Genomic DNA, 57,671 nt, shown 5'->3' with positions numbered 1-57,671 from the left:
TCGATCTAAAATACCTCCATGACCGGGCATGATTGAACCACTGTCTTTTACGCCCGCAATTCGTTTGAATTTGGATTCTATTAAATCACCGATAGTTCCAAAAAAACTCACGATAAGTGCAATAATCATCCAGATTAAAATTGATTTACTGCTGAATTCAGGTTTGGGCTGGATGTATAATTTTGAAATTAAATATCCGGCAAAGGCCGCGAACACCATTCCACCCACAAAACCTTCAATGGTTTTTTTAGGAGATACACGCTCAAAAAGTTTGTGTTTTCCCATTGATTTTCCAACCAAATAAGCAAAAGTATCATTTGTCCAAATCAATACAAACAAACCAATAATGATTTTCGGATTGTAATTGTTTGTTCCAAATGAAATTTTTACCGTAAAAATAAAAGGAAGCGTAATGTATCCTAATAAATACAAATATTTTGATGAAGTGCTGATTTTTTGAACAGAATCATAAAACAAAAAAATAATACATTTTATCGATACGACAAGTGTAACAGCGAGCAGTATTAAATCTAGTTGTTTAATATTTACGTTTAATATCAGGTTTGAATTAAAAGTTGTATTTAGGAAGTTCTCAGTCTGTAAATTGTAATGACTGATTAATATTACCGATGAATAAAGTATTAAACCAAATAAAATTGAGGAAATTTTATTCAGATTTACAATGTTGCTGAATTCGTAAATCGTAATGATTAAAAAAAGACCAAAAAGAAGAATAAAGCTTTCGGTAGAAAACAATATCGAAGTTAATAGTAAAGCGATATAAACAGCACCAGAAATGGTTCTCTTCAGTGTTTCATTCATCTTAAAGATCTTCTAAGAGCAATAAATATAAGTTTTTAGCAACACTTCCGTATTGGGTAAAATCTTCTTCTTTTGCTTTTTCGAAATATTTTATTGTGGTGATATTAGTAGGGTAATCTCTTTCGTATTTACGTTTAATGGCGCTTAGTCCATCACTTTTCATGGGAAGAATTTGACTTGTTGTAGCAAGAATAACAATATTTGCTGGTAAATCGTTTGGTTTGTTTTGTCTAATTTGTCTTGATGAAAACAAGATAGAGCCTTCATCTGCAATTAAATTTTCGCAGCTTGCTAAAAGAAATTTCGGATGAGAAGGAGCGATATAAAATAATTTGTTTTCTTCTAATAAAGGAAAAAGAGCTGATTCATAGCATAAAACTTCATTTTCGAACCAGTCATTTTCTTCTAAGATGTTTTCAAATTGTTCTACAACTTCATCTTTATTTTCACAGTATAGAAATTTACCTCCATTTTTCTTGAAATTGAAAATGAATTGTTCATCTAAAGACAAATGACTATTCGGGGCAGAAGAAGTTCCTGAATATTCGCTTTCGTGTTCTTCGTCAGAAGCAGATTCGCCGGAACCAAATATTTTTTTGAAAAAATTCATTTTTATATGAAATGCTTTACATGTTAATTGAAAACGTTCAAAGATAAAAAAATCTTAATTCAAAAGGGTATTTTGAATTAAGATTTTAAAAAATATTACTTATTTACTGAATAATTTACGAAACGACTTCCTCTAAATTTTTATCAAAAGTACGTTTTCCGAAAATTGCTTCTAAATCATCTTTAAAGATAACTTCTTTTTCAATCAATATATCAGCAAGCTGATTTAGCTTGTCTTTGTTTTCTTCAAGAATTTGAATGGCTCTTTGGTATTGACCTTCAATTAGTTCTGAAATTTCAGCATCAATAATTTTTGCTGTTTCATCAGAATATGGTTTTGAGAAATTATATTCGCTTTGTCCTGTTGAATCGTAATACGTAACATTTCCGATTTTATCATTCAAACCGTAAATCGTTACCATCGCACGAGCTTGACGCGTTACTTTTTCTAAATCGCTTAATGCTCCAGTCGAAATTCTGTCAAAAGTTACCTTTTCAGCAGCTCTTCCTCCCATAGTAGCACACATTTCGTCTAACATTTGATCTGTTCTTACGATTTGTCTTTCTTCTGGAAGATACCAAGCAGCACCCAAACTTTGTCCACGAGGAACAATTGTTACTTTAATAAGCGGCGCAGCGTGTTCTAACATCCAGCTTACAGTAGCATGACCAGCTTCGTGAATTGCAATTGCTCTTTTTTCTTCTGGAGTAATGATTTTATTTTTCTTTTCAAGACCACCAATAATTCTGTCAACTGCATCAAGGAAATCTTGTCTGTCAACTGCAGCTTTGTTGTTACGAGCGGCAATAAGAGCGGCTTCGTTACAAACATTAGCAATATCAGCACCCGAGAATCCTGGAGTTTGTTTTGCTAAGAAATCAAGGTCAAGACCTTCGACTTTTTTAATAGGAGCTAGGTGAACTTTAAAAATTTCAGCTCTTTCTCGAATGTCTGGTAAGTCAACAAAAATTTGTCTGTCAAAACGTCCTGCACGCATTAAAGCTTTGTCAAGAACATCAGCTCTGTTGGTTGCTGCTAAAACAATTACGTTAGAGTTAGTTCCAAAACCATCCATTTCTGTTAATAATTGGTTCAGGGTGTTTTCTCTTTCGTCATTTCCGCCAGACATGTTGCTTTTTCCTCTTGCTCTACCTACAGCATCAATCTCGTCAATGAAAATGATTGCTGGAGATTTTTCTTTCGCTTGTTTGAATAAGTCACGTACACGAGATGCACCAACTCCGACGAACATTTCAACGAAATCAGAACCAGATAATGAAAAGAACGGAACTTGTGCTTCACCAGCAACTGCTTTTGCTAATAATGTTTTACCAGTTCCCGGAGGTCCTACAAGTAAAGCTCCTTTTGGAATTTTACCTCCTAGATTGGTATATTTTTCTGGATTTTTAAGGAATTCAACAATTTCCTGAATTTCTTCTTTTGCACCTTCCAAACCAGCAACATCTTTAAATGTAGTTTTGATATCTGTTTTTTCATCAAAAAGTTTGGCTTTAGATTTTCCAATGTTGAAAATCTGTCCGCCTCCGCCAGCGCCTCCGCCAGACATTTTACGCATAATGAAAATCCATACACCAATGATGATGATAATAGGAAGTAAGCTGATTAAAATATCGCTCCAGTTATTTTTCTGAAGGAAATTGAAGTCTTTTAGTTTGCCTTCTCCAACTGCTTTTTCAAGTTTAGTTTGGAAAATTTGATCGTTACCAATTTCTAGTGTATAGTGAGGACCTTTGTTTGGTCTTTCAAAAATATCTTTAGCAACTTTTTTATTAGCAGGGTCTTTCAGTGCTGCAGTATTTAAATACACCTCAGCTTCAGCTTTATTGTAAACGATCACTTTTTCAATTTGTCCTTTTTCTAAAAGTGTATTGAATTTAGAAGAAGTCAATTGAGCAGGTTCGCTTAAGTTAGATCCTCCGGTAGCAAAACTTATAAATAAAAAAACTAAAAGTATTGCGGTATATATTAACCAGGGACTTATTTTAAATTTACTCGGATTTGGATTATTATCTTTAGCCATTTAGAAAAATTTTTCTTTTAGTATTTGTTTTCGATTGTAGTTATTTTGGCATCACCCCAAAGGCTCTCGATATTGTAATATTCACGAATGTGTTTTTGGAAAACATGCACCACAATATGCACATAATCCATTAGAACCCACTCCGCGTTATCGGTTCCTTCTACGTGCCAAGGTTTATCTTTTAAGTCTTTTGATACAGTTTTTTGAATTGAGTTTACAATGGCGTTAACTTGGGTATTTGAGCTTCCGTTGCAAATTACAAAATAGTCACAAACTGCTGTGTCTATATCTCTTAAGTCAAGAATGTCGATGTCATTTCCTTTTACTTCCTCAATCCCTTTGATTATGTTCGCCAATAGAACATCATTATTAATAGTCTTTTTCGCCATGAATTATTTTATATGTGAATTTGTAAAGTTACCAAATTTTGTGATTATTTTTGAACCTTAACAAAATATTAAATTAAGTTATTTAAATTATTTTAATGAGACTAATCAAACTCGATGCCATAGATTCGACAAATGACTTCCTAAAATCGTTGTCGAGCCACGATGAACCAGAGAATTTTACTGTGGTAACAGCTGAAAATCAGACAAAAGGCAAAGGACAAATGGGAGAGAAGTGGAGCTCTGAAGCCGGTAAAAACTTAATTATGAGTGTTTTGGTAAAGGATTTTCTGTTTGATAATGAAAAGGTTTTTGATTTAAGTATTGTGGTTTCTTTAGCAGTTACAGAGGTTTTAAAATCGTTAAATATTCCTGATATCTGTATTAAATGGCCAAACGACATTCTGTCATACAATAAGAAACTGGCTGGCATATTAATCGAAAACACTATAAAAAGTGATGGCAGGATTTTGTCAGTTATAGGAATTGGAATGAATGTTAACCAAACAGATTACAGCGAACTGCCAAATGCTTCCTCTCTAGCTGTTATTTCGGGAAAAACCTTTAATAAAGAAACACTAGCAGTTTTAATTGTCGAAAAACTGCAGGAGAAAATTAAGTTTTGGGAAACTTCTGCTGAGAGTTTTCGAAATGATTATTTTAATTCTTTATTTAAAAAAGGAGTTCCAATGCCTTTTAGAAATCAGAATGACGAAAATTTCATGGGAATCATTCAAGGTGTTTCTCCAATTGGAAAATTGCAGGTTTTACTTGAAGATGATTCTGTAGCGGAATTTGAAATTAAAGAGGTTAAAATGCTTTATTGAGAGTGGCAAAGGCTCAATGGTGCAGAGGTTCAGAGGTTTTTAGATGAAAAACAAAAAAAGTCCAATCGCTTAGATTGGACTTTTTAATTTATAATTCACAACTTACAATTCACCATTATAACTTGTGCATATTGTTTGCTAAAGTTTCGATAAACTTACTGATTGGACCTTTAACCATCATTGCCATCATAGCGTTGAATTCTCCTTCAAAGAATAATTGAACCGCACTTTCTGAATCAGAAATGGTGTCAATGTTTGAAGTTAAAGTGAAAGGAAGTTTATCACTTGCTGCACCCAAAACAATTTTGTTTGGAGCAACTTTATCTTTCATTTTTAATTTGATTTCCGGCATCCCTTTCAATCCAAAAATAAAAGCGTCTTCGCCAGTCACTTCAAATTTAGCAATATTATCTGGCATTAATTTTTCGAAATTCTTTACGTCAGTCAATTGATCAAATAAATCTTGAGCTGATTTCTGAACTGTAACTTTTGGACTTTCTAAGTTCATATTTGTTTGTTTTTATTATTTAACCGCAAAGGGCGCAAGGTTTTTTTTATATAGTTTGACTTTATTAACGCAAAGTTCGCAAAGCTGGAAATTAAAATAAGTTCCAATTTTTAAAATCCAAATTCCAAAAAAGAGCGAAGCGATTTTTAGAAAATCTAAAATCTAAAATCTAAAATCTAAAATCTAAAATCTAAAATCTAAAATCTAAAATCTAAAATCTAAAATCTAAAATCTAAAATCTAAAATCTAAAATCTAAAATCTAAAATCTAAGATTATTCCTGTCCCCAAGTCGATGGGCTTTCGCTCCATTCAAGCAGGGTCGATTGCTGATCTTCGGTGATGTATTGTTTTTGAACCGCTAAGCTTAAAAGATTTTCGTAGTTGCTTAAAGTGAATAAATCAAGGTTAGCTTCTTTGAAATTTTCTTCGGCAACACCAAATCCGTAAGTGAAGATAGCGGCCATACCTTTAATGTTAGCGCCTTCATTGCGTAAAGCTTCTACAGCAAGTAAACTGCTTTTTCCGGTGCTGATTAAATCTTCAACCACTACAACATTTTGACCTTTTTGTAAAAAACCTTCCACTTGGTTTTGTCTTCCGTGTTTTTTTGGTTCTGGACGTACATATACGAATGGAAGACCTAAACTTTCGGCAACCAAAATACCAACTCCAATGGCTCCAGTGGCAACACCAGCAATGACATCAGGCTTTCCAAATTGTTTTTCGATGTTCTTAGCAAACTCATCACGAACATAATTTCTGATGCTCGGAAATGAAAGAATTAACCTATTATCGCAATAAATAGGAGATTTCCAACCAGAAGCCCATGTAAAAGGATTTTCGGGATTCAATTTAATTGCATTTATTTGCAAAAGCAATTCGGCTGTTTTTTCGGCAGTATCTTTATTAAAAATCATAGTACAAATGTATAAAGTTTTTGTAAACGACAAACCACTTTTTTTGACAAATGAAATCTCAAAGGAAACAGATTTTCAATTGTTCTTGTTGGAAAGTATTGATATCGAACAGCTTATTATAAAAATTTTTCAAAATAAAATTCAAAAAGCAATTCTATATCATCCCGACGAAAGTGAGATCATGAAAACCCTTAAAGCCAAGATTCCGGTTAACAAAGCCGGCGGTGGTTTTGTATATAACAAGAAAGGCGAGGTCTTATTTATCTTTAGAAACGGAAAATGGGACCTGCCAAAAGGAGGAATCGAGAAAGGGGAAGACATTGAAGAAACCGCTATGCGTGAGGTAGAGGAGGAGACAGGGGTTAACAAGCTTCGTATTACGAATAAACTTCAAAAAACCTATCATATCTTTAAACGCAACGGAAAGTACAAGCTCAAAATCACGCATTGGTTCGAAATGCAGTCTGATTTTGAAGGAACGCCACACGGACAACTAGAAGAAGGAATCGAAAAAGTGGCCTGGTTAAACCCAGAACAAATTAAAGAAGCACTTACAAACTCTTACGAAAACATCAAATTATTGTTTGAAGAAGAAAAAATTCCAACGGATAAAAAATCGATGGAAAAATTTCAATAGAAAAATTTCAAATAACAAAGCTATTTCAAGTTTAAATTGGAATTTAAATTATTTGGTCGTGCCACCAATTAAAAAAGACTTTGGCAGCTTAGCTCAATCCCTCACGCAATCGTATATTTTGTTCAAGCTGAAAAAGAAAAAGTGGAATTTTTAGAAAAAATATTGAAGGATAAATAAGTTCTTTTTATTCTTTCTACAATAATGAAAAGCCTAATAACATAATGTTTTTATTAGGCTTTTTTGTTTAGTTTACTATCGTTAGCGTGAAGAATTTTAATTTCGGATTATTCTTTAATTTGCCCTTGTAATTGAAACAATCCACTTAATTTCATGCCGATTTCTAGATTTTCAAAACTCATATTTTCTTTGTTTACAAACATTTCTATAGTAAAGAAATCTGGAATATCGTTATTAGTAATTAACCTGATTTTTAAAATATAACCTGACGAAGGTCTGTTATCAAGAATATCAATTTCTCTAAAACTTTCTAATTGTCCTATGAAGTCAAAATAACCAAATTCGGACCTTTTACTATTAGGCATGTACATCGTAAAATCTTCGCTGTAATTTGGTCCGTCAGCTGTTGTTTCTGGCATGTTGCTAATCTCAAGAGTGTAAATTATACCGCTTAATTCAATGTTTAATTTCTTATTAGAATGGTATTTTTCTTTATTTATTGCATAGTCGGTTGCAAAATAAATTAAACCAAAAGTATCTCTTCCGTTTCCTGTTATTACTGCTTCTAGATTATCAATATTATCCCATTCGTTTATTTGTTTATTTATAACATCGACAAAAAAATCAGTTTTTAATACAGGAAAAGCTGTGCGGGTTGTATTATAAGTTTTTTTAACGCCTCTAAAAATTATATTATCTGAAGCGTATTCAGAAATTAAAACTTCATTATTTGATTTTACAGGTTCTTGAAATAAAACAAATGTAGAATGAATGGTTAGAAAATTTCTGCCTTCCTCACTGTTTAATCGATCAAAACCAAAAACTCCTGCCCACATGTCGCCAACAGTTCCATTGTTTACTTTTTTTATTTTTAATCCAATTTCATTTTCGATTATTTGTTCTTCAATAATTACTCTTTCTTGAAAATAATCTTTTCCTTCTTTTAATTCCGTCTTTAAAATCAAATTATTTTGTTCTCTAGAAAAAGTTGAGATACCATCAAATGATATTTGGTCTTCATTAAAAAAATAACGCAAACCTAAATTGCCTTTAAGATCAGTCGTTTTATACTTGATCGAAATAGCTGTAAATTCATCATTTTTTTTTGATACAGAATGATTATTATCGTCTTGAAAGTTAGAATGATAAAGAATCACATAAGATTTTATAGATTTTTCATTCAGTCTTTTTTCAAATTCAATTTCCATATTTGAAATTACTTCAGCAGCAGAAAGATTATAACTAATATCTTTTGCAATGTATAAGTAGCCAATTATTTCTCCATCAGTTTTTTGATACGCTGCAATTGGTGCGTAATTATTTTGAAGTTGCATTCCAATAAACCGAACAATGTATTCGCTGTAGATTCTAATCAATAGAAAAACTTCATTTGGGTTTTTAGTAATTTCTATATTTTGTTTTTTTGCATAAATTTCATTCAAAGATTTTCCACTTTGTTTAATCGAAGAAACTGTGTTTTCTTCAATTTCTGTAGTTTCAATTTTTTGTTTTTTCTTAAAGAAGTCAAAAAGTCCCATTATGATTTTTTATTAGTTAGTGTTCTGATTATAATTCAACTTTGACAAAGTTTTTAAACGTACAGCTTTGCGCTCTTAGTGTTTTCTCAACCCAATCAAAAGCAAAAAAATCTTTGCGTTCTTTGCGGTTAAAACTACAAAACACGATAAACAGGATACTGCATATGAGCTTTTTCATAGTAAACCGAATGTTTGTAAATCCAGTCTAATTGTGCTTCGGCGCTTTTTGCAAATTCGCGGTCATTTTGTTTTTTGGTTTCTAATTCTGCTTTTAAGGCTGGATTATCTTTTAAAAGCTGAGCTGCAGTATCTTCAAAAATATATTGGGAATAATGTTCTTTTTGCTGTAAAATAGCATCGAAGAAATTCCAGTTAAAGAACGAATCGACACCTTCTGGTTCAAAAGCTTCTAGAAGATATTTTACGCCTTTTTGGTTCGTTGGAACGTAATAATCTCCTTTAGCGAAATTCATTTTTACCATTTTAGAAGTTATGGTTGTATTTCGGTGCAAATAATGTCCTTCGTAAGCAGATGGAACTGTTTTAAAGTCAGCAATTCTATAACTTTCAACCTCAACAACTGTATCGTTTTTAAATTGCCTGAAAGAGATGTTATTGTTTTTCAGCAGCTCAATAATATTCCAATAACCACGCGGAATGATATAAGCAGAAGGTATAATAACCTCTTTTTGTGATTTGAATTCCTTGATGTACGGAACGTCTTTTTTATACGGTTTGCTTCGGTCGTAATACAAACGATTGCCTGTTGTGGCTTCACTTTTTTTGTAACCTGCTTCGTAACCCCAAAAGGTAAATTTGGTTGCTTTCGTACTGTCCATTTCCCATTTTAAAGTATAGGATTTTTTAGGCTGATATTGTTCTAGATTCTTTACTCGTAAATCTTTTATCTTTTGATAATTCGCATCGGTAAAATCCATAGTTGTTTTCATGTATTCGTAGGTCATTTTTACACGTTCGGCATATTTTTTTAGCATGTGCGTTTCTACCACAAAACCAATCGTATTAAACAATGAAGTATAACCCGTAGTATATCGCGGACTGTCAACAAACTGTCCGAAACCTTTGTCAGGTGTATCTTTAAACGAATCAACATAAGGAGTCGTTTCGATTTTCTTTTTCTGAAGATCTTTCACCAAAGCCGGCATCATTTCGTCATTCATAAAATCGCCCAAAACAGTTCCGAGTTTGTTGTGCTGCGTAATGATATACGTCAGCTTGTATTGGTAATCAGAACCATTGCTTACGTGATTATCGATAAAAACATCGGCGTTTATTTTTTGGAAAATCTCTACAAAGCTTTTAGTATTTCGAGTATCGGATTTCATTAAATCGCGATTCAAATCGTAGTTTCTAGCGTTTCCTCTAAAACCATAAATTTCTGGTCCATCCTGATTCGCGCGTGTTGTCGAATTTCGATTTAAAGCGCCGCCAATATTATAAACCGGAATGGTAACCAAAACAGTGTTTTTTGGCGCTTTCATTTTTCCAGTTGCCAAATCTCTGTAGAATTGCATAGTCGCATCTATTCCGTCAGGTTCTCCGGCGTGGATTCCGTTATTGACAAACAAAACGGCTTTGGTTTTCTGAATTTTATCAAAATCAAATTCCTTGTCAGGATTAAAAGTAATCATGTGCAAAGGTTCACCAGAATCTGTCAATCCCATTTCTTTCATCTGAATGGTTGGAAAATCAGCAGCAAGCATTTTAAAATAAGCAATGGTTTCCTGATAAGATGCGGATTGATTTCCGTTTCCTTTCTCAAAAAAAGTGTCGTATTTTTTAATGTTTTGAGCAGAAATAGAGATTGTGAAAAGTGAAATGAGAATGGTAAAAAGTTTCATGGTTTGGGTTTTTATGGAATCAAATATAAGTTTTTTATTTGTTTAAAAGTTTCAAGTTTCAGGTTTCAAGTTGATGTACTTTTTCTATATTTTTTTAACCGCAAAGGTGCTAAGGTTACACAAAGTTCGCAAAGCTTTGCGTGCTTTGCATTTGCTCAACTAAATCTAAAACAAAAAACTTTGCGTGCTTTGCGGTTAAATCACCACCATAACCTGAAACCTGAAACAAGAAAAACTAGAAACAAAATTTTAGTTACTTTTGCAGCATGAAAAAACACCATTCTAACGATATACTTTCGAATTTAGGGATTCAGAGTCTGAACGAAATGCAGGAAATGGCACACGATGCTATTTTAAACGAAAACAATACTTTATTGCTTTCTCCAACTGGATCGGGTAAAACATTGGCTTTCCTGCTTCCGATATTAGAATTATTGCAGCCGGAAATATTATCGGTTCAGTGCTTGATTTTGGTTCCGTCACGCGAACTTGGACTGCAGATTGAACAGGTTTGGAAAAAAATGGGAACGCAATATAAAGTCAATATTTGTTATGGTGGGCATTCAATTGAAACTGAAATCAAGAATTTAAGCAATCCGCCGGCAGTTTTAATTGGAACGCTAGGAAGAATTGCCGATCATATTGACCGTGAAACTTTCAGAACCGATAAAATCCAAACTTTGATTTTAGATGAGTTTGATAAATCGCTGCAATTGGGTTTTCATGAGCAAATGTCTTTTATTATTGCAAGATTACCGAAAGTTAATAAACGAGTTTTGGTTTCGGCAACTTCAGATATTGAAATTCCAAAATATACAAAGGTCATCAACCCAACCGTTTTAGATTTTATTCCGGAAGAAGAAAAGAAAACGAATCTTTCGATGAAAATGGTGATTTCGCCAGCAAAAGATAAACTGCAAAGTTTGTTCCATTTGATTTGTTCTTTAAAATCAGAATCAGCTATTATTTTCTGTAATCATCGCGATGCTGCAGAACGTATTAGCGATACTTTGAACGAAAAAGGAATTTATTCAGTGTATTATCATGGCGGAATGGATCAGGAAGAGCGGGAGAGGGCTTTGATTCAGTTTAGAAATGGAAGTGTTACGTATTTAGTCACAACCGATTTGGCTGCGAGAGGTTTGGATATTCCAGAAATGAAACACGTTATTCATTATCATTTGCCTTTAAAAGAAGACGAATTCACGCATAGAAACGGACGTACAGCGCGTATGCAGGCGACGGGAACGGCCTATATAATCATTCACGAAAGTGAAAAAGAATTGGATTATATCGATTATGAAATGGCTGTTTTAGATGTTGAAGGAAAAGTTTCGCTGCCAAAACCGCCACAATTTCAAACTATTTATATCAGCGGAGGAAAGAAAACAAAACTGAATAAGTTTGATATTGTAGGTTTCTTTTCGCAAAAAGGAAAATTAGAAAAAGATGATTTGGGGTTAATTGAAGTAAAAGATTTTGTATCGTTTGCTGCTGTAAAATACAATAAAGTAAAAGACCTTTTGAAGAACGTAAAAGACGAAAAAATGAAGGGTAAAAAGTTTAAAATTGAAGTAGCCCGAAATGTTATTAAAAAAGAAGAAGAAAAAAGTAAGAAATTTTAGTTTTTTTTGAACTTTTAAGAAGTCTTTTGTTTTTATATGATGTTGTAAATCAATTTATTATGTAATATTGAACAAGTTTTACAATTTTGTGTTAAAAAAATAATGCTTTGATAGGTGTTTTTTCAATATTTCTATGTTTTTTTGTTGCAGTAAAATTGTAACCCCAAATTCATTATGAAAAAGATTATTACCCTTGCTATTTTGTTCTTTAGCGTTGTTTCATTTGCACAGGTTAAAGTTCTTGAAACAGTTCCTGTTGAGAAATTAGGAAAAGTAAATAACAATTACATTCAGAAAATTGGTGACGAATACACTGTGTATTACACTATTGTTCAAAGTGATGATGATTCGACTTTGAGAAAATTTTCATTCAAGAACATAGATAATGCTTATAACTCTTTATACAACATTATCATTGGAGGATTTACAGCTTCTCCGTTGTACGATATCAAGTTAGAGTTACCTAACAATTACATCTGGTTACACTACACAGGAAATGTAGTTCCAGATAAGGCTACAGTTCAATTTATGGTTTCTGGTAAAGAAAGAGACGCAGCAACAAACAACGTTTCTGAGCCATTCGTAAAAGATCAAATCAACAAATTATTCCAAAAATAATTCTTTTTTGAGGTTCAAAGGCTCAAAGAGATAAAGGGACAAAGTTTTTTAAACTTATCCTCTTATATTATAAAGAAAAGCTGTTCTTAATTGAACGGCTTTTTTGTTTTTAGGCTCAGAAGGTCAGAGCAAAAAAAGGTTCAAAGGTTGATTTCAATTAGAAATCTTTGTCCCTTTGAACCTTTGTCCCTTTGTTACTCAAAAAAAGCTATATTTTTTTCACGTATTGTGTAATAATCACAATTTGCTGTCCGTCTACTTTTCCTTCGATGTATTCTGCATTTTCGTGATCTAATCGGATGTTTCTAACGGCAGTTCCTTGTTTGGCTACCATACTTGATCCTTTTACTTTAAGATCTTTGATTAAAACTACAGAATCTCCGTGTTGCAAAACTACTCCGTTACTATCACGGTGAACTAGTTTGTTTTCGTCATCTTCGCCTTCGCCAGTTGCTTTTGCCCATTCAAGAATATCCTCTTCTAAATACATCATGTCAAGTAATTCTTGAGGCCATCCGGCAGAGCGCATACGGCTTAACATTCTCCAAGCGACCACTTGTACTGGAATGTTCTCATTCCACATACTGTCATTCAGGCATCTCCAGTGATTTAAATCTACTTTGTCAGGATTTTCAATTTGGTCAATACAAGTATTACAGGCTAATATACTTTCATCAAGTCCTCCTTTTCTAGTTGGTAATACTTGATAAACTTTTAGGTTTTCTTCAGCTCCGCAAAGCTCACATTTAGATCCGCTTCGTTTGCTTAATTCTCTTTCGATGCTCATTATGATTGTTTATTTTAAAAATGCGAAATTACTTATAATTTGCTTCGCTGGCAAATTTATGATTTTTATTTCTGAACCCTAACTGCATCTGGAACCAGCATTTCATATTCGCCTCCATGACGCAGTACATCGCGTACAATGCTTGAACTGATAAACGAGGTACTTGCAGCTGTCAGTAAGAAAACAGTTTCTATTTTCGATAGTTTTCTGTTGGTGTGTGCGATCGCTTTTTCGAACTCGAAATCGGCAGGGTTTCTAAGGCCTCTTAAAATAAAATTGGCTTTTAGTTTTTTGGCCAGATCAATTGTTAATCCTTCATACGTAATAACCGAAACTTTAGGCTCGTCTTTGAAGGTTTCTTCAATAAAGCGTTTTCTTTCTTCGAGAGAAAACATGTATTTTTTTTCGGCATTTACACCAATTGCAATTATGATTTCATCAAACAAAGGAATTCCTCTTTTGATAATATCTTCGTGTCCAAGTGTAATGGGGTCAAATGAGCCCGGAAATATTGCTTTTCTCATTTTTTTAAGGTTCAGAGGTTTAGAGTGGCAAAGGTTCAAAGGATTAATTTGAACTTATTTTTGGAATTTGGAATTTATTTTTTGGAAATTTTTATGTTATTCTCTTGGTGTTTATAGACGTAACCCATTCGTCTCTTTTACAAACTTTACAATTTGCTGTTCCAGTTTTTTGCTCTTGCGTATGTCCACAGAAACTACAAGAATAAATTCCGTCAGCAGGAATGAATTTATTTTTTGTGTAAAATAACGAAGGCAGAATAGGTAATCCATATCCAACATCTTTGTCATCGTAATAAAAAACGCTGATTTCACCGCTGGTTTCAATAAAAGCATGTTTGACTTGACCTAAATGTTCGATTGATTTGATTCTCAATTCAGCAAAGAATTCGTCTTGTGCCAGACTTTCTTTTTTAAAAGTTGATATAGAGAACTTACCATCATTTATTAGACATTCGGTTTTACCTTCTATAAATTCTTCAAATTTTTTGCTTTTTCCTGTCAGCCAAGTTACAGAGCGGTATAAAATGATTATTGTAGAAAAAACTATCGCTGCGGGAATGATTCCAACATCTTCATAAAACATTGGGTCGCCAGCGGCTGAACCTAATGCTATAATAATTACGGTTTCGAAAATCGATAATTGTTTTACACCTCGTTTTCCAGCTAATTTTAGGGTTAGAAGTAAAATAGTGAACATTACCGTTGAACGGAAAATAACTTCAAGGATAAATGATTCTGGAAGGTTGTTGTAAAACAGTCTATTCCATTCAAAGATTTCTTTCATTTTTTTGGAGGTTCTAATTTTGAGATTCTAAGGTACTAAGTTTTTAGGTTGAAAGGTTCATAGGCTTGGATTTTGCCCAGCCTGACCATCAAAAAATAAAGGTGCTAAAACTTAAAATCTTAGCACCTTAGTGTCTTAATATCTTATTTTAAAGCCAGCTCAATTGCATTTGTAAACAAATCTTCCAGAGAAATTCCAGCTGCTTTTGCTTGCTGCGGAATCAAACTTTCTGTTGTAAGTCCCGGAATCGTGTTCATTTCGAGCATATAAGGTTCGTTGTCTACGATAATAAATTCGCTTCTTGAGAAACCTTTCATTTTTAAAACTTCGTAAGCACGTTTGGCTGTTTCTCCTACTTTTTGTGTCAGCTCATCAGAGATTCTGGCAGGAGTGATTTCTTGTGATTTTCCTTCATATTTCGCTTCGTAATCGAAGAAATCATTGTCGGATACGATTTCTGTAATTGGTAAAACGATGATTTCGCCTTTGTAGTTTATTACACCAACAGAAACCTCCGTTCCGTCAAGGAAACTTTCGATGATGATTTCGTTGTCTTCTTTGTAAGCAACTTCAATTGCGATTGGTAATTCGGCTTCGGTTTTTACTTTTGAAATTCCGAAACTAGAACCGGCTTTGTTTGGTTTAACAAAACAAGGAAGCCCTACTTTTTTAATGATTTCCTGAGTATTGATAACATCGCCTTTGTTTAGGTAATATGAAATGGCAGTTTTGATTCCGTAAGGTTTTAAAACCGACAATAAATCTCTTTTGTTGAATGTCAATGCTGATTGATAATAGTCACAAGAAGACTGCGGAATTCCTAATAATTCAAAATAAGCCTGCATTAATCCATCTTCTCCCGGAGTTCCGTGAATGGCGTTGAAAACACAGTCGAAAGTAATTTTTTCTCCGTTTACTGTAACTGAGAAATCATTTCGGTCGATTGGGAATTCGGTATCGTTGGCGTCTACATAAACCCATTTTTCTTTGAAAATATGAATACGGAATCCGTTGTATTTTGTTTTGTCAAGATATTGGTATACAACGTTTCCGCTGATAAGGGAGATTTTGTATTCGCTTGAATATCCGCCCATTATGATGGCAATGTTTTTCATTGACTTTTGTTTAATTGTTTAATCGTTATTTTTTGAATCGAAATTTTCTTTTGAAAACGAATGCCTAGCCCCGATAGAGCCGGTATCCTTTTTGATCTCATCTTTTATGAGAGCAAAAAGATATAGGCGAAAGCGGGAAAATGCTCCTTCCTTCGACTAGGCTCAGGATGATGAATAGAGGCTTTCTTGTTTTAAACAAAATTATCATTTTTTTTGAAATGAAATACTTTATCTTTGCGTTCAACTAAAAATAAATTTATGAGTTTACGTAAGTATTTAACCAGCCGAGTGTTTTTTTTACAAGTATTGGCTGCAGCTGCTATTATTGCGATTTTAGGGTATTTGTTTATGCATTGGTTGACATTTACAACGGATCACGGACACGAAATTGCGGTTCCGAATTTAGCAAGACTGACAGAAGAGCAAGTTGAAGAAAAACTAGACGAGCTGGATTTAGATTATGTGCTGTTGGATAGTGTGGATTATAGAAGTGAATTTCCGAAATACAGTGTTGTAGAGCAGGATCCTCTGCCTGGAACAAAAGTAAAAGTGGGAAGAAAAATATATATTAAAATTAATTCATCGGGATTTTCATCTGTTAAGATTCCTGATTTAATTGAAAAAACATATCGTGAAGCTGTTCCAACTTTAAAGGCTTTAGGTCTTGAGCCGGGAACGATTACTTATATTCCAAATCTTGGAAAAGATATGGTTTTGGAAATGCGTTTGAAAGGAAGAAACTTAAAAGTAGGAGATCGTGTTTTGAAAGCGTCTAAAATTGATTTGGTTTTAGGTGATGGAAAAGCGAGTTATGTAGATGAAAGTCAGGCAGCAGACAGTACTGCGGCGCCTGTAGAAACCCCAAATGATGAACAATAATATTGAAGAAAATTTAGATCTGGAAGACGAATTATTCGAGCATTACAGATTTGAAGTCCCAAAAGGTCAAGCGTTTTTGCGTATTGACAAATATTTGATGTATTTGATTCCGAATGCCACACGAAATAAAATTCAGAATGCGGCAACGAATGGGAATATTTTTGTGAATGATGTTCCAGTAAAATCAAATTACAAGGTTAAACCTTTTGATGTGATAACGGTTATGCTATCGCATCCTCCATTTGAAAACAGGGTAGATCCTGAAGATATTCCGCTGGATATTGTTTATGAAGATGATGCACTTTTGCTGATCAATAAACCGCCAGGATTGGTTGTACACCCAGGACATGGTAATTATACCGGAACTTTGGTGAACGCTTTGGCATTTCATTTTGAAAATCTTCCAATGAACAGCAGTGAACGTCCGGGATTGGTACACCGAATTGATAAAGATACATCAGGACTTTTGGTTGTAGCGAAAACTGAAGCAGCTATGACGCATTTGGCAAAACAGTTTGAAGCTAAAACAACTGAACGCGAATATATTGCTTTGGTTTGGGGTAATGTTGCTGCCGAAAGCGGTACCATTGAAGGAAATCTGGCAAGACATTTAAAAGATCGCATGCAAATGGCGGTTTTTGATGATCCTGAAATTGGTAAACCTGCGATTACTCATTATAAAGTTTTGGAACGTTTTGGATATGTGACTCTGATTTCTTGTAAACTGGAAACGGGAAGAACGCACCAGATTCGCGCGCACATGAAACATATCGGACATCCGTTATTTAATGATGAACGTTACGGTGGTCATTTGATTTTGAAAGGAACGACTTTTACGAAATACAAACAGTTTATTGAAAATTGTTTCAAAGCATTGCCACGTCAGGCGCTGCATGCTAAAACGCTTGGATTTGTTCATCCGAATACGGGAGAATTAATGCGTTTTGATACCGAACTGCCAGACGATTTTAAAGAATGTATTGAGAAATGGCGTAATTATTCTAAGTCGCATAATGTTGACGAAGAGTAGTAATTAGATAATTAGGGAATTTGTCAATTAGATAATTTTCCTTCCTTTATAAAATAGAAAAAGCTCCTTTTTGGAGCTTTTTTGTTTTACCATAATTTTATTCGTTCCAATATTCCGTAGAGGCGCAATGAAGTGCGTCTAACGTATCGTGGATATTCGTTGCGGAGACGCACTGCAGTGCGCCTCTACACATATGCTTTGTGTTATAATTTTCTAATTGACACATTCTCAAATTAACTAATTTAAATAGATTTGATTCTTAAATTGGTTATTTTGACTTCTCCGTTGGTTATGAAGCCTAACTTTCCTTTTTGGTTTAGATTGCTTTTTTCAAGAGAATATTCTAAAGTTGTTTTGTCGTTTACAGAAAAGTACAATTGATTATTGAGGACTTTAATTTTTACGGAATACCATTTGTTGTTTTCCAATTCCATTGGTTTTTTGAACAAGGTTTTTCCGCCTCGTTTGCCATACGAATCGTCTTTTTTATCATATACGCCGTCGCCAATTACTATGTTTTGATCAATTTGATATAAGTAGGTTCTAATGTATTTTCCTTTATCCAGATTGAGCATGATTTCAAATAAAGATTCTTTGGTCATGTTGACGTTCAAATCGACCTCATAATTCTCTGGAAGCTGTTTTTTTGAAACTAAAACACCCCAAGGCGAAAGGGAACCGTTTCCGGTAAGGGTATCACTTTTTAGAATCCATTCTTTAGAATTGATTGTCCAATCTGATTTTAGTTCTTTAGAGTGGTTGAAAGTATATTCTTTTTTTGTTGTTGAAATCGTACTAGAACACGAAATCATTGCTAATTGTAGAACAAGAAATAAGGCAAATTTTGTTTTCATTTAATTTAATCCCGAATGATATTTTAATTTTATTATTGAACCTTTGTGCGGATATTCGTTGCGAAGATGCGCTGCAGTGCACCTCTACAGAAATGATTTGCGTTCTGTTGATAAATTATCTAATTGACAAATTATCTAATTATCTAATTCAATTCCGAATGATATTTTATTTTTCCAATTGATCCTGTTTCTGATGGTAGAAGTTCAAAAACCGAAGTAGGAGCAAGGCCTTCTTCAATTCGGTGGGAAACGTATAAAATGGTAACGTTTGTTTCTTGTTTTATAGTGTTAATAAGCTGAATTACCAAATCAACATTTTCGTCGTCTAAACCTTCTACAGGTTCGTCCAGAATCAATAATGGCGGATGTTTTAAAACGGCACGAACAATTAAAGCAACTCTTTGCTGGCCAATAGAAAGATCAATAAAACGCTTTTTTCGTAAATGTGTCATTTCGATCACTTCCAGCCATTGTGTAACTATATTTTTTTGATGTGTTGTTGGTTCCGTGTAAAGTCCGATCTGGTCAAAGAATCCCGATAAGATCATTTGTTCTAACGTGTGGCCTTTTTGGAATAAATCAGTCATGGAAGTGGTGAAGATTCCGATTTGTTTTTTGATATCCCAAACACTTTCTCCCGTTCCTTTTTTTCGTCCAAATAAATACAAATCCTGTCCAAATCCTTTTGGATTATCACCTGTAATTAGTGATAAGATTGTGCTTTTTCCAGATCCGTTTGGGCCAATTAACTGCCAGAATTCCCCTTGTTTAATAGTCCATGAAATTTTATCCAGAATTTTTCTTTCTTCATAACTAACCGAAACATTGTCGAGTTTAATTAATACACTTTCGTGGAAGTTATGCGGTTCTGCAGCTTTTGGGATTACAGCTGTATTTAAGGTTTTAAAATGTGTATTGGTTTGAGAAAGCGCATGCAGTTCAAACGTATTGTCTTTTATTTGTGCTTTGTTTGGAACAAATGCGAGCACATCGACTACACGATTGACAATTTGTATAATGGCGATTTCATTACTCAGATCTTTTAATGATTCTGCAAGAACTACTCGTGAAGCTTGGTCTAAATGATCAAACGGATTGTCGAAAATGATAAAATCTGGTTTTTGATTGATGCAGTATTTTAAGAATTCTTTTTTTCGTTCACCCGATGAAAAAGTTCGCAATTGTCTATTTGAAGTTGTTGAAGCTTCAACGCTATCGTATTGAAACTCTTTTTCGATGAATTTCTCGATCGCAATGTCAGAGAAAAGAATTCCTTTTTGGTTATTAAAAACGGCTAAATCTCCTTTTGCTTCGCCTGCAAGTAAAGCGTCTATAAATGCTTTTTTATTTACTTGATTTGACAAAAGTATATCCCAGTGCTGCATTGTATTATTTTAAAATATTATTGATTCTCTTTTAACGCCATTTCGCGGTCGTTTCTAGACCATTCACTCCAAGAACCAGGATATAATTTCGGAATTGGAAGTCCTGCATAATCTATGGCTAATAAAGTATGGCAGGCTGTAACTCCTGAACCGCAATGAACTATTGTGTTTTCTGGTTTTTTATCTCCAAGAATGGCTTTATATTTTGCAGCCAATTCATCAGCTGATTTAAACAATCCGTTTTCGTCTAAATTTTCAGTTAACGGAACATTGACCGCCCCAGGAATATGTCCTGCAATTAAATCTAAAGGTTCTGTTAGACCGTCATATCTGTTTTTATCTCGAACATCAATTACGATATTTTGATCATTTTTTCGAGCTTTTTCAACTTCTTCAATATCGGCTAGAAGTAATTTCCATTCTTGAGAAGGGTATGTCGTTGTTTCAAAAGTCTCATTTCCAGAATTTGTTGCAAAACCTGCTTGAATTGCCGCTTGATAACCGCCGTTTAAAACTTGAATTTTTTCATGTCCAATTGCGCGCATCATCCACCAGAATCGTGCGGCGAAATTAGAACCGTTTTTATCATCGTAAACGATAACATGATTTGAAGGTGAAATTCCTAACGCAGAAAGTGTTTTTGAAAATTCTTCGGGTGAAGGCAAAGGATGTCTTCCGCCATTAGCAGGATTTTCTTGAATATGGGCTAGATCACGGTTTAAATCGACGAAACGAGCGCCTTTTAAATGTTCCTTTTGATAGTTTTCAAAAGTATTTGCACCCGCTCGGGCATCGACTAAAATGATTTTTGAAGCGTCTAATTCAAGTAATTCTTGCGCAGTGATTAGTGGAGAAATTGTAGCCATTTTTTTTTTTTTTTTGATTTATTTTTTCTTCGAACTTCCCATCCAAAGCAAGGTGTTTAATAGTAACTGACTTTGTGTTTTGTTTTCGAAAGTGTACGATAGGGTTTTGTTAGTGCCGCCTTCATAATCGATATCATTATGTCCCATGTTTACATACAACATTTTGTAATTTTTATTGGTCCAAACTACCGGATAATAACCGCTATGCCAGATTTCATGTTGTTTTGGTCCTGTTCCTAAAGGGAAACTGCTTTCATCGATTGCCAAAAGAATTTTTATGTCAGGATTTTTGGTTAAATCATTCGACCAGCGGTACCATTCATTTGGAGCAGAAGTAAAAGTTTTAGGAAGCTTTTTAGTTACAGGATGCTGGTTTTCAACTCGTAAAACAGCAGAAGTCGGCCTCCAAGTATTGCTTCCATATTCGCCTGAACCTAAAAAAGTATTGTGATACCAATCCCAGTTTTGCGGATAAGACGAATTATTTAAGGCAAAAGCAGAGAAATGAAACCCAATAAAACCACCGCCATTTTCCATGTATTTTTGAAAAGCTTCACGTTGTTCCTGCGTTTCGGGTCTTGTATCTAGAAATAAAACGACTTGATAATTGGCAAGGAATTTAGCGTTGAGATTGTTCCAATTGTCTGTCGAATCGTAAACAAAGTGATTTTTTTCGGCTTCTTTTGGAAACCATTTATTTGCTTCATGCACAAAACTAATATGTGCCTGATCGTTCTTTGCGGTGTAAAAAGCAATTACTTTAAATTTTGGTTTTTCTTTTTTATCCTGAGAAAATCCTGAAAAAAAAACTAAAAAGAGTATTAAAAGAATACTCTTTTTAGCTGCCGAATGCAGTTGTAAATTTTGATACGACATATTTAGTCTGGAATTTTTTCGATTAATATTTCATTTCCAGCCATATCGAAATAAGTGCAGGTCATTTCTACAATATCAACTCTCCATTTTGCAATACCGCATTGTCCTGCATGATTGCAAAAAGTAAGATAATCAGTTTCTCCATGCTGATGTTTTACCAGAAATTCTATAAAAAGTTCTTTATTAGGAGTTGCAGCAATCGAAATCGGGTTGTATTTTTCGTCAGATGTAACTGAATAGCCGTTTACGCCATAGTATTCAACGTGTCCGTCATTTACGAAAGTGTCGTATCCTTTTACTCCCAGAATTATTAAATCCTGAATGTAATTTGGAAAATCTTCTCCGCTTTTTACTTTAGCATGGGCTTCTTTGATTTGTTCTACTGTAAACATATAATTTTAGTTTTTAGATTAGTATAGTAAAAGGTTTTGTTTCGCGTTAATTGAATTTTGCCTTAAAACCAAAAAGTTATTTCAAAAATACGATTAATGGTTTTATAAATTGGTCAAAAGATTCGATATGGGGTAAATGTCCTGTATTTGGAATTTCGACTAATTTGGAATTCGGAATTGCTTTTTGAGTTATCTTACCTAATTCGGCGTAGTTTCCCATTGTTTTTTGAATTTCGGCAGAAACTAACGGTTTTCCTAAAGCGGTTTTATCTCTTGTTCCAATGAGTAATAATGTTGGGCTTTTAATATTTTTAAATTCATATAAAACCGGCTGCGTAAAAATCATATCATACAAAAGAGCAGAATTCCAAGCTACTTTATTATAATCTGGAGCTGTTGTCCATCCTGCGCCTAATTCTGCCCATTTTTGGTAATCGGCATTCCATTTTCCATCGTAATAATTAGCCATTTGGTATTTTTTAATGGCTTCATAATTTTGTTTCAATTCTGATTCGAACCACCAATCAACAGGTTTATAAGGTACAATACGTTTCCAATCTTCTAAACCAATTGGATTTTCTAAAATAAGTTTTTCAGCTGTTTCAGGGTACATCAATGTAAATCTTGTGGCCAACATACCGCCCATAGAATGACCTAAAACGGCTGTTTTTTGAATACCTAAATGATCGAGAAGTTTTTTGGTATTTTCGGCAAGCTGCTGGAAAGTATATTGAAAATTATCTGGTTTTGAAGATTTTCCAAACCCAATTTGATCTGGAACAATAACCCGAAAACCTTCTTTTGTCAGAGCTTTAATAGTGGTTTCCCAATAAGCCCCATTAAAGTTTTTTCCGTGAAGCAGAAGTATGTTTTTATTATTATAATTATTAGGTTTAATATCCATATAAGCCATTTTGAGATCTTGGCGCTGATTATTTAGTTCAAGAAAACTAACTGGATAAGGATATTCATAATTGGTTAAGTTGATATCTAATGGCTTTATCTTTTCCTGCGAAAAGCAAAAAAGCGGTAATAAAAGTATGAAGAGTTTTATGGTTTTCATTTTTTGAAGCAGTTTTCAGGTTAAGAATTATAAATTTACCGCTTGCATTTTTAAAACCAAAAAATAGATTCTTAAAGTTATCAGAAAAAAAATGAGAACGGATTTACTTTTTTAGCGTTACCACTCTCTGAGGATACGGAATATCAATTCCAGCTTCGTCAAAACGCTTTTTAATACTTTGCAATAAATCACAGTACAATACAAAAGCATCTGTTGAATTTTTTGCCCAAGCCCAAGCTTTTAAAGTGACATTGGAATCTGCTAGGGCGACTACTCTGGCAATTACCAAAGGTGCGTTTTGTTTTTTATTTTCGGCAGTTCTCGTGTCAATAAACAGCGGATGTGCTGCCACTTCTTCTTTCATGATTTCCAACGCTTTTTCAAGATCAGATTCGTAACCAATACCAATTTCAATTATTTTACAGCATTTGGTGTCGTTCATATTAGTGTTTACAATAATCTGGGCACTGATAACCGAATTTGGAATGATAATGCGATTGTTTTCGGAATCTTTTAAAACTACTTGCCTAAGATTAATATCTTCAACAACACCCACAAAATTATTGATTGTTATTTTGTCATTTATTTTGAATGGTTTGAAAATAACGAGAAAAATACCGCTTACAATATTGCTTAAAGCTTGCTGGGAGGCAAGACCGGCAACTAAAGAAATAACTCCAGCGCCTGCTAAAAACGAATGTCCGATGATTTTAAATTCGGGAATTTGAATCAAAGCAAAAGCAAATCCTAAAATGTATATTACTGTGATAATAAAATGTTTTAGGAATTTAAATCCTGTTACATCATATTCTTTCTGGCTGAGTTTGCGATACAGGAAATAGCGAAGAACTTTGTCTGTAAAAGCACCTAAAATAATGGTAGTAAGGATAATTATTGCAATTATAATTCCTATTCTAAAGTCGGCAGTGAAATCCATTTTGGATGAAAATTGATATTGGATTTATTGTAATTGGATGATCGATTCTATAAGCCAGATTTCATTTGTTTTTTTTAAATTAAATTCAAATGGCGTAACAGTGTTTTGATCTAGTGACACGATAATTTTGGCAGTTGAGTCGGTTATTTCTTTTTCATAATAAACAGCTTTTTTTTCTTTGTTTAAAAACCTCTTTTTTTGATTATCAGTAAGACTTTTTTCCATTTTTTTCAACGTTTCTAAAGTCAGTTGATTCTCTTTGGTAGGAATCAATAATTCTTTAGCGGCTTCAAAATCAAAACGGTTTGTGGCTGCTAAATACGCTTCAACAGTTTCTTTTGGAGATTTTGCTTCTTGATGGGATTTACAGTTTGTAAAAAGTGTCAGAATAACTAAAAAAGAAATAACACGCCTCATAGTAATTATGTTTTAAAATCCCACAAAATCATCGCTTTTTGGGAAAATACTCAAAGCTTGAATAGCAATTTCTGGAGTTGGAGAAGCCAGTTTTCGTAATTTGGTATCCATCCATGCGCCGTCAACAGTAATGGTAGCACAAAGTGTATCATCTTCTCTTCTAAATTCGTGAATAATAGACCAGCGTGAAGCATCAGATTTCATTTTTGATGTTTTGGTATGAATGAATATTTTATCCGAAAGTTTTAATTCTTTTCTGAAAACACATTCTTCTCTAAACAAAACGGGACCAAAACCTTGTGTCTGCATTACTTTTAAAGTTAAGCCCAATTCTTCAAGGATTTCTATACGATGCTGTGCGCCAAAATCGTAATAGGCACTATGACGAACGTGAAAATTTGGGTCAAGATCTGACCAGCGAAAAGATATTTCTTTAACAAATGATGCCATTTTTTCTAATTGTATTTTTTTATTGATAAACCGAAATTACGAATAAAAAATAAACAAACATGACAAAATTACTATGCGTGCATATTTTTTTAAATTGAATTATTATTGATGTTCAATTTTTTTACAATCCATGGCAGTGTAAGTCCTTGTCCAATCAATGTTAAGAGTACAACAGCCACAGAGATGAAAATTATGGCATTCCTTTGCGGAAATTCTTCTCCGTTTTCAAGTACTTTGGGAAGCCCAATCGCAATAGCAAGAGAAACAATTCCCCGCATTCCAGACCAGCTTAAAATAATACTGTTTTTGGTATCGAGAAGTGCATGCTCGCTGATTTTTCTTTTTCGCTTCGTATTCTGAAAAGCTTTTTGCAGATTTACTTTTTGAAGAAATATTCTTATCATTCTAATTAATAGTGCTACAATAGTTATAATTACAGCATAACCAATATAAGGCAGAATCATTTCATCATCTATATTCTTTAATACATAACGGAAATTGAGTCCGATAAGGATAAAGATCAACCCATTCAATAAAAATATGATTATATCCCAAAGGTTTCTGGAATTGTTTTTTAGGCTTTCAGGGAAAATTTTGTTGCTTAAACGTGCAATTTTCAAACCTAAGACTACAACTGCAATTACTCCAGATACATGTAGGTTTTCGGCAATTAAATAGGCTACAAATGGCATTAAAAGCATAAAGCTGATGGTAACATTGGTATTTTTATGAACTTTTTTGAGAATAATCGCCAGTATTTTTGCAACAACCAATCCCACTAAAAAGCCTCCGCCCAATAAAAGTACAAATTCTAAGGTTGCTTTCCATATTATAAAAGTTGAGCCCATAACGGCGGCTACAGCAAAACGGTAGGCAACCAGTGCAGATGCATCATTTATAAGGCTTTCGCCTTCAAGAATAGTCAATGTTTTATGAGAAAGGTTTAAGCCTTTTGTAATGCTTATGGCTGCAACGGCATCTGTGGCAGAAAGTATAGCACCCAGAACAAATGCCAATGGCCATGTCATATTAGGAATCATAAAATATGCTGCAGCTGCGATTCCTGTTGCCGTTAAAAATACAAGCGAAATGGCTAAAGTGCTGATCGTATTGATATTTGTTTTGAAATCTTTGGGAGAAATATTAAAAGAAGCATCATATAACAAAGGCGGCAGGAAAATCAGGAAAATGATTTCGGGATTAATTTCAATTTCGGTCATGGTTGGAATAAAACCAATGGCAACTCCCACAATAACCAAAAGAATAGGGTAGGGTAATTTTGCTTTGTCGGCAAAAGATGATAATCCTATTACGATTGCCAGAATAAAGATAATAATGCTGTAATTCTCCATTTTTGTAATCTAGAAAAATGCGAATGTAAGTATTTCGGGAAATTAAAAATAAAGATTTTGGGTTTTTAATTTCTGTCAGCTGTTAAGAGATAGCTGTCTTTTTTTTCCCATTTTTTATTTACAAAGCTGTATAAATTCGCGTAGAATTCATATTTTCCAGGCTTTGCAATTAAATACAATACTAGAGCATTGGTGTTTTTATTAAAATACAGCGGTTTGGTAAACTGATAAATTTCCTGTTCCTGCAACGGAGTGTTGGCTCTGATAATATCGATTCTTCTTGAAATTAAAGCATCTAAAACATCTTCTGAAGTATCAGCATTCGGAACCACATTCGAACCCAGATTTTGATGCTGATAGGATTTAAGAGTTACAAAAGTAATATCGGTTTGTTCTGGAAATTTCTGCAATGCGTCTTTTTGTATTTTAGACTGGATTGCAATTTTTTCTGGTGCAGTAATTTTTTGTTTGGTGCTGTCTAGAATTTTCCATGTTTTTTCAAGGATTGTTTTCAGACCAATTGGAGTCCCGCCATAAACTTTATAATTCGAAGCGTCAAATGGCTGTTCAAAAACTAAAATATTTTGATTAGGATTAGATTTGCTGGTATTGATTATCTCTGTAAAAGAGAGCGGGAAAGTTATAGACTGTTCTACTTTTGATGTTTGGGCTTTTAAAGTTGACAGAATAAGTAAAAGAATTATTATTGACAGTTTTTTCATAGAATGCTTTTTAAATGATAGTGACTGGTTTTGAATAATATGGCTTAAAAATAACGTATAAATTCTGAAGTTTCAAATAAAAAAGAAGAATCAGGATTTTATTTTCTAGATACTAAAAAGTAATGAGAAGCTTTCTCAAATCAATGACACACAAATTGAGGTTTGCCATACATGTCAGGGATAAAAAATGTCATGTTGTCAGATGATTAATTGGTGTTTACAGTAAAACTGACAATTTACTTTGGTTTTTTATATTGGCACAATGATTGACTTATGCCACCTGAGTTATGAAAATTAAATCAAAATTAAATATATAAAAAATGGGTAAAATAATCGGAATTGACTTAGGTACGACGAACTCTTGTGTTTCTGTAATGGAAGGTAACGAAGCAGTTGTTATCCCTAACGCAGAAGGAAAAAGAACTACACCATCTATCATCGCTTTTGTTGAAGGTGGCGAAATTAAAGTAGGTGATCCTGCAAAAAGACAAGCAGTAACGAATCCTACAAAAACGATTGCTTCTATTAAACGTTTTATGGGACACACTTTTGCTGAAACTGAAGGAGAAGCAAAAAGAGTTCCTTACAAAGTAGTAAAAGGTGACAACAATACTCCACGTGTGGATATTGACGGTCGTTTATATACTGCTCAAGAATTGTCTGCAATGACACTTCAAAAAATGAAAAAAACTGCTGAAGACTATTTAGGTCAAACAGTAACTGAGGCAGTTATTACAGTTCCTGCATACTTTAACGATGCTCAGCGTCAGGCTACAAAAGAAGCTGGAGAGATCGCTGGTCTTAAAGTTATGCGTATCATCAACGAGCCAACTGCTGCTGCACTTGCTTACGGATTAGATAAAAAAGGAAATGATCAAAAAATTGCTGTTTACGATTTAGGTGGAGGTACTTTTGATATCTCTGTTCTTGAATTAGGAGACGGTGTATTTGAAGTATTATCTACAAACGGTGATACTCACTTAGGTGGTGATGATTTTGACCAAGTTATTATTGACTGGTTAGCTGACGAATTCAAATCTGAAGAAGGAATTGATTTACGTTTAGACCCAATGTCATTACAGCGTTTAAAAGAAGCTGCTGAGAAAGCTAAGATTGAATTATCATCTTCTGCTGAAACAGAAATCAACTTGCCATACGTAACTGCTACTGCTTCTGGACCAAAACACTTAGTGAAAAAATTATCTAGAGCTAAATTTGAGCAATTATCTGATTCTTTAGTAAAACGTTCTATGGAGCCAGTTGCTAAAGCATTAAAAGATGCAGGTTTATCTACATCTGATATCGACGAAGTAATCCTTGTAGGAGGTTCTACTCGTATGCCAAGAATCGCTGACGAAGTTGAAAAATTCTTCGGTAAAAAAGCTTCTAAAGGAGTTAACCCAGATGAGGTTGTTGCTATTGGAGCTGCTATTCAAGGTGGAGTTTTATCTGGAGATGTAAAAGATGTATTGTTACTTGACGTAACGCCTCTTTCTTTAGGTATCGAAACTATGGGTGGTGTATTGACTAAATTAATCGAGTCTAACACAACTATCCCAACTAAAAAATCTCAAGTATTCTCTACTGCTGCAGATTCTCAACCATCTGTTGAAATCCACGTATTACAAGGAGAAAGAGCAATGGCTGCTGATAACAAAACTATCGGTCGTTTCCACTTAGATGGTATTCCACCAGCACCAAGAGGAGTTCCTCAAATCGAAGTAACTTTCGATATCGATGCTAATGGTATCATAAAAGTTTCTGCAACTGATAAAGGAACAGGAAAATCTCACGATATCCGTATCGAAGCTTCTTCTGGATTAACAGCTGAAGAAATCGAAAAAATGAAAAAAGATGCTGAAGCTAACGCTGATGCTGACAGAATCGCAAAAGAAAGAGCTGAGAAATTAAACGAAGCTGACAGTACTATCTTCCAAACTGAATCTCAATTGAAAGAGTTAGGAGATAAATTGACAGACGATCAAAAAACAGCTATCGAATACGCTTTAACTGAATTGAGAATGGCTCATCAATCTCAAGATCTTGACGCAATCCAAAAAGGATTAGACAATGTAAATGCAGCTTGGAAAACAGCTACAGAAGCAATGTACGCTCAAGGCGGTGATCAAGCAGGTCAACAAGCTGCTCCACAACAAGAGCAATCTGGAGACAATGTTGAAGACGTTGAATTCGAAGAAGTAAAATAATTTACTCGTAGAGACGCACAGCAGTGCGTCTTTACAATTCAATATAAAACCGAGTCAGAAATGGCTCGGTTTTTTTGTGCTCATTTTTGTGCGTGTTAAACCCGACAGGTTTCTAAAACCTGTCGGGTTTTCTATGCGATTATAGATTCAGATAATTTTCTACAAAACTCAAATTTCCCTTTTCCTCATGATAAGATTTTAAATTGTCAGTATTTTTAAACAATAGAATAACTTCCTCTCTTTTAAGTTTTGTTGGTTTTTCTGAAAGACAAGTAAGATAAGAACTCCACGGATATTCAATAGGATGTTCGCAAAAGCCATGATTTACAGGATTATTGTGGATATATTTTATAACAGAACATAAATAAGACGCATTATCAATTAATTTTCTTTTAAATGGTCGTTCGAATAGCGCTCCATGTCTGCTGTAGCTCTTATTAATGGCTTTTGTGTAAGCATTAAATAAATTTCCAAAAGATTGATGTGGAGCAATTATTTTTACCGTATTCTTTTCTTTCTGATGCTTTAGAATTTCGTCTGTCGTTTTAATTCTTACTAATAGATGAAAATGATTTTTAAGTAAGCACCATGCATATGTTTCTGCAATCGGATCAATGTGTTTGCTATAAAGCATTAAAAAATATTGATGGTTTCGATTTTCTTTAAATAGATTCTCACTATTGATTCCGCGATTGTAGATATGATAGAATTTTCCAAATTCTAGAGATTGTGTTTGTTGCATAATAGTTTTATCAGAAACCCGACAGGTTTTAGAAACCTGTCGGGTTTAATTACGCAAAAGTAATAAAAAGATTACATTGTTAATTAACGAAGCTTTTCCACAAACTGATAATTGTCATTTCCTGTTCAGATTCTTTTTCGTAATATTACTATTGTAAATTTTCATCAATGAGAAAGATCAAATACAAAAAAGGACGCAAGCTGCAACACATTACATTAGAGTATACTGGCGCTCACAAAGAACATGAATCCGAGATGCAGCTTTTTGTGTATAACGATGCAGATGTTGTCGAATATGATAAGTTTACCATTCTAGCTTTAAATTCTTGTTTTGATTACACCAAAAACAATTGGCTCAATATTCACGGTCTAAACGATATTAATCTCATTAAAACCATTGGATCGCATTTTAAATTGGATGATTTTTTATTGGCTGATATTTTAAATACAACCAAAAGAACAAAATTAGAAGAACAGCAGGATGTACTGTTTTTCAATATAAAATCACTGCTTCCTTCCGAATATTCAGATAACATTAGTGTAGAACAAATCAGCTTTATTCTGAAAGATGGAATCCTGATTTCTTTTCAAGAAAAACGAAGCGATTTCTTTACCCATATCCGCGAACGTATCCGTACGCATGCAGGAATTGTCAGAACCAAAAAAGTGGATTATTTATTATATCTGCTCTTAGACGCCGTAATGGAAAATTTCTATATTACGCTGGAAGATGAAGAAGATAAAATCGAAGAATTAATCAATTTGACTAAAATGGATGCCAAACCAATTGTTTTAGAAAAAATTGAAAATCACCGTGATAACTTAAGTTTTTTAAAACGTTCTATTGTGCCGCTTCGAGATTCATTGTATTATCTTAAAACGAAAAAAGATGATGAAGATGAAAACGACTTAATACAAAAAGAAACATTTAATTTTTTTATCAGACTTCATCAAAAAAGTTTGGAACTTTTAGAACAGATTGAATCGGACATGAGCGCATTAGAAAGCGCATCAAACTTTTATTTTTCGGAACAAAGCCGAAAAATGAATGAAATCATGAAAACGCTGACGATTATCTCAGCAATATTTATTCCGCTTACTTTTATAGTAGGAGTATACGGAATGAACTTTGAAAATATGCCTGAACTCAAAACCCAAAACGGATATTTTGTAGTTATGGGTATCATGTTTTTGCTGGTAATAGCCCTAATCATATATTTCAAAAAGCGACGCTGGTTTTAACTTTTGTTTGTCTATAAGAAATTTTGATTTTGTATAAATTTGTTATTTAGAATAAATATAAATAATTATGAGTAAAGCAATATATATAGCCACTAGTGACCAAAATAGTGGTAAATCAATTATAACACTCGGGTTAATGAGTATTTTAATTGGCAAAACGGCCAAAGTAGGTTATTTCAGGCCTATAATCGAAGATTTTGTGGATGGTGAGGTAGACAATCATATCGAAACTGTTTTGTCGTATTTTAACCTTGATATAGCATTTGAAGATGCGTATGCGATTACCAAAAGCAAGCTGATTAAGAAAAAAAATAAAGGAAAAATAGGAGAGGTCTTAGACACGATAATCGAAAAATATAAAAAACTCGAAGAGCGTTTTGATTTTGTTTTAGTAGAAGGAACCAGTTTTACCGGAGAAGGAACTTCTATTGAATTAGACCTAAATGTTTTAATTGCCAAAAATCTCGGTATTCCAACCATTATTGTAGGCTCAGGTGTTGGTAAAACGCTTGAAGAGTTATTAGACAGTTTGTATTTGGTATACGACTCTTTCAAATTAAAAGAAGTTGAAGTACTATCGGTTTTTGCCAATAAAGTGCAACCTGAAAATATAGAACTAGTTACCAATAGTCTGCAGAAAACATTGCCTTCACATGTTCTGATAAATACAATTCCGTTAATATCCACTTTGAATAATCCAACCATGCAGGAAATTGTAAATGTATTGGATGCAAAAGTTTTGTTTGGAGAAAATTATCTCAATAACGAAATCGGTCATTACAGCGTTGGAGCCATGCAGCTTCATAATTATTTGGTTCACCTTCATGATAATGCCTTGGTAATTACACCAGGCGATCGTTCGGATATCATTTTAGGAGCTTTACAAGCCAATGAATCAGTAAATTACCCAACTATTTCGGGAATTATCTTAACAGGAAATATTGTTCCAGAAGAAAGTATTTTGAAACTTATCGAAGGACTTTCTGCCATTGTGCCCATTATCACGGTTGACGGCGGAACATATCACATAACTAATAAAATTGGCTCGATAAAATCTGAGATTTATGCCAACAACACCCATAAAATTGAAACTTCAATAACCACTTTTGAAAAATACGTTAATAACGACGCTTTATCGGAAAGATTAATCACATTTGAAGCAGAAGGTATGACACCAAAAATGTTTCAATATAACATGGTTAAAAGAGCGAAACAGCATAGAAAGCATATTGTATTGCCAGAAGGAAATGATGATAGAATTATTACCGCAGCATCAAGATTGTTAGATATGGATGTGGTTGATATTTCTATCATTGGAGATAAAAAACAAATTGAAAGCAAAGTTCTTGAACTTGGAATTACATTGGATTTTTCAAAAGTAAATATCATCAATCCGAAAGAATCAGAGCTTTATGAAGATTATGCGAATACATATTACGAGCTTAGAAAAGCCAAAAACGTAAGTATTACTATGGCAAGGGATTTAATGGAAGACGTTTCATATTTCGGAACTATGATGGTGTACAAAGGTCACGCGGACGGAATGGTTTCTGGCGCTGCGCACACTACACAACATACGATTTTGCCGGCACTTCAGTTCATTAAAACAAAACCCAATTCATCTGTAGTATCTTCTGTATTTTTTATGTGTTTAGAAGATCGAGTTTCGGTTTTTGGAGATTGTGCCATTAACCCAAATCCAACAGCAGAACAATTGGCAGAAATTGCCATTTCATCAGCTGAATCAAGTTTAGCTTTCGGAATTGAACCAAAAATTGCCATGCTTTCCTATTCTTCAGGATCATCTGGAAAAGGTGATGAAGTAGATAAAGTGAGAACAGCAACTGCAATCGTAAAAGAAAAAAGACCAGATTTAAAAATCGAAGGACCAATTCAGTACGACGCGGCGGTAGATTTAAGCGTAGGAAAAAGCAAAATGCCAGATTCTGAAGTAGCAGGACAAGCAAGTGTATTAATTTTCCCTGATTTAAATACAGGAAATAATACGTACAAAGCCGTTCAAAGAGAAACTGGAGCTTTGGCTATCGGCCCAATGTTACAAGGTTTAAACAAACCTGTAAATGACTTAAGTCGTGGCTGTACCGTTGATGATATTATCAACACAGTGGTTATTACAGCGATCCAAGCGCAGGGAATGTAAATTCAATTACAAATTGAGAATTAAAAATTAAAAAATAGTTTGAGTTTATTAAAAACTCAGCACCTTATAAACTTAGCATCTTAGTACCTTTAAATAAAAATGAAAATACTTATCATAAACTCAGGAAGTTCTTCAATAAAATATCAATTAATGGTAATGCCGGAAAACGAAGTAATTTGTTCTGGAATGATTGACCGAATTGGTTTAGAAACTTCAAATGTAACCTTTAAAACAAAAGCAGCTTCTCACGAAGAAACACTTGCGATTCCGAACCATAAAGTAGGTTTACAAAAAGTAGCCAATATGCTTTTAGACGCTGAAAAAGGCGTAATTAAATCAACTTCAGAAATAGCAGCTGTTGGACATCGTGTCGTACATGGAGGAAGCGATTTTAGTGATACCGTAAAAATTAATGATAAAGTAAAAGAAAAAATTAAGCAGCTTTTTGAATTGGCACCTTTGCATAATCCTGCCAATTTAGAAGGAATTAATGTAGCAGAAGAAATCTTCAGTTCGGCAGAACAAATCGCGGTTTTTGATACTGCTTTTCATCAAACAATGCCTGAAGTAGCTTATAAATATGCTATTCCAAATTATCTTTTAACCGAAAATAAAGTACGTGTTTACGGTTTTCACGGAACGAGTCATAAATATGTTTCTGAAAAGGCGATTAGTTACTTAAAAAACAATTCTAAAATAATTACCATTCATTTAGGAAACGGCTGTAGTATGGCAGCTATTCAAGACGGAAAATGTATCGATACCTCAATGGGATTTTCGCCTTCAAATGGTTTGATTATGGGAACTCGTGCTGGAGATATCGATCAGTCTGTTGTTTTTTACATGATTAAAAATTTAGGCTATACTCCAGATGAGGTTAATGCTGTTTTACTAAAACAAAGTGGTATGCTTGGACTTACGGGCTACAGCGATTTACGTGATATTGAAGCAGAAGCAGAAAAGGGAAATAAAGATTGTAAGCTGGCTTTGCAAATGAATGCGTATAGAATCAGAAAAACGATTGGTGCTTATGCAGCAGCTTTAAACGGTTTAGATGCTATTGTTTTTACTGCAGGAATTGGTGAAAATTCTTCTTTTATGCGTAATTTGATTTGTACTGATATGGATTATTTTGGAATTGAAATAGATGCATCAAAAAATCAAATTCGTTCTAAAGAATTACGAGAAATCAATTCTGAAAACTCTATTGTAAAAGTATTGGTTGTGCCAACAGATGAAGAATACGAAATTGCCAATCAAGTATATCATTTATTAGCCGATAAGCTTTAAAAACATCTCAAACAATGGCAACGATCATTGCAGTACTTTTGTTTTTAGTATTTCTTTTTCTTTCATTACTCCATTTTTACTGGGCTTTTGGAGGAAAGTGGGGAACTGAAGGTGTGTATCCAACTACAGATGCTCAAACTCCGCCTCGAAATCCTGGAATACGATCTACTCTGATTGTTGCTTTTGGTTTGTTTGGTTTCAGTATTTTTTATTTAATAAAAGTCAATATCATTTTTATCGAATTACCTTTATGAATTGAGAAATACGGACTTTGGATTTTAGCCGCTATATTTATGGTACGAGCAATTGGCGATTTTAAATATCTTGGCTTTTTCAAAAAAATAAAAAATACCAAATTCGGACAAAACGATACTCGTTATTTTGCTCCTTTATGCTTTTTAATTGGTGTTCTAACATTACTGATGATCTCTTTCAGCTAAATCCAATCATGTTTTTAAAGCCGAAAATTCAATATTTGTGAGTATCTTTGGATTTAAATCCGAATATCTTGAAATCGATACTTTTAAAATCAGTTTTCTTCTTTTTCATTGCTTTTCACATTCAAGCACAAGAATTACTTCCTTTCGTTGAAAATTACAACAAATCAGATTACCAAGGTGACAACCAGATTTGGAATGTCGCGCAGGGAAAAGATAAAGCCATGTACTTTGCCAATAACCACTATCTGCTTCGGTATGATGGTGTGGTTTGGGAAAAATACGCGCTTCCTAATAAAACCATTATTCGATCCATATTAATTGAAGACGACCGCATTTATTCAGGTTCGTATAAAGAATTTGGCTATTGGAAACGCGAAAATGGTAAAATGAACTATGTTTCGATTACTAAAAACCTCCGCTTATTTGACGAAAAAGACAATGAAGAAATCTGGAAGATTTTCCGATACAAAGGGTCACTTTACTTTCAATCCTTTAACGACGTTTTCATTTATAATGGAAAAAATATAAAAAAAATAAAATTTCCATTTCTAATTTCGTACTGTTTTGTAGTAGATCAGGATTTGTATGTAGCTTCTGTAAATAAAGGATTGTTTAAAATGAACGGTTCTAAAATTTCAAATCCAAAAGGGTGGGATAATTTAAAAAATACAGTTGTGCATGCTGTCGAAAAGCACGATGGACAGACGTACATTTTTACACAAAAACGAGGGATTTTTATTGTCGAAAAAAATGGTTTAAAAGCATGGAATAATCCGTTAAATGAAACCTTAAAATCAAACGGAATCAATGTTGCCAAATTTATTAGAAACAATAAACTCGTTGTGGGAACTGGAAATAAAGGCGTTTTTATCTATGATTTTAAAACAAATTCCTATAAAAATATTGATAGGAATAATGTTTTAATGAACAATTCGGTTTTAAGTATTGGTTTTGATAAAGAAGAAGATTTATGGCTTGGACTCGATAACGGAATTGCACATGTTGAGGTAAATTCACCAATTTCGTTTTTCTATGATAATTCTGGGATTTTAGGTTCCGTATATTCTGTTGCAACGACGAAGAAAGGATATCTAATTGCATCAAATCACGGAATTTTCGAATTCGATTCGGGTAATTTTAAAATGATGCCCAATACGCAGGGACAAGGCTGGAATATTACCAAAATAAATGACAAATATATTATTGGTCATAATGACGGAACTTTCTGCTATGAAAACGGAGCCTTAACCAAAATTAATAATGTAAGCGGAGGATGGAATTTCTCAAAAAGCATTATTAATGATACTTATTTTCAATCAACTTACAGCGGTATTTTGGTTTATGACGATGCTTCAGATTTTAAAAAAAGTAAAGTAATTAATGATTTTACAAAACCCATTAAATACGTAGCTCAAAATAAGAAAAACGAAATTTGGGCGGCCGATAATTATCGCGGATTGTACAGAGTATTACTTAATGATAATTACAAGACAAAGAAAATCGAAAACATTACACAGCAAAGCAAAATTAAAAATGATTTTGGCGTTAAAATTTTCGAGTTTCGAGATGAAATCCTTTTTCTTATAAATAACGTTTGGTACACATTCAATTCGCTTTCAAATAAATTAGAAGAAAATGAATTGTTCAATTCTAATTTCAAAAACATTTCAGATGTCATTGCTATCGACAAAGATCATTTTTTAGTACTTCAAGAGGGAATTTTATATCATATCTATGCTCATGATGGAAAATTTATCTGGAATATTATTCAAGAGAAATATTATAAAGGAAAATTAATTAATGAAAACCTGCGAATTTTTAGAAGCAACAATCATTATTTAATGAACCTTGACGATGGTTTTATTTCACTTCAGCTTGGGTATATCAACAGACAAAATAGAGGGGTAAAAGTAGAAGCTTATAATAACCATGAATTATTGCCTGATGAAGGAAAAATTAAGCACAACACCGAATTAAAAATAAACGTAATATCAGGAATTTACGGAGCAAGTAAACCTAATTTATTTTATCAGATCAATAAAGATAAAAATTACATTCCTATCACAAATGGTTCAATTGTACTGAACAATTTAGGCAGCGGTTCTCATTCTGTTGTGATTTACAAACATGATGGCGCAAACTATGATAAAGTGTCAAGTTTTGATTTTAAAGTGGCACAACCTTGGTATTTTTCATTTTGGATGATTCTGCTTTATCTTTTAGTAATTGCAGCGGTATTATTCTTCTATTATAAATGGAATAAACTTCGTTATACTCAAAAATTGAAATTACAAGCTGAAGAATTGAAGCATCAGCGTGAGATTCTAGAAATGGAATTGAAAAAAGAAAATGAATTAAATAGTCAGGAATACGAAAAGCATATTTTAGAATTAGAACTTCAAACAAAATCATCAGAAGTAGCGGGTAAATCGTTATCAATTGCCAAACAAACTGAGATGATTGATAAGATTCAAAATATTTTAGATTCAGAAAAAGACTTCGGTAAACTAAAGAGTGAAATCAAAAAAGCAATCAAGATAAACGAAGTAAATAAACACGAGTGGGAAATATTTGAAACGAATCTGAATCAAATTCACAACGAATTTATTGTAAACCTTTCTAAAAAATATCCAAACCTAACTCCAAAGGATATAAAACTATGTGTTTATCTAAAAATGAACCTTTCTTCAAAGGAAATTGCCCCTATGATGAATATCTCTTTTAGAGGTGTAGAATTACACAGATATCGTCTCAGAAAGAAATTAGGACTTAATCAAGAAGAAAACCTGTCAAAGTTTTTATTAAGTCTGTAAGATTTGATTTTGTTTTTTGCTGATCTTATATTTTTCGATACCATTTTTTATATAATTCCAATACATCATTACTACATCATAACGTTGTGTTAATGAAATTTAGTTAACATTTAATTGTTTGATTATCAATTTTTTGTAATTATATTTTAACATAATGATGTAGCTATGCTGTAGTGGTAAATGATGTACTACAACGTTGTAATTGCTTAATTTGGCTCTACTAACTTAAACGATTACAAACTGTATGAAAAATTTTATTTTTAGCTTATTTGTGCTATTAATGCTTCCGGCTTATATGTCCGGACAGGCACAAGCAATTAAAGGAAAAGTAGTGGACAGCAGCGGAATGGGAATTCCAGGAGCGATAATTGCTTCATCTGATGCTAGAGCCACTGCAGACGCAGATTTCGACGGAAACTTTACAATCAATGCAAAACTTGGAGACATATTAAAAGTCTCTATGTTAGGTTTTGATCCAGTTTCTGTACCGGCAACTGCCGCACCAATGACTATTACTTTAAAAGAATCAGGTGATACTGAATTAAAAGAAGTTGTAGTTATTGGGTACGGTACAAGAAAAAAAGTGGATAATACTTCAGCTGTAAGTTCTATTAAATCTGAAGAAATTACCAAAATGAAAGTAATTAACGCTTCTCAAGCTATTCAAGGTAAAGCCGCTGGGGTTCAAGTAGCTACTTCTGATGCCCCTGGTAGTACACCTTCAATTGTTATTAGAGGGGTTGGTACTGCATTAGGAGGAAGAAGTCCATTATACGTTGTTGATGGTATGCCTACTGATAATATTAATAATATCAACGCAAATGATATTACTTCATATGAAGTTTTAAAAGATGCTTCTGCGCTTGCTATTTATGGTACGAGAGGTGCTAATGGGGTTATCATGATTACTACTAAAACAGGAAAAGGAAAACTTGTAGTAGATATCGACAGTTATGCTGGTTTTAGATCACCTCTAAAAAAGGTAAAAATGGCCAATGCTGACCAATACATTCAGTATAATAATGCAGCGTTTATCAGCCAGTTTCCTGCTGGTAGATTTTCTCAAAATCAGCTTTATAACACAAATTGGTTTGATGAGATAACAAAAACAGGAGTGTATACTCAAAATAATGTATCTCTTTCTGGATCGGGAGAAAATATTAAATACTTTTTTAGTGTAGGAAACTACGAAGAAGAAGGAATTTTGAAAGGAACTGAATATGGACGTACAACTTTTAGAAGTAATAATGAGTACAAAATCTCAGAAAAACTTAAAATTAGCCAAAATTTTAGTGTTAGTTCTATAAAAAATACACCAAAGCCGATGTCTGCATTTACATCAGCTTACAGACAATCACCTTTAGTTCCTGTACGTTACCCTGACGGAAAATATGGAGTACCATTTATTTTGAATGGTGTTGTTGGTGAAACAGGTGATTCTTTTAACTCAGTTGGTAATCCTATTGTTGCTTTAGATTATAATAATGAGCAGCAAAAAACGGTTATGCTTCAAGGTGGTTTAAGATTAGATTGGGATATAATCAAGTCATTGAAATTCACCTCTCAATTTAATGGAGAATATTACACGTATAAGCAATATAATTTTGTAGACAATTTAGGTCTTTGGTTAGCTGCTGATCCAAGTAGAGTAGAATCTGCTTACGACAAAAAAAGTTTGAATACAAACACATTAACAAGAAATACAGACGATTATTTCAATTGGAATTTATCTAATTATTTTACATATAATAAGGTTTTTGGAGAAATTCACGATGTAGAAGTTACTGCTGGTATCGAAGCTAACGTTTTAGGTACAAGATCTAAAACGACTGCTGATATTAAGAATGTAAATCCTAATAGTAATTATTGGGGACTTGATGGTGTTGCCTATGCACAAAATGGAGGCGTTACTACCTATAAAGCTGTAAACGAAAATCAATCTAGATTAGCATCTTATTTTGCTCGTTTTCAATACAAATTAATGGACAGATACTTATTAACAGGTACTGTAAGACGTGATGGTTCTTCAAATTATTCAAGTGATTACCGTTGGGGTACATTCCCATCAATGGGTATTGGATGGATTGTAACAAAAGAAAGTTTCTTATCTGATATCAAAGGTTTAGATTTATTAAAACTGAGAGGTTCTTGGGGTAAATTAGGAAACCAAAAAGTGCCATTAAATATCCAGTCATTTACATCTGGAGTAGATTATAATGGTGGTTCAGGAACAACTATCAATTCTCAGATTGACCCAAGTTTATCATGGGAAATTGTAGAAGAAGCTTCTGCAGGTTTAGATGTTGAATTGTTTAATAGTAGATTAAAAGGATCATTTGATATTTATAGTAAAAATACTAACAATGCTATTTTGAATGTTAAGCCTTATTCTACATCAGGAATTACATTAGAATCTCCAACACATGTTGGTGAAGTAACTAATAAAGGTTTTGAAATCGCTTTACGTTGGGATGATAAAATTACAGATAACTTAAGTTACTGGGTAGGAGGAAATTTTTCTCATAATAAAAATGAACTAGCTAGTTTGAAAAATGTTCAAATTGCAACAGTAAACGGAGGTTCATTAGGCAATGGTCAGGTTACAAAAATACTCGATAATACATCAGTTGGACAGCCTTTAGGAAGTTTCTATATGTATGAGTATGCCGGCGTTGATCCAGCAAACGGACAAATGTTATACTATACAGCAAACGGAAGTAAAGTGCCTCAAGGAGCTTTAGACCAAACTAAAGACAGAAAATATGTAGGTTCAGTTTTACCGACTTCTAATTATGGAGTTACCGTGGGATTAAATTATAAAAACATTGACTTTTCTGTAGACGGATATGGAGTAGGTGGATCAAAAGTTTATAACGGAAAAAAAGCACAGCGTTTTTATGGAGAAAATGTTGAAGCCTCTTTATTAAACAATATGTGGACTCCAACCAATACAACAGGTACAAATCCTGCACCATTTAATCAAGTTCCAGTAGCGTCAACTTATTATTTAGAATCTGGAGATTTCTTCAGAATCAATAACATTACTTTAGGATATAAGCTTCCTTTAAAAGAAGAAGGTTTCATTAACTACTGTAGAATTTATGTAAATGCTATGAACCCTTTCATTACTCAAAAATATTCAGGATTCTCACCTGAAGTTTTAGGAGATGGTCAGTTAGTAACAGGTACTCAAGGAGTTGAGTTAGATGCTTATCCAGCGTTAAAGACATTTGTAGTTGGTGCAAACTTAAAATTTTAATATCATGAAACGATTATATATATCACTTTTTATACTTTCTGGTTTGTTTGTATCTGGATGTTCAGATGAATTTTTAGATGTAGATCAAACACAAAATATTCCTGCCGATCCTGCTTTAGTAGATAGTGATGCAGGTGCAACCTCAATGGTTGATGCGGTTTATAATATATTTTTATCTTGGGACATGTCTTCTTTTGCTTGGAACGGGGTTACCAGTATTATGACTGATGATGCCGATAAAGGTTCTGATCCTGGAGATACAGGTACTGATAAAGATGTTCTAGATGCTTTAACTTTTAATTCTTCAACACCATCTTTCAGTAGTATTTGGAATTATAATTATGCAGGAATTAACAGAGCTAATCAGGCATTAGCTATGTTTCCAAAACTTACGCAAGTATCTCCTGCTTTAAAAACTAGATTAGAAGGAGAAGCGAAGTTTTTAAGAGCTTTTATGTACTTTACTTTAGTTAAAGGATATGGTGGAGTTCCAATTGTAGACCATTTACCAATACCTGGAAATGATGATGATAGAATCATGCAGTTAACTCGTAAAACTCCAGCTGAAGTGTATGCTTTTATTGAACAAGATTTAAATGATGCTATACAAGCATTGCCATTAAAATCTTCATATAGTGGAACAGACGTTTCACGTGCATCTAAAGGAGCAGCTTATGCTTTATTGGCTAAGGTTAATTTATATCAAAAAAATTGGCAAAAAGTAATTGACAATTGTGATAAAGTAACAGGTTATTCTTTAGTTTCAGACTATTCTTTACAATATAAAAAAGAAGGAGAATTTGGTGCAGAATCAATTTTTGAAATTAATGGAATTGGAGGAACTTCTTCTCCAGGATTCGGAATCGGAAACTATACTGTATCTCAAGCGCCTAGAGGTGCTGGAGGATGGGGATGGGGTTTCAATACACCATCTCAAGGGCTTGCTAATGCTTATGAAGCAGGAGATGTAAGAAGAGCAGCAACGATTATTTTTAGAGGATCAGTTTTATACGATGGTAGAGAAGTAGCATCTACAGTTTCTAACCCAATGTATAATTATAAAGCGTATTCATCAGCATTTTATAACCAAGAATTTACAGATGTAAATCTTAGATATTTAAGATATGCTGAGGTAATTTTAATGAAAGCTGAGGCTTTAAATGAATTAGGACAAACTTCAGAAGCAATTCCTTTAATTAATCAGATTAGACACAGAGCTGGTCTAGGTGACACTCCAGCTACAGGTCAGTCAGATGTTAGAAAAGCAATTTACAAAGAAAGAAGATTAGAATTTGCTTTTGAGCATGATAGATGGTTCGATCTTGTAAGAACTGGACAAGCGGAAGCTGCGATGAAAGCAGATGTAAGCCCAGCTTTCCCTAATGGAAAAACATTTATAGTTGGTAAACACGAGTTGTATCCAATTCCTGCTACAGTTGTTCAGCAATCAGGAGGAGTAACAGTTCAAAACCCTGGTTACTAATTAAATCTTTAAAATCACTTCCTTCGATAGTTTGAAGGAAGTGATTATTTATTCAATATTAAATTTTTATAATGATTAGAATTTCAGTTTTATTTTTAGCTTTTACTTTTTTTAGTTGTGGATCAAATGTAGATAAGTCGAAAGGAAATGAAGAAGAAAATACTTCTGGCGTTGTTGCATTAACAGATGAGCAGCTTTTAGATGCCGTTCAAAAACAAACATTTAAATATTTCTGGGATTATGCAGAACCAAATTCGGGTTTAGCTAGAGAACGTTATCATCCAGATGGAAACTATCCTGAAAATGATTCTAATATCGTAACAACTGGTGGCTCAGGATTTGGATTAATGGCACTTGTTTCAGGAATGTCGCAAGGGTATATTACAAAAGAACAAGGAGTAGAAAGGCTTAACAAAATTGCAGACTTTTTAGGTAAAGCAGACCGTTTTCATGGAGCATGGTCACACTGGATTGATGGAAATACAGGAAAAGTAAAACCTTTTGGAACCAAAGATAATGGAGGAGACTTAGTTGAAACCTCGTTTTTGGTTGCAGGAATGATTACTGTTCGTGAATATCTTAAAGATGGTTCTGAAAAAGAAAAAGCAGTTGCTCAAAAATTTGATGCACTTTGGAAAGGAGTCGAATGGCAATGGTATACCAATCAAAAAAATGTTTTATATTGGCACTGGTCTCCGAGTTATGCTTGGGAGATGAATTTTCCACTACAAGGATATAACGAATGCCTTATCACATATATAATGGCAGCGTCTTCGCCAACTCACAGTATTGAGGCAAAAGCGTATCATGAAGGATGGGCGAGAAGCGGAGGCATAGTTTCTTCAAAAACAAAATATAATATCCCTCTTATTTTAAAGCACAATGGTGCAGAAGAATTTGGAGGTCCGTTATTCTGGGCACATTATTCTTATGTAGGTTTAGATCCAAATCAATTGAGTGATCAGTATGCAAACTACTGGGATTTAAACGTAAATCAAACCAAAATAAATTATCAGTTTTGTGTTGAAAATCCGAATAAAAATGCAGGTTACGGACCAGATTATTGGGGATTAACAGCATCTTATTCTAGAAACCCTGATGGCTCTATCGGATACAATGCGCACATGCCAAGCAATGATCAAGGTGTGATTTCGCCAACAGCAGCAATCAGTTCAATTGTGTATACGCCAAAAGAATCAATGGCTTTAATTCGCAATTTATATGACAATCATAAGCAGGAAACTTGGGGAGATGCAGGTTTTTACGATGCTTTAAGTTTAGGAAATAAATGGGTAGCAAAACGTTACTTAGCTATTGATCAAGGCCCAGAAGTGGTAATGATTGAAAACTACAGAACAGGATTGTTGTGGAAATTATTTATGAACGCACCAGAAGTAAAACAAGGTTTAACAAAACTTGGATTTAAGTCTGGTAAATACGGGATTTAACAATCAGCATGAAATACAAATTAGTTTTTTTACTCTTTTTATTTTCAATGCTTTGCTTTAGTCAAAGTGAAACAATAGGCAAGATCAATACGGTAGTTATGGCTAAGTATGAGCTTGGTTATGCATTGCATCGTCCTGCAAATACAAAGGAGAAAAAACCACTGATTGTTTTTATTTCTGGAGATGGAGAAAAAGGAACTGATATTGAAAAGGTCAAAATTCACGGTCCTTTAAAATATTTAAAAATGCATCAATTAGATGCTTATGTTTTGGCTCCGCAGTGCAAAGAAGATGAAAATTGGGATATAGAATCTATTTATCAGCTGATAGTAAAAATTCAGAAAGAAAATAAAATTGATTCAGAAAGAATATATGTTACTGGTTTGAGCTCAGGAGGCTGGGCTTCATGGAATTTGGCTTTTGCACATCCTGATCTATTTGCCGCAAACGTACCTGTCGCTGGTTTTGTAGATTTAATTCAGTTAGAAAAAGCTTGTGAAATAGCCAATATTCCAACCAGAATTTTTCACGGATTACAAGATAATGTAGTCAATGTGAATTACGCAATTACAATTTATAACGAATTGAAAAAATGCAATGCAAAAGATGTGAAGCTGACTATTTTTGATGATGCAGATCATGACAGCTGGACAAGAGTCTATGACAATCCAGAGATTTACAGCTGGATGTTTCAGCAGAAGAAAACAAATACAAACAAATAAATAAAATAGAATGAAAAACAAATTAGTCTTACTTTTTTTAGGATGTGCTGTTTTGGGTTATGCCCAAAAGAAGACAACTAAAAATACAGTCAAAATTAAACCAAAGTCTGAATTTGTGGCGGAGTTAATGTCAAAAATGACTTTAGACGAGAAATTGGGTCAATTAAACCTGCCAACATCTGGTGATATTACCACAGGGCAGGCGAATAGCTCAAATGTGGCAAAAAATATTGCTGAAGGAAAAGTGGGCGGTTTGTTCAACATTAAATCAGTTCAGAAAATCAAAGAAGTACAGAAAATTGCGGTTGAAAAAAGCCGTTTAAAAATTCCGTTACTTTTTGGAATGGACGTAATTCACGGTTACGAAACAACATTCCCAATTCCACTAGGATTGTCTTGTACTTGGGACATGGGCTTAATCGAAAGAAGTGCGCAGATTGCTGCTAAAGAAGCAAGTGCAGACGGAATCAACTGGACATTCTCTCCAATGGTTGATATTTCTCGTGATCCACGATGGGGAAGAGTTTCTGAAGGTTCAGGAGAAGATCCGTACTTAGGAAGCCAGATTGCAAAAGCAATGGTAAACGGTTACCAGCAGCACGATCTTTCTAAAAATAATTCAATTTTAGCCTGTGTGAAACACTTCGCATTATACGGAGCTCCAGAAGCGGGACGTGATTACAACACAGTTGATATGAGTCACATCAGAATGTTTAACGATTATTTTCCTCCTTACAAAGCAGCTGTTGATGCTGGTGTAGGATCTGTAATGGCTTCTTTTAACGAAGTTGATGGAATCCCTGCAACTGGAAACAAATGGCTAATGACAGATGTTTTAAGAAAACAATGGGGTTTCAAAGGATTTGTGGTAACAGACTTTACAGGTATTCCTGAAATGATTGAGCATGGAATGGGAGACTTGCAGCAAGTTTCGGCTCTAGCGATGAATGCAGGAGTTGAAATGGATATGGTTGGAGAAGGTTTTTTAGGAACTTTGAAAAAATCTTTAGATGAAGGAAAAGTGAAAATCGAAACAATCGACAATGCTGTTAGATTGATTTTAGAAGCAAAATACGATTTAGGATTATTCCAAGATCCATACAAATATTGTGACGAAAAAAGAGCTAAAACTGAAATTTTCACAATTGATAGCCGTAAAGAGGCACGTGAAATTGCAGCACAGTCTTTAGTACTATTAAAAAACCAAAATCAGCTTTTACCACTTAAAAAATCAGGAACAATTGGTCTAATCGGACCATTGGCTGATGCTAAAGAAAACATGCCAGGAACTTGGAGTGTGGCTACCAGAATGGAAAATGCTGTTTCATTATTAAGAGGTATTAAAGAAGTTGCAGGAGCAGGAACTAAAGTTTTGTATGCTAAAGGAAGCAATTTAGATTACGATGAAACTTTTGAAACGAATGCAACAATGTTTGGAAAAACATTACATCGTGATGCTCGTTCAAAAGAAGATTTATTAGCAGAAGCTTTAAAAGTAGCAGAGCAGTCAGATGTTATCGTTGCTGCTTTAGGAGAATCTGCAGAAATGAGTGGAGAATCAAGCAGCCGTACAAACTTAAGTATTCCTCAAGCACAAAAAGATTTACTAAACGCTTTATTAAAAACTGGAAAACCAGTTGTCTTAGTTTTATTTGACGGACGTCCATTGGTAATTACGGATGAAGAAAAAACAGTTCCTGCAATTTTAAACGTTTGGTTTGCTGGTACAGAAGCAGGTTATGCTATTGCTGATGTTTTATTTGGAGATGTAAATCCTTCAGGAAAATTAACTTCGACTTTCCCTAGAAGTGTTGGTCAATTGCCAATTTACTACGCACACAAAAATACCGGAAGACCGCTTTCTAACACAGAAGGGAAATTCGAAAAATTCAGATCAAACTACATAGACGAAAGAAACGAGCCTTTATTCCCATTCGGATTTGGTTTAAGTTACACCACTTTTGATTATTCAAACCTCAAAATTTCTTCTGATAAAATGAACCCATCAGGAAAATTGAAAGTGACTGTTGATGTAACAAATACTGGAAATTTTGACGGAAAAGAAACAGTTCAATTATATATTAGAGATGTTGTAGGTTCTGTAACAAGACCAGTTAGAGAACTAAAAGGTTTCCAAAAAATAACACTTAAAAAAGGTGAAAAACAAACAGTAAGTTTTGATATTACTGTTGAAGATTTAAAATTTTATAACTCTGATTTACAATTCGTAGCAGAGCCTGGGCAGTTCGATATCTTCGTAGGAGGAAATTCAAACGCCGATAAGAAAGTTAGTTTTGAGTTAACTAAATAGTTGGTTTATTGATTAGTTAAAGGCCCTTCATATGGAGGGCTTTTTTTTAAACAGATGAACCTTTTTTGTAATTTTTTAACTACAGATTTTTATGAATACTTTTAAAATATTATGTGCCGTATGTCTTATTGCTTTTTCATCTTGTAAGGCACAAAAAAATGCAATTGTAGCACATCGCGGCGCATGGAAAAAGAATAACCTTCCTGAAAATTCAATTGCATCATTGCGACATGCGATTGATTTAAAACTACCAGGTTCAGAATTTGATGTCTGGAGAACGGCAGATGATTCGCTTGTCATTAATCACGATGCACATTATAACAAATTGCTAATTGAAGAAACGAATTATGCAGATTTAATAAAGTTTAAACTTTCTAATGGAGAAAAACTTCCAACACTGTATGAGTATATTTCGGAAGGAATGCGAAATAATAAACACACACTTTTAGTCTGCGAAATTAAACCTTCAGAAATCAGTAAAGAAAGAGGACAAAAAACGGGTGTAGCAGCAGTCGAAACCATTACAAAATTAAAAGCCAATAAAAATACCTGCTACATCAGTTTTGATTATGATATTCTAAAGAAAATTAGAGAGATTGACCCCAAAACATCTTTACAATATTTAGAAGGAAATAAATCTCCAAAAGAAGTAAAGGCAGATAAAATTAATGGCGTGGATTTTCATTATTCCGTTTTTCAAAAGCATCCAGAATGGATAAAAGAAGCAAAGGATAATAAAATTCTTTTGAACGCTTGGACAGTTAATGATGCTGCAGTTATGGATTGGCTTATCGCTCAGAAATTCAATTACATTACCACAAACGAACCTGAACTTTTAAGTGAAAGATTAAAAGCAAAAAAATAAACTTTCAGACTTTACAAACATTCTTACCATGAAAAAAATATATAAGCAATTTACACCTTTACTATTGTTTTCGATGCTTTTCGGAAGCAGTATTTTAGCACAAAGTTCTAGTAAAACAGAATGGTTTGATCCTAGCAGACCAGCCACAACGTATTGTAATCCAATTAATATTGGGTACAATTACACTACATTTAATCATAACAGAATTCCTGAATCCCGTCGTTCTAGCGCCGATCCTGTAATTATTACTTATAAAGGCGAATACTATCTGTTTGCAACGAATCAGGCTGGTTTCTTTTGGAGTAAAGACATGTCAGATTGGAATTTCGTTTACGGAAGTTTTCAGAGAGAACCGGGCGATGACGATCAATGCGCTCCAGCGGCTTGGGTAGTAAATGATACTTTATTTTATGTGGGTTCCACTTGGAAAAGAGATCATCCAATCTGGAAAACAGCCGATCCAAAATCAGGAAGATGGACTCGCCACGTAGACAAAGCAATGCTGCCAACATGGGATCCAGCAATCTTTCAAGATGATGACAAAAAAGTCTATATGTACTACGGTTCAAGTGGAAAATTACCATTAGTTGGAGTAGAAGTTGATTACAAAACTTGGCTTCCAAAAGGAAATCAAGCTGATTATGCGACTTTGTACAAAGCAACAGAAGTAGAAGATATTCAAAAACCTTACGGACAAATTAAAGAAGTGGCAATTCTTGATCCTTCTGCTCACGGTTGGGAGCGTTTTGGTCCAAACAATGATATGGAGCCTGCACCGTGGGGAAATTTCATTGAAGGAGCTTGGATGACCAAACACAACGGAAAATATTATATGCAATATGGAGCGCCAGCAACCGAATTTAAAGGCTATGCAAATGGTGTTCATGTCGGCGATAATCCGTTAGGGCCATTTATCTATCAAAAACACAATCCGATGTCGTATAAACCAGGTGGATTTGTAATTGGTGCTGGACATGGAAATACGTTTGCAGATAATTATGGCAATTACTGGAATACAGGAACTTGTAAAATTTCTATAAAAGACCGTTTTGAGCGTCGTATTGATATGTTTCCTGCAGGATTTGACAAAGATGATGTAATGTATTCTATTACAGCTTACGGAGATTTTCCAATTGTATTGCCAACAGCTCAGCGCGACCAGACAAAAGGGGCTTCTTCTGGATGGATGCTGCTTTCGTATAAAAAACCAGTAACCGTTTCTTCTTCGGAAGAATGTATGGAGGTGGAAACCCACAGAATGGATCACGGAGGAAAAAAAGTGTATGAGAAATTCTGTTACGGGCCAGAAAATCTAACAGATGAGAACATTCAAACGTATTGGTCGGCAAAAACTAGCAATCCTGGTGAATGGCTTCAAATGGATTTAGGAAGACAAATGGAAATCAATGCGCTTCAAATCAACTATGCCGATCATAAAGCTACACAGTATAATAAAGCAATGGATATTTATTATCAATATCAAATTTTCATGTCTGATGATGCCCAAAACTGGACTTTGGTAGTTGATAAATCTAAAAATGATAAAGATGCGCCACATGATTATGTAGAGCTTTCAAAATCAATAAAAGCACGTTACATTAAAATGGTAAATCTTCATAACGCATCTGGATTATTTGCAGTATCTGATTTTAGAGTTTTTGGTAATGGATTGGCCGCGAAACCAAAAGCCGTTACAGCATTTAAAGTTGACCGAAATAAAGCAGATTCACGCAATGCCATGATTTCTTGGAAAAAGCAAGACGATGCTGTTGGATACAATATTTACTACGGAATTTCACCAGATAAATTATACAATAGCATCATGGTTTACGGAGACAGTAGTTATGATTTTAGAGGTCTTGATAAAGGAACGAAATATTACTTTACTATTGAGCCTTTTAATGAAAACGGAATCGGTACAAAAAATAAGATTATAGAAATAAAGTAAATTTTATTTATTGAATTTTTAAAAGCCCTTATTGCAAATTGAAGGATTTGTAATAAGGGCTTTTTTTATGAAAAGCCTGTGGAAAAACTCTGACAGTTCTTTATATTTTTTGTTTCTTTGTGAAATAAGCCGGTAAAACGGAACATAACCCAAAATGTTATAAAAACTATGAAAAAAACGATTCTTTTAACTGCTTTAGTTTTAAACGGATTGACATTGTTTGCGCAGTCAAATGATGAAAAAAACATCAAATTATTTTATAAAAAAGCTTTAACCGAAGCTAAATGTTATTCTTGGCTTGAATATTTATCAAATGATATTGGAAGCCGTTTATCTGGATCAAAAGGTGCTGCAGAAGCAGTTGAGTACACTAAGAGACAATTAGAAAGCCTAGGTTTAGATAAAGTATATTTACAAGAAGTAATGGTGCCTCATTGGGTTCGCGGGGAAAAAGAAACAGCCTACATTCTTGACGGAAAAGTAAAAACAACTGTGCCAATTTGTGCATTAGGAGGTTCTGTTGCAACACCAAAAACAGGACTTACAGCAGAAATAATCGAAGTGCAGGGAATAAAAGAATTAAATGAACTTGGAGCAGATAAAGTAAAAGGAAAAATTGTGTTTTATAACAGACCAATGAATCCTGAAAACATCGAAACTTTTACATCTTACGGAGCGTGTGTTGATCAAAGATATGCTGGTGCAAAAGAAGCGGCTAAATTAGGAGCTGTAGGAACAATTGTTCGTTCAATGAATTTACGTTTAGATGATTTTCCTCATACAGGAGCGCAAAGCTACGGCGATCTTCCAAAAGAGCAATATATCCCAACAGCAGCAATCAGTACCAACGGAGCTGAATTATTAAGTAAATCTTTAAAAGTAAATCCTGCTTTGAAATTTTATTTTAAACAATCTTGCGAAACGCTTCCTGATGCATTGTCATATAACGTAGTAGGAGAGTTAACAGGAACTGTAACACCACAAAACATTATGGTAGTGGGTGGTCACTTAGATTCTTGGGATTTAGCTGATGGTTCTCACGATGATGGAGCAGGAGTGGTGCAGAGTATGGAAGTAATCCGTATTTTGAAAAACTTAAATTACAAGCCTAAAAATACAATTCGTGTAGTGTTATTTATGAATGAAGAAAACGGAGGAAAAGGTGGTGCGAAGTATGAAGAAATCTCAAAACAAAATAAAGAAAACCACATTTTTGCTTTAGAAAGCGATTCTGGCGGATTTTCTCCAAGAGGATTTTCAATTGAAGCTGATGATGTTAATTTGAAAAAAATCCAAGGATATAAAGATCTTTTTGAACCTTATTTAGTACACAGTTTTACAATTGGACACGCAGGTTCAGATATTAGTCATTTAACGTCTCAAGCGATTGTAAAAGCGGGCTTAAAACCAGATTCTCAACGTTATTTCGATTATCACCATGCAGCAAATGATAAATTTGATGCTATCAATAAAAGAGAGCTGGAATTAGGAGCAGCAACCATGACAACCTTGATGTATTTGCTAGATCAAAACGGGATTACGCTTCCAGCAGCAAACTAAAATCCTGAATAAAAGATATTTAAAAAAGCCGCGAAGTTTATTCGCGGTTTTTTTTATTTAAAATTTCATTACAACCAAATAATACAAAAAGATGATAGGTATATTCGAAAGAACCATCAAAATCTTGAAACCAATATCTTTTCGATAATTTGGAAGATGTATAAATCTTTCGGTTAAATGGAAAAGCATAATTAAATTGACAATAATAGCCGACAATGCAAACGGCCAAGCAATAATCAAAACAATCGAATTTTCGTTTGAAATACTATAAAGCATAAACAGAATCGTACTGATTACGAATGTTCCTAAAGCTAATTCAAGAGATTGTTTTTCTTGAAATGGTTTATGAATTGTTTTCATGATTTTTAAATTTTAAAAGTTTGCTGAATAGTTTGAACAGGTATAAAAAGCATTTTTGAAAAATCGAGATAATGAAACGGAAGCGCCTTTTTTCCTCTTTTATACTGCTGAATGAAATAATGCATCCTCTTCGGATAAAAAATAGTTCCAGAGGCAATCACCAAAAACAAATACAAGCTTTTCTTTCCATTTCCTAAGAGATAATATTGCATTCCGATTTCTTCATAAACCGAAATTCCGGTATTCGTTAAAACATGAATGATATCGTGATCTTCTAGTTTTTCCTGAATCTCAAAATGATTTCTATAGAGAAAATTTCCAAGACCAAAACCCAGACTTCCTTCCGGATAATGTAATAAAGAAGCTTGGTCGATATCCCAAGGTTCATTTTTCTTGAAATATTTTTGATAGGGTTTTTTAGAACATTCATACAATTTCTCAATTAGAAAATCTCTCATAAAATAATTTTTAAAAAGTTCTTTGAATTTCAAAGTTAAAAACTGAATAAAAAGCCAGAATTGTAAAAGACCAGCTTTATATAAATTATTGTTTAATATTTATGTTATATAAGCTCTAAATATTCTTTTATAGAACTCGTCAATTCATTTTGATTAATTTCTTTATAATTAATATCGAAAAATGGATAATGCAGTGTTAGCAATGTATTGTTTTCCATATCAATATTAAAAGTAGTATCATTTTTGAATGAAACACCTGTACCATTAATTTTTTCTTTCCAAATATCCAAAGTTTCATTATCTCCTAGAACATTCATAACTGCATGCAGTATAGTATGTGTAAGTTTAATAAGCCTGTTTAATATTCTGCCGTCTTTAGGAAGATCCATAGCAGCAATGCTCATTGGCATGTTGTATTTTTCGAGTATTTGATCTCCAAAATCCTTAAATGTTCTCAATACTTCCAGTTTGCCAGAAGTCTCATATACATTTGATACAACTGTTCCTAGTGAAAAAATATCTACAATATCATGTGCACCTGAAATTACAATTGATTCTATTGCGTGTATTGGAATATATAAAATATTATCATCGAAAATCCATTTCTCTGTGTATAAACCAAATAAAGCAATATTCTCTTTGTTGTATTTTGTAATACTTATATTTAGAATTTTAACATTATAACTCCTTCCCGAAACGGTAACAATTTGTAAAAATGTATCCGGCGATTTCTCTAATATATATTCAAGAAGATTAAATTTATCCGCGGCTGAAAATTGCTGCATTTTATTGTAATCCATCTTACATTTTAGAAGATAAAAATTCAACTAAAAAATTAGATCGATCAGAAACATTATCCATGTTGGTAAAAGGTTCATGATCTATAGTTAATACCTTTTCTGAATATGAATAAGCACTTTCATAATAAGAAACACCTTCTTCATTTTTCACAATAATTTTCTTTAATGTTTCTTTAAGTGCTTCCTTTCCAAGATCGTCCTTAGTAATTTCTTTCAATGCATTTATTACGGGCATGAAATAAACCTTAGTAAATCCTTCTTCAAATAAATGAGAATGGTCATTTACGGCAAGTGTGTCCCACTTTACATCAAATTCAATTTCGTAACCTGCAATTTGATTTATTTCTGATACCAATGCATTATACTTGTTATCTTGATATTCTTTTACTGCTCTTTTTTCTAAAAGTCCCATGATTAAATTTTTTTTAATTATCTGCAAAAGTATTTTGATTTAAAAAGTTTAATCAGACACAAAAGACATAATTATAATAAAATAAGCTTTTTTATCCTCTGGATATTAGTAGGTATCGATTACTGTTTTCAATATATTAGAATCGGCAATATCAGAAGGAGCAACCACTTTTTCTTCCAGTGGAATATCATTTCCATAACGCTCCTTTAATATCTTTTGTACTCTAGGATCTTCCAAATTAAATTCTTTCATTTCACGCAGTTTAGACAACTCAATTCCAGCATTTTTATAGATTTTCCAAATTAATTCAGAACAGTACATTCGGTTATCTGTCCATTCAAAATAGGCATCATATTCTTTACCATCAAACTGCTGACTGTAGTCTTTCATTTTTTGTAAAACAACTGGAGTCAAAACTGAAGCATTTTTTAATCTTTTAACCACATATTTATTTCCTTTCCCATGCTGAATCCATTCTTCCACTGGAGTTAGTTTTACGGGTTGAACAGCTTCAAAGACAAACCACTTTCCGTTGAGGTTATAAATAATTCCACAATGTGAGAACTTCGAATTGGTTGCAATACGAACGGCTTCGCATTGCTTAGATTCAGAAGTTTGAAAAATAAGATCACCGTCTTTAAACTTGCTGGCAACTGTTTTTTCAGGTTTTGTTCCCGTAAATGGATTGTTAGGAAAAACTTTTATGGCCACAAACCAGGCACATCCAAAACTTAGTATAAAGGTTATGAGTGGAAATAGATATTTATTCTTTTTCATAAAGTGTTTTTTAAAGTACTTTGAATTGCAAAGTAAATAATAAAAAAAATAGTTACCAAATAAATGATAACTATTTTTTTTGAATATATTTTGAGACTTTTAGATTCTAAAAATGCCGCCTACAGCCACAATTTTCTGAAAGAAATAAAAGTGCTGAGAAGCTTTATCTTCGTTGCTTACCGTTGTTCTAATGTCTTTCATGTCGATATAACCGCCTTTTAATTCACCTTGAATATAGAAGTGCTTAAAGAAAGTAACATTTAAACCTGCTTTCGCAGAAACTCCGTAACCAGAAGTATGAAAATCGTCATGGCGCTCCTTACCTAAAAGTGTAGTATTGGTTTTAGGATATAAAATTCCAGCTCCAAGACCTTCAGTTAAGTTAATCTGAACTTTATCAATATTAGGAAGACGAAATATTTTTGAAATATCATCGAATCTTGAAACCTCAGTATTAATATAGTTTAAACCATCTGTATGTTCGTACATTAAAAAAGCAGGCCCGTTTGCAGGTGTAACGCCATTGTCATAACCACCTTCTTGAGCTCCACCTTGAGACATGTCTACAGGCGTATGGTTGTAATTACCATTGTAAATATGCGCAGGATCGTCTGCAGGTAGATTGATGTTTCCAGTAACGTTTGCAATTTGGTTTTGTGTCATTACATATTTCATGTGGTCAACACCAATTGTTACACTGTAATGATCACTAAAGAAATAACCCAATCTCAAATTGGTTTGCGGAATAGTCATATTTGCCGGATTAATATAATCAACATGCCATCCTTTTGGTTTGTCATGAGCTTTCATATCTTCAACCGTGAAATTGTAATCTTTACCTCTGAAGTTTACATCAGATTTTGAGTAGCTATCTCTGTTACCGCCCCACATAATAAAGAATTTTCCTTTATTGTGAGCAGTATATTTTTGTACAGGTATTTCTTCCTGAGCAAATGTGTTTAAAGAAACACAAGCCAGTAAGAAAAATAAAAATTTTGTTTTCAAAGAACTTAAGTATTATAATTATTAGAATGAGTTAACGGTTTTTCTAATAGCAACTAATTTATTCATTAAGCCTTCGAAATAATCTAAATGAAGCATATTAGCACCATCACTTTTTGCATTTGCAGGGTCAAAGTGTGTTTCGATAAAAATACCATCTACACCAACTGCAATACCAGCTTTTGCTACTGTTTCAATCATATCAGGTCTTCCGCCTGTAACACCAGCGGTTTGATTTGGCTGCTGTAATGAGTGTGTAACGTCTAAAACGGTAGATGCATATTGCTGCATAGTAGGAATTCCTCTAAAATCAACAATCATATCCTGGTAGCCAAACATGGTTCCGCGGTCTGTTACCATAACGTTTTCATTGTTACAGTCCAGTACTTTTTGAACAGCGTGTTTCATGCTTTCTGGACTCATGAATTGTCCTTTTTTTAGATTAACTGTTTTTCCAGTATTTGCTGCTGCAACAACTAAATCTGTTTGACGAACTAAAAATGCAGGAATCTGCAGTACGTCAACGTATTGTGCAGCCATATCAGCATCTTCGTTTGTATGAATATCAGTAACGGTTGGAATGTGAAAGGTTTCTGAAACTTTTCTTAAAATTTTTAAGGCTTTTTCGTCTCCAATTCCAGAAAAGCTATCAATTCTAGATCGGTTAGCTTTTTTGAAAGATCCTTTGAACACATAAGGAATCTGAAGATTGTCGGTAATACCAACTAATTTCTCAGCAATTCTAAGCGCCATTTCTTCTCCTTCAATAGCGCAAGGTCCCGCCAGTAAAAAGAAATTCCCGCTTTCAGTATGCTTGATTTGTGGAATATGTTGTAAGTTCATAAAATTATTTTTTTGCAATGCAAAGGTAGTTATGATTTATGAGTTTCAGATGAAGATTTAAGATTATTTTATGACTACTAAAAGTTAATTATGTAATTATTTTCTTTCTTTTTTAATAAGGATTGTTTTACGATTCTCCAACTATAATTTTTCTTTCCTCCATTTTTTAATTAAAAATTGAATTAAAATAACCATAAGAAGGACACATAGTAAAAAGAAACAGGCCATGGCAATTCCTAAAAGAGGCATGCCGCATCTGGCTGGATTTGGATATTGTTCGTATTGCTTTGTAAAATTATAATCGGAAATTTTGAAAGCGATATAAGAAAGTATTATATGGGAAATTATAGTAATAATAGAGATTCTGCCAAACTTTAAAGAATTTTTATGCTGAATAGACTTAGTCCCCACTATTAACTGCAATACAAGCGGTACAAGAATTAATATAAATGGCGTAATTTCCAACATATTTAAATATTTTCTTATTCCTTTTTCAGACTCAATCCCATCGGAACCATTAAAATTCCTTTTTCATATACATTTAAATAAAGCGTTATTGGCTTTTTTTGTCCTTCCCAAGTTAATTCGTAAACATTTAAAAATCCAGCTCCCATGTCGCTTCTTTTTGTTGGAAAAGGGCAACAGGTTTCTAAGCGTTTAAAAGTAATTTTTTCACCATTTGGACCCGCTAATGCATTTAAAAAACGTACTTCGTTTTCGGCTTCATTTCTAGTATTTCTGAAGAATATATTTACGGGATAATCAGGATCGTATCCGTATTTTTTGTCTTTGCTGAATTGTGAAATTACAAACGTGTTATTTCTGCTTAAAATTAAATCAGGCGCATTATCATCAACATTTTTTAAAGTAGATTTTGTGCTGATACAAGAAGTTGCCGTAGCTAATAAAACAAGGAATACGATTATTTTTTTCATGGTAGAAAGGTTATTTTGGTCTTACAAATGTAAAAGGTTTTTTTATCGCAAACAGCAAGAGTTAACGTAATTTTTATACAGCTTTAAAACTTGTAAAAATTGATTTAGTCTTTCTCTTTTCGGTTTAGTTTGATTATTCCTGTTACAATCAGATATTGTGCCACAAGATAAGTCAGCATAATAAAAAATGAACTTTTCCAGAGAGGATTGTAAAATTTATTGACGGCCAGTATACTGTCTGAAATGACAAAAAACAAAGCACCCAAAAATACGAATTGATTTGCTGGTTTCGGCCAGATCAAAAGTCCGTTGTAAGCAAACAAAAGCATTATTGAAATAACGGAAGCGTAGACGATTACTGGAATTTTTAAATCACCTAAAGAAGGCAGTAAAATAGAAAGCATCGCAATTAAATAGCCTGCAATGATAATGCTTCCTACAACAAAAAATGAGATGTTTTTTCGAACTCTTTCTTTTATCTGGCGATTAAAAAGAACACAGTACAAGATATGAGCAATTAGAAAAGAAACTAAACCAATAATGAAATAGATTTCTGAAATATCAGCAAAGAGTAAAATAACATCGCCAATCC

Annotated in this window: 52 protein-coding genes and 1 pseudogene (2 of these 53 cut by a window edge); 20 read left to right on the top strand and 33 right to left on the bottom strand. The window is 33.6% G+C overall.

All coding sequences use genetic code 11. The features are described 5' to 3' along the window. From P2W75_RS11275 to rsfS, 4 genes are all read right to left on the bottom strand, one after another. Nucleotides 1-822: the 5' portion of a phosphatidate cytidylyltransferase gene (locus tag P2W75_RS11275; RefSeq protein ID WP_207296853.1), read on the bottom strand. Its footprint begins 69 nt before the window's first position; 822 of the gene's 891 nt are visible here — the first part of the coding sequence; its start codon is at nt 820-822; its stop codon lies off the left edge, out of view. Between the two features lies 1 nt (nt 823). Further along, nucleotides 824-1,432, bottom strand: a complete 609-nt coding sequence (locus P2W75_RS11270) for a lactate utilization protein B/C (RefSeq protein WP_207296852.1) — start codon at nt 1,430-1,432, stop codon at nt 824-826. A gap of 115 nt (nt 1,433-1,547) precedes the next feature. After that, complete coding sequence (gene ftsH, locus P2W75_RS11265; RefSeq protein WP_207296851.1) at nt 1,548-3,473, bottom strand: ATP-dependent zinc metalloprotease FtsH; 1,926 nt, start codon at nt 3,471-3,473, stop codon at nt 1,548-1,550. A gap of 17 nt (nt 3,474-3,490) precedes the next feature. Further along, entirely contained in the window at nt 3,491-3,862 is a 372-nt protein-coding gene (gene rsfS, locus P2W75_RS11260; protein ID WP_012024667.1) for a ribosome silencing factor, read from the bottom strand. 95 nt (nt 3,863-3,957) lie between these two features. Between rsfS and P2W75_RS11255 the strand changes: the two genes are divergently transcribed. Beyond that, nucleotides 3,958-4,686, top strand: coding sequence for a biotin--[acetyl-CoA-carboxylase] ligase (locus tag P2W75_RS11255; RefSeq protein ID WP_276380554.1), 729 nt, complete (start codon nt 3,958-3,960; stop codon nt 4,684-4,686). Between the two features lie 115 nt (nt 4,687-4,801). Here P2W75_RS11255 and P2W75_RS11250 read toward each other — a convergent pair whose 3' ends face one another. Continuing rightward, nucleotides 4,802-5,194, bottom strand: a complete 393-nt coding sequence (locus P2W75_RS11250; RefSeq protein WP_095930842.1) for an orotate phosphoribosyltransferase — start codon at nt 5,192-5,194, stop codon at nt 4,802-4,804. A 273-nt stretch (nt 5,195-5,467) separates the two neighbouring features. Then, entirely contained in the window at nt 5,468-6,112 is a 645-nt protein-coding gene (gene pyrE, locus P2W75_RS11245; protein WP_207296849.1) for an orotate phosphoribosyltransferase, read from the bottom strand. 7 nt (nt 6,113-6,119) lie between these two features. Between pyrE and P2W75_RS11240 the strand changes: the two genes are divergently transcribed. Beyond that, the gene (locus P2W75_RS11240; RefSeq protein WP_207296848.1) at nt 6,120-6,749 is read left to right on the top strand and encodes an NUDIX hydrolase; all 630 of its coding nucleotides are present in this window, start codon (nt 6,120-6,122) and stop codon (nt 6,747-6,749) included. Nucleotides 6,750-7,033: 284 nt separating this feature from the next. Here the strand turns inward: P2W75_RS11240 and P2W75_RS11235 are convergent, their stop codons facing one another. Together P2W75_RS11235 and P2W75_RS11230 are read right to left on the bottom strand one after the other, a co-directional pair. Beyond that, nucleotides 7,034-8,464, bottom strand: a complete 1,431-nt coding sequence (locus P2W75_RS11235; RefSeq protein ID WP_276380553.1) for a hypothetical protein — start codon at nt 8,462-8,464, stop codon at nt 7,034-7,036. 134 nt (nt 8,465-8,598) lie between these two features. Further along, entirely contained in the window at nt 8,599-10,326 is a 1,728-nt protein-coding gene (locus P2W75_RS11230; protein ID WP_276380552.1) for a M14 family metallopeptidase, read from the bottom strand. A gap of 266 nt (nt 10,327-10,592) precedes the next feature. On the opposite strand from P2W75_RS11230, the gene P2W75_RS11225 reads away from it, so the two are divergent. Continuing rightward, nucleotides 10,593-11,951, top strand: a complete 1,359-nt coding sequence (locus P2W75_RS11225) for a DEAD/DEAH box helicase (RefSeq protein ID WP_276380551.1) — start codon at nt 10,593-10,595, stop codon at nt 11,949-11,951. Nucleotides 11,952-12,125: 174 nt separating this feature from the next. Continuing rightward, nucleotides 12,126-12,569: a hypothetical protein gene (locus tag P2W75_RS11220; protein WP_276380550.1), complete on the top strand. Its 444-nt coding sequence runs from the start codon at nt 12,126-12,128 to the stop codon at nt 12,567-12,569. A 208-nt stretch (nt 12,570-12,777) separates the two neighbouring features. Here P2W75_RS11220 and P2W75_RS11215 read toward each other — a convergent pair whose 3' ends face one another. The 4 genes from P2W75_RS11215 to P2W75_RS11200 all read right to left on the bottom strand — a co-directional run bounded on the left by P2W75_RS11215 (nt 12,778) and on the right by P2W75_RS11200 (nt 15,779). Next, nucleotides 12,778-13,356, bottom strand: a complete 579-nt coding sequence (locus P2W75_RS11215; protein ID WP_276380549.1) for an alkylphosphonate utilization protein — start codon at nt 13,354-13,356, stop codon at nt 12,778-12,780. Between the two features lie 65 nt (nt 13,357-13,421). Further along, on the bottom strand, nt 13,422-13,880 hold the full coding sequence (coaD, locus tag P2W75_RS11210) for a pantetheine-phosphate adenylyltransferase (protein ID WP_207296842.1): 459 nt from the start codon (nt 13,878-13,880) through the stop codon (nt 13,422-13,424). Nucleotides 13,881-13,971: 91 nt separating this feature from the next. Continuing rightward, nucleotides 13,972-14,664: a DUF421 domain-containing protein gene (locus tag P2W75_RS11205; RefSeq protein WP_207296841.1), complete on the bottom strand. Its 693-nt coding sequence runs from the start codon at nt 14,662-14,664 to the stop codon at nt 13,972-13,974. Nucleotides 14,665-14,807: 143 nt separating this feature from the next. Further along, nucleotides 14,808-15,779 carry a D-alanine--D-alanine ligase gene (locus P2W75_RS11200; RefSeq protein WP_207296840.1) on the bottom strand — a complete coding sequence of 324 codons (972 nt, stop codon included), beginning with the start codon at nt 15,777-15,779 and terminating at the stop codon, nt 14,808-14,810. Between the two features lie 258 nt (nt 15,780-16,037). Here P2W75_RS11200 and P2W75_RS11195 point away from each other — a divergent pair, with 258 nt between their 5' ends. Both P2W75_RS11195 and P2W75_RS11190 read left to right on the top strand, forming a co-directional pair. Beyond that, nucleotides 16,038-16,658, top strand: a complete 621-nt coding sequence (locus P2W75_RS11195) for a PASTA domain-containing protein (protein WP_207296839.1) — start codon at nt 16,038-16,040, stop codon at nt 16,656-16,658. Continuing rightward, nucleotides 16,648-17,688: an RluA family pseudouridine synthase gene (locus P2W75_RS11190; RefSeq protein WP_207296838.1), complete on the top strand. Its 1,041-nt coding sequence runs from the start codon at nt 16,648-16,650 to the stop codon at nt 17,686-17,688. Before P2W75_RS11195 ends, P2W75_RS11190 begins: the two co-directional genes overlap by 11 nt. 242 nt (nt 17,689-17,930) lie before the next feature. Here the strand turns inward: P2W75_RS11190 and P2W75_RS11185 are convergent, their stop codons facing one another. The 11 genes from P2W75_RS11185 to P2W75_RS11135 form a co-directional block, all read right to left on the bottom strand. Beyond that, a complete protein-coding gene (locus P2W75_RS11185; RefSeq protein WP_276380548.1) occupies nt 17,931-18,542 on the bottom strand; it encodes a family 16 glycoside hydrolase in 612 nt (203 codons plus the stop codon). Nucleotides 18,543-18,685: 143 nt separating this feature from the next. Continuing rightward, complete coding sequence (locus P2W75_RS11180) at nt 18,686-19,927, bottom strand: ATP-binding cassette domain-containing protein (protein ID WP_276380547.1); 1,242 nt, start codon at nt 19,925-19,927, stop codon at nt 18,686-18,688. 17 nt (nt 19,928-19,944) lie between these two features. Next, nucleotides 19,945-20,793, bottom strand: a complete 849-nt coding sequence (locus P2W75_RS11175; protein ID WP_276380546.1) for a sulfurtransferase — start codon at nt 20,791-20,793, stop codon at nt 19,945-19,947. A gap of 18 nt (nt 20,794-20,811) precedes the next feature. Beyond that, nucleotides 20,812-21,669 (bottom strand): ThuA domain-containing protein, encoded by an 858-nt coding sequence (locus tag P2W75_RS11170; RefSeq protein WP_276380545.1) that lies wholly within the window; start codon nt 21,667-21,669, stop codon nt 20,812-20,814. A 2-nt stretch (nt 21,670-21,671) separates the two neighbouring features. Further along, nucleotides 21,672-22,061, bottom strand: a complete 390-nt coding sequence (locus tag P2W75_RS11165; RefSeq protein WP_207296834.1) for a DUF1398 domain-containing protein — start codon at nt 22,059-22,061, stop codon at nt 21,672-21,674. Between the two features lie 76 nt (nt 22,062-22,137). Continuing rightward, nucleotides 22,138-23,124, bottom strand: coding sequence for an alpha/beta fold hydrolase (locus tag P2W75_RS11160; protein ID WP_276380544.1), 987 nt, complete (start codon nt 23,122-23,124; stop codon nt 22,138-22,140). A gap of 103 nt (nt 23,125-23,227) precedes the next feature. Further along, the gene (locus tag P2W75_RS11155) at nt 23,228-24,061 is read right to left on the bottom strand and encodes a mechanosensitive ion channel family protein (protein ID WP_276380543.1); all 834 of its coding nucleotides are present in this window, start codon (nt 24,059-24,061) and stop codon (nt 23,228-23,230) included. Nucleotides 24,062-24,085: 24 nt separating this feature from the next. Then, nucleotides 24,086-24,478 carry a hypothetical protein gene (locus P2W75_RS11150; protein ID WP_276380542.1) on the bottom strand — a complete coding sequence of 131 codons (393 nt, stop codon included), beginning with the start codon at nt 24,476-24,478 and terminating at the stop codon, nt 24,086-24,088. Between the two features lie 12 nt (nt 24,479-24,490). Further along, complete coding sequence (locus P2W75_RS11145; protein ID WP_276380541.1) at nt 24,491-24,928, bottom strand: thioesterase family protein; 438 nt, start codon at nt 24,926-24,928, stop codon at nt 24,491-24,493. A gap of 89 nt (nt 24,929-25,017) precedes the next feature. Then, nucleotides 25,018-26,280: a Na+/H+ antiporter gene (locus P2W75_RS11140; RefSeq protein WP_276380540.1), complete on the bottom strand. Its 1,263-nt coding sequence runs from the start codon at nt 26,278-26,280 to the stop codon at nt 25,018-25,020. Nucleotides 26,281-26,345: 65 nt separating this feature from the next. Continuing rightward, on the bottom strand, nt 26,346-27,002 hold the full coding sequence (locus P2W75_RS11135; RefSeq protein WP_207296828.1) for a hypothetical protein: 657 nt from the start codon (nt 27,000-27,002) through the stop codon (nt 26,346-26,348). 320 nt (nt 27,003-27,322) lie between these two features. Here P2W75_RS11135 and dnaK point away from each other — a divergent pair, with 320 nt between their 5' ends. Continuing rightward, the gene (dnaK, locus tag P2W75_RS11130) at nt 27,323-29,209 is read left to right on the top strand and encodes a molecular chaperone DnaK (protein WP_207296827.1); all 1,887 of its coding nucleotides are present in this window, start codon (nt 27,323-27,325) and stop codon (nt 29,207-29,209) included. A 139-nt stretch (nt 29,210-29,348) separates the two neighbouring features. Here dnaK and P2W75_RS11125 read toward each other — a convergent pair whose 3' ends face one another. Next, nucleotides 29,349-29,951 carry a hypothetical protein gene (locus P2W75_RS11125; RefSeq protein WP_276380539.1) on the bottom strand — a complete coding sequence of 201 codons (603 nt, stop codon included), beginning with the start codon at nt 29,949-29,951 and terminating at the stop codon, nt 29,349-29,351. A 167-nt stretch (nt 29,952-30,118) separates the two neighbouring features. On the opposite strand from P2W75_RS11125, the gene corA reads away from it, so the two are divergent. The 13 genes and pseudogenes from corA (at nt 30,119) to P2W75_RS11060 (ending at nt 51,492) form a co-directional block, all read left to right on the top strand. Next, entirely contained in the window at nt 30,119-31,192 is a 1,074-nt protein-coding gene (corA, locus tag P2W75_RS11120) for a magnesium/cobalt transporter CorA (RefSeq protein WP_207296757.1), read from the top strand. A 67-nt stretch (nt 31,193-31,259) separates the two neighbouring features. Next, on the top strand, nt 31,260-33,353 hold the full coding sequence (gene pta, locus P2W75_RS11115; RefSeq protein WP_207296756.1) for a phosphate acetyltransferase: 2,094 nt from the start codon (nt 31,260-31,262) through the stop codon (nt 33,351-33,353). A gap of 99 nt (nt 33,354-33,452) precedes the next feature. After that, complete coding sequence (locus P2W75_RS11110) at nt 33,453-34,643, top strand: acetate/propionate family kinase (RefSeq protein WP_276380538.1); 1,191 nt, start codon at nt 33,453-33,455, stop codon at nt 34,641-34,643. Between the two features lie 14 nt (nt 34,644-34,657). Beyond that, nucleotides 34,658-35,083, top strand: a pseudogene (locus P2W75_RS11105) (DUF3995 domain-containing protein). A 68-nt stretch (nt 35,084-35,151) separates the two neighbouring features. Then, on the top strand, nt 35,152-37,896 hold the full coding sequence (locus tag P2W75_RS11100; RefSeq protein WP_276380537.1) for a histidine kinase: 2,745 nt from the start codon (nt 35,152-35,154) through the stop codon (nt 37,894-37,896). 244 nt (nt 37,897-38,140) lie between these two features. Beyond that, a complete protein-coding gene (locus tag P2W75_RS11095; protein ID WP_276380536.1) occupies nt 38,141-41,155 on the top strand; it encodes a SusC/RagA family TonB-linked outer membrane protein in 3,015 nt (1,004 codons plus the stop codon). Nucleotides 41,156-41,159: 4 nt separating this feature from the next. Beyond that, the gene (locus P2W75_RS11090) at nt 41,160-42,638 is read left to right on the top strand and encodes a RagB/SusD family nutrient uptake outer membrane protein (RefSeq protein WP_276380535.1); all 1,479 of its coding nucleotides are present in this window, start codon (nt 41,160-41,162) and stop codon (nt 42,636-42,638) included. A gap of 71 nt (nt 42,639-42,709) precedes the next feature. Further along, nucleotides 42,710-44,086: a glucoamylase family protein gene (locus P2W75_RS11085; protein ID WP_276380534.1), complete on the top strand. Its 1,377-nt coding sequence runs from the start codon at nt 42,710-42,712 to the stop codon at nt 44,084-44,086. Between the two features lie 98 nt (nt 44,087-44,184). Further along, nucleotides 44,185-44,808 (top strand): prolyl oligopeptidase family serine peptidase, encoded by a 624-nt coding sequence (locus P2W75_RS11080; protein ID WP_276380533.1) that lies wholly within the window; start codon nt 44,185-44,187, stop codon nt 44,806-44,808. Between the two features lie 10 nt (nt 44,809-44,818). After that, complete coding sequence (gene bglX, locus P2W75_RS11075; RefSeq protein WP_276380532.1) at nt 44,819-47,119, top strand: beta-glucosidase BglX; 2,301 nt, start codon at nt 44,819-44,821, stop codon at nt 47,117-47,119. A gap of 91 nt (nt 47,120-47,210) precedes the next feature. Further along, nucleotides 47,211-47,984, top strand: coding sequence for a glycerophosphodiester phosphodiesterase family protein (locus P2W75_RS11070; RefSeq protein ID WP_276380531.1), 774 nt, complete (start codon nt 47,211-47,213; stop codon nt 47,982-47,984). A 28-nt stretch (nt 47,985-48,012) separates the two neighbouring features. Next, nucleotides 48,013-49,932, top strand: coding sequence for a discoidin domain-containing protein (locus P2W75_RS11065; RefSeq protein WP_276380530.1), 1,920 nt, complete (start codon nt 48,013-48,015; stop codon nt 49,930-49,932). A 168-nt stretch (nt 49,933-50,100) separates the two neighbouring features. Then, the gene (locus tag P2W75_RS11060) at nt 50,101-51,492 is read left to right on the top strand and encodes a M20/M25/M40 family metallo-hydrolase (RefSeq protein ID WP_276380529.1); all 1,392 of its coding nucleotides are present in this window, start codon (nt 50,101-50,103) and stop codon (nt 51,490-51,492) included. A gap of 57 nt (nt 51,493-51,549) precedes the next feature. On the opposite strand, the gene P2W75_RS11055 is transcribed toward P2W75_RS11060, so the two are convergent. The 9 genes from P2W75_RS11055 to P2W75_RS11015 all read right to left on the bottom strand — a co-directional run. Continuing rightward, nucleotides 51,550-51,852, bottom strand: coding sequence for a hypothetical protein (locus P2W75_RS11055; RefSeq protein ID WP_276380528.1), 303 nt, complete (start codon nt 51,850-51,852; stop codon nt 51,550-51,552). Between the two features lie 5 nt (nt 51,853-51,857). Then, nucleotides 51,858-52,310 (bottom strand): hypothetical protein, encoded by a 453-nt coding sequence (locus P2W75_RS11050; RefSeq protein ID WP_276380527.1) that lies wholly within the window; start codon nt 52,308-52,310, stop codon nt 51,858-51,860. A gap of 104 nt (nt 52,311-52,414) precedes the next feature. Further along, nucleotides 52,415-53,110, bottom strand: coding sequence for a hypothetical protein (locus tag P2W75_RS11045; protein ID WP_276380526.1), 696 nt, complete (start codon nt 53,108-53,110; stop codon nt 52,415-52,417). Nucleotide 53,111: 1 nt separating this feature from the next. Next, nucleotides 53,112-53,522, bottom strand: coding sequence for a hypothetical protein (locus P2W75_RS11040; RefSeq protein ID WP_207296741.1), 411 nt, complete (start codon nt 53,520-53,522; stop codon nt 53,112-53,114). Between the two features lie 105 nt (nt 53,523-53,627). Then, a complete protein-coding gene (locus tag P2W75_RS11035; RefSeq protein ID WP_276380525.1) occupies nt 53,628-54,299 on the bottom strand; it encodes a YiiX family permuted papain-like enzyme in 672 nt (223 codons plus the stop codon). Nucleotides 54,300-54,398: 99 nt separating this feature from the next. Continuing rightward, entirely contained in the window at nt 54,399-55,304 is a 906-nt protein-coding gene (locus P2W75_RS11030; protein WP_276380524.1) for a hypothetical protein, read from the bottom strand. Nucleotides 55,305-55,325: 21 nt separating this feature from the next. Further along, complete coding sequence (gene kdsA, locus P2W75_RS11025) at nt 55,326-56,144, bottom strand: 3-deoxy-8-phosphooctulonate synthase (RefSeq protein ID WP_207296738.1); 819 nt, start codon at nt 56,142-56,144, stop codon at nt 55,326-55,328. Nucleotides 56,145-56,626: 482 nt separating this feature from the next. Further along, nucleotides 56,627-57,079 carry a 2-dehydro-3-deoxyphosphooctonate aldolase gene (locus P2W75_RS11020; RefSeq protein WP_276380523.1) on the bottom strand — a complete coding sequence of 151 codons (453 nt, stop codon included), beginning with the start codon at nt 57,077-57,079 and terminating at the stop codon, nt 56,627-56,629. Nucleotides 57,080-57,183: 104 nt separating this feature from the next. Further along, nucleotides 57,184-57,671, bottom strand: the 3' portion of a protein-coding gene (locus P2W75_RS11015) for a lysoplasmalogenase (RefSeq protein WP_276380522.1). It continues 190 nt past the right edge of the window; 488 of the gene's 678 nt are visible here — the last part of the coding sequence; its start codon lies beyond the right edge, outside the window — the gene reads right to left on this strand; it ends in the stop codon at nt 57,184-57,186.

This window comes from Flavobacterium sp. H4147, assembly GCF_029360735.1.
GTDB lineage: Bacteria > Bacteroidota > Bacteroidia > Flavobacteriales > Flavobacteriaceae > Flavobacterium > Flavobacterium endoglycinae.
Note: the sequence above shows the minus strand (reverse complement) of the source record. Positions and strands in the feature narration are given on the sequence as shown.

What these genes read in the sequence shown, in the direction of transcription:
- ftsH (WP_207296851.1), bottom strand. Translation starts at nt 3,473, where the DNA reads ATGGCTAAAGATAATAATCCAAATCCGAGTAAATTTAAAATAAGTCCC.
- P2W75_RS11135 (WP_207296828.1), bottom strand. Translation starts at nt 27,002, where the DNA reads ATGAAAAAACTGTCAATAATAATTCTTTTACTTATTCTGTCAACTTTA.
- P2W75_RS11145 (WP_276380541.1), bottom strand. Translation starts at nt 24,928, where the DNA reads ATGGCATCATTTGTTAAAGAAATATCTTTTCGCTGGTCAGATCTTGAC.
- P2W75_RS11045 (WP_276380526.1), bottom strand. Translation starts at nt 53,110, where the DNA reads ATGGATTACAATAAAATGCAGCAATTTTCAGCCGCGGATAAATTTAAT.
- P2W75_RS11215 (WP_276380549.1), bottom strand. Translation starts at nt 13,356, where the DNA reads ATGAGCATCGAAAGAGAATTAAGCAAACGAAGCGGATCTAAATGTGAG.
- P2W75_RS11255 (WP_276380554.1), top strand. Translation starts at nt 3,958, where the DNA reads ATGAGACTAATCAAACTCGATGCCATAGATTCGACAAATGACTTCCTA.
- P2W75_RS11065 (WP_276380530.1), top strand. Translation starts at nt 48,013, where the DNA reads ATGAAAAAAATATATAAGCAATTTACACCTTTACTATTGTTTTCGATG.
- P2W75_RS11175 (WP_276380546.1), bottom strand. Translation starts at nt 20,793, where the DNA reads ATGGCTACAATTTCTCCACTAATCACTGCGCAAGAATTACTTGAATTA.
- P2W75_RS11035 (WP_276380525.1), bottom strand. Translation starts at nt 54,299, where the DNA reads ATGAAAAAGAATAAATATCTATTTCCACTCATAACCTTTATACTAAGT.
- kdsA (WP_207296738.1), bottom strand. Translation starts at nt 56,144, where the DNA reads ATGAACTTACAACATATTCCACAAATCAAGCATACTGAAAGCGGGAAT.
- P2W75_RS11200 (WP_207296840.1), bottom strand. Translation starts at nt 15,779, where the DNA reads ATGAAAAACATTGCCATCATAATGGGCGGATATTCAAGCGAATACAAA.
- P2W75_RS11155 (WP_276380543.1), bottom strand. Translation starts at nt 24,061, where the DNA reads ATGGATTTCACTGCCGACTTTAGAATAGGAATTATAATTGCAATAATT.
- rsfS (WP_012024667.1), bottom strand. Translation starts at nt 3,862, where the DNA reads ATGGCGAAAAAGACTATTAATAATGATGTTCTATTGGCGAACATAATC.
- P2W75_RS11205 (WP_207296841.1), bottom strand. Translation starts at nt 14,664, where the DNA reads ATGAAAGAAATCTTTGAATGGAATAGACTGTTTTACAACAACCTTCCA.
- dnaK (WP_207296827.1), top strand. Translation starts at nt 27,323, where the DNA reads ATGGGTAAAATAATCGGAATTGACTTAGGTACGACGAACTCTTGTGTT.
- P2W75_RS11250 (WP_095930842.1), bottom strand. Translation starts at nt 5,194, where the DNA reads ATGAACTTAGAAAGTCCAAAAGTTACAGTTCAGAAATCAGCTCAAGAT.
- P2W75_RS11180 (WP_276380547.1), bottom strand. Translation starts at nt 19,927, where the DNA reads ATGCAGCACTGGGATATACTTTTGTCAAATCAAGTAAATAAAAAAGCA.
- P2W75_RS11165 (WP_207296834.1), bottom strand. Translation starts at nt 22,061, where the DNA reads ATGTTTACAGTAGAACAAATCAAAGAAGCCCATGCTAAAGTAAAAAGC.
- P2W75_RS11020 (WP_276380523.1), bottom strand. Translation starts at nt 57,079, where the DNA reads ATGAAAAAAATAATCGTATTCCTTGTTTTATTAGCTACGGCAACTTCT.
- P2W75_RS11190 (WP_207296838.1), top strand. Translation starts at nt 16,648, where the DNA reads ATGAACAATAATATTGAAGAAAATTTAGATCTGGAAGACGAATTATTC.
- corA (WP_207296757.1), top strand. Translation starts at nt 30,119, where the DNA reads ATGAGAAAGATCAAATACAAAAAAGGACGCAAGCTGCAACACATTACA.
- P2W75_RS11080 (WP_276380533.1), top strand. Translation starts at nt 44,185, where the DNA reads ATGGCTAAGTATGAGCTTGGTTATGCATTGCATCGTCCTGCAAATACA.
- P2W75_RS11185 (WP_276380548.1), bottom strand. Translation starts at nt 18,542, where the DNA reads ATGAAAACAAAATTTGCCTTATTTCTTGTTCTACAATTAGCAATGATT.
- P2W75_RS11060 (WP_276380529.1), top strand. Translation starts at nt 50,101, where the DNA reads ATGAAAAAAACGATTCTTTTAACTGCTTTAGTTTTAAACGGATTGACA.
- P2W75_RS11090 (WP_276380535.1), top strand. Translation starts at nt 41,160, where the DNA reads ATGAAACGATTATATATATCACTTTTTATACTTTCTGGTTTGTTTGTA.
- P2W75_RS11070 (WP_276380531.1), top strand. Translation starts at nt 47,211, where the DNA reads ATGAATACTTTTAAAATATTATGTGCCGTATGTCTTATTGCTTTTTCA.
- P2W75_RS11150 (WP_276380542.1), bottom strand. Translation starts at nt 24,478, where the DNA reads ATGAGGCGTGTTATTTCTTTTTTAGTTATTCTGACACTTTTTACAAAC.
- P2W75_RS11160 (WP_276380544.1), bottom strand. Translation starts at nt 23,124, where the DNA reads ATGAAAACCATAAAACTCTTCATACTTTTATTACCGCTTTTTTGCTTT.
- P2W75_RS11050 (WP_276380527.1), bottom strand. Translation starts at nt 52,310, where the DNA reads ATGAGAGATTTTCTAATTGAGAAATTGTATGAATGTTCTAAAAAACCC.
- coaD (WP_207296842.1), bottom strand. Translation starts at nt 13,880, where the DNA reads ATGAGAAAAGCAATATTTCCGGGCTCATTTGACCCCATTACACTTGGA.
- P2W75_RS11225 (WP_276380551.1), top strand. Translation starts at nt 10,593, where the DNA reads ATGAAAAAACACCATTCTAACGATATACTTTCGAATTTAGGGATTCAG.
- pta (WP_207296756.1), top strand. Translation starts at nt 31,260, where the DNA reads ATGAGTAAAGCAATATATATAGCCACTAGTGACCAAAATAGTGGTAAA.
- P2W75_RS11230 (WP_276380552.1), bottom strand. Translation starts at nt 10,326, where the DNA reads ATGAAACTTTTTACCATTCTCATTTCACTTTTCACAATCTCTATTTCT.
- P2W75_RS11235 (WP_276380553.1), bottom strand. Translation starts at nt 8,464, where the DNA reads ATGGGACTTTTTGACTTCTTTAAGAAAAAACAAAAAATTGAAACTACA.
- P2W75_RS11110 (WP_276380538.1), top strand. Translation starts at nt 33,453, where the DNA reads ATGAAAATACTTATCATAAACTCAGGAAGTTCTTCAATAAAATATCAA.
- P2W75_RS11220 (WP_276380550.1), top strand. Translation starts at nt 12,126, where the DNA reads ATGAAAAAGATTATTACCCTTGCTATTTTGTTCTTTAGCGTTGTTTCA.
- P2W75_RS11240 (WP_207296848.1), top strand. Translation starts at nt 6,120, where the DNA reads ATGTATAAAGTTTTTGTAAACGACAAACCACTTTTTTTGACAAATGAA.
- pyrE (WP_207296849.1), bottom strand. Translation starts at nt 6,112, where the DNA reads ATGATTTTTAATAAAGATACTGCCGAAAAAACAGCCGAATTGCTTTTG.
- P2W75_RS11270 (WP_207296852.1), bottom strand. Translation starts at nt 1,432, where the DNA reads ATGAATTTTTTCAAAAAAATATTTGGTTCCGGCGAATCTGCTTCTGAC.
- P2W75_RS11125 (WP_276380539.1), bottom strand. Translation starts at nt 29,951, where the DNA reads ATGCAACAAACACAATCTCTAGAATTTGGAAAATTCTATCATATCTAC.
- P2W75_RS11055 (WP_276380528.1), bottom strand. Translation starts at nt 51,852, where the DNA reads ATGAAAACAATTCATAAACCATTTCAAGAAAAACAATCTCTTGAATTA.
- P2W75_RS11040 (WP_207296741.1), bottom strand. Translation starts at nt 53,522, where the DNA reads ATGGGACTTTTAGAAAAAAGAGCAGTAAAAGAATATCAAGATAACAAG.
- P2W75_RS11085 (WP_276380534.1), top strand. Translation starts at nt 42,710, where the DNA reads ATGATTAGAATTTCAGTTTTATTTTTAGCTTTTACTTTTTTTAGTTGT.
- P2W75_RS11140 (WP_276380540.1), bottom strand. Translation starts at nt 26,280, where the DNA reads ATGGAGAATTACAGCATTATTATCTTTATTCTGGCAATCGTAATAGGA.
- P2W75_RS11095 (WP_276380536.1), top strand. Translation starts at nt 38,141, where the DNA reads ATGAAAAATTTTATTTTTAGCTTATTTGTGCTATTAATGCTTCCGGCT.
- P2W75_RS11170 (WP_276380545.1), bottom strand. Translation starts at nt 21,669, where the DNA reads ATGTCGTATCAAAATTTACAACTGCATTCGGCAGCTAAAAAGAGTATT.
- P2W75_RS11195 (WP_207296839.1), top strand. Translation starts at nt 16,038, where the DNA reads ATGAGTTTACGTAAGTATTTAACCAGCCGAGTGTTTTTTTTACAAGTA.
- bglX (WP_276380532.1), top strand. Translation starts at nt 44,819, where the DNA reads ATGAAAAACAAATTAGTCTTACTTTTTTTAGGATGTGCTGTTTTGGGT.